Origin of the sequence: Actinomadura bangladeshensis (assembly GCF_004348335.1) — a bacterium.
Classification (GTDB): Bacteria; Actinomycetota; Actinomycetes; order Streptosporangiales; family Streptosporangiaceae; genus Spirillospora; species Spirillospora bangladeshensis.
The window spans coordinates 1-42984 of sequence record NZ_SMJW01000037.1; the positions used below are offsets into that span (position 1 = coordinate 1).

At 72.6% G+C, this 42984-nt stretch carries 46 protein-coding genes; 22 read left to right on the top strand and 24 right to left on the bottom strand.

Going from position 1 to position 42984, the window contains the following annotated elements:
- On the bottom strand, window positions 1–506 hold a 506-nt coding region (locus E1284_RS09980), incomplete at its 3' end, for a hypothetical protein (RefSeq protein WP_131938737.1).
- Window positions 507–690: 184 nt separating this feature from the next.
- On the opposite strand from E1284_RS09980, the gene E1284_RS09985 reads away from it, so the two are divergent.
- The 3 genes from E1284_RS09985 to E1284_RS09995 are packed head-to-tail and all read left to right on the top strand — an operon-like array spanning window position 691 to window position 2789.
- Window positions 691–1440 (top strand): IclR family transcriptional regulator, encoded by a 750-nt coding sequence (locus E1284_RS09985; RefSeq protein WP_279433032.1) that lies wholly within the window; start codon window positions 691–693, stop codon window positions 1438–1440.
- Between the two features lie 48 nt (window positions 1441–1488).
- On the top strand, window positions 1489–1980 hold the full coding sequence (locus E1284_RS09990; protein WP_131938738.1) for a SigE family RNA polymerase sigma factor: 492 nt from the start codon (window positions 1489–1491) through the stop codon (window positions 1978–1980).
- Complete coding sequence (locus tag E1284_RS09995; protein ID WP_131938739.1) at window positions 1977–2789, top strand: hypothetical protein; 813 nt, start codon at window positions 1977–1979, stop codon at window positions 2787–2789. Before E1284_RS09990 ends, E1284_RS09995 begins: the two co-directional genes overlap by 4 nt.
- 88 nt (window positions 2790–2877) lie before the next feature.
- On the opposite strand, the gene E1284_RS10000 is transcribed toward E1284_RS09995, so the two are convergent.
- The gene (locus E1284_RS10000; protein WP_131938740.1) at window positions 2878–3240 is read right to left on the bottom strand and encodes a YkvA family protein; all 363 of its coding nucleotides are present in this window, start codon (window positions 3238–3240) and stop codon (window positions 2878–2880) included.
- Window positions 3241–3490: 250 nt separating this feature from the next.
- Between E1284_RS10000 and E1284_RS10005 the strand changes: the two genes are divergently transcribed.
- A complete protein-coding gene (locus E1284_RS10005) occupies window positions 3491–4438 on the top strand; it encodes an alpha/beta hydrolase family protein (RefSeq protein WP_207923670.1) in 948 nt (315 codons plus the stop codon).
- Window positions 4439–4505: 67 nt separating this feature from the next.
- On the opposite strand, the gene E1284_RS43010 is transcribed toward E1284_RS10005, so the two are convergent.
- The 5 genes from E1284_RS43010 to E1284_RS10030 all read right to left on the bottom strand — a co-directional run bounded on the left by E1284_RS43010 (window position 4506) and on the right by E1284_RS10030 (window position 9482).
- Window positions 4506–5129, bottom strand: a complete 624-nt coding sequence (locus tag E1284_RS43010; protein ID WP_131938741.1) for a septal ring lytic transglycosylase RlpA family protein — start codon at window positions 5127–5129, stop codon at window positions 4506–4508.
- Between the two features lie 471 nt (window positions 5130–5600).
- A complete protein-coding gene (locus E1284_RS10015; RefSeq protein WP_131938742.1) occupies window positions 5601–6551 on the bottom strand; it encodes a hypothetical protein in 951 nt (316 codons plus the stop codon).
- A gap of 297 nt (window positions 6552–6848) precedes the next feature.
- The gene (locus tag E1284_RS10020; RefSeq protein ID WP_131938743.1) at window positions 6849–7955 is read right to left on the bottom strand and encodes a ferritin-like domain-containing protein; all 1107 of its coding nucleotides are present in this window, start codon (window positions 7953–7955) and stop codon (window positions 6849–6851) included.
- Between the two features lie 198 nt (window positions 7956–8153).
- Complete coding sequence (locus E1284_RS10025) at window positions 8154–8762, bottom strand: LURP-one-related family protein (RefSeq protein ID WP_243714377.1); 609 nt, start codon at window positions 8760–8762, stop codon at window positions 8154–8156.
- 96 nt (window positions 8763–8858) lie between these two features.
- Complete coding sequence (locus E1284_RS10030) at window positions 8859–9482, bottom strand: TetR/AcrR family transcriptional regulator (RefSeq protein WP_131938744.1); 624 nt, start codon at window positions 9480–9482, stop codon at window positions 8859–8861.
- Window positions 9483–9634: 152 nt separating this feature from the next.
- Here E1284_RS10030 and E1284_RS10035 point away from each other — a divergent pair, with 152 nt between their 5' ends.
- The 5 genes from E1284_RS10035 to E1284_RS10055 are packed head-to-tail and all read left to right on the top strand — an operon-like array spanning window position 9635 to window position 14203.
- Window positions 9635–10930, top strand: a complete 1296-nt coding sequence (locus tag E1284_RS10035; RefSeq protein WP_131938745.1) for a GH1 family beta-glucosidase — start codon at window positions 9635–9637, stop codon at window positions 10928–10930.
- A 20-nt stretch (window positions 10931–10950) separates the two neighbouring features.
- Complete coding sequence (locus E1284_RS10040; RefSeq protein WP_131938746.1) at window positions 10951–11373, top strand: MarR family winged helix-turn-helix transcriptional regulator; 423 nt, start codon at window positions 10951–10953, stop codon at window positions 11371–11373.
- Window positions 11374–11415: 42 nt separating this feature from the next.
- A complete protein-coding gene (locus tag E1284_RS10045) occupies window positions 11416–13185 on the top strand; it encodes a protein kinase domain-containing protein (protein WP_131938747.1) in 1770 nt (589 codons plus the stop codon).
- A 24-nt stretch (window positions 13186–13209) separates the two neighbouring features.
- Window positions 13210–13494, top strand: coding sequence for a chorismate mutase (locus E1284_RS10050; RefSeq protein WP_131938748.1), 285 nt, complete (start codon window positions 13210–13212; stop codon window positions 13492–13494).
- A complete protein-coding gene (locus E1284_RS10055) occupies window positions 13478–14203 on the top strand; it encodes a hypothetical protein (RefSeq protein WP_131938749.1) in 726 nt (241 codons plus the stop codon). Before E1284_RS10050 ends, E1284_RS10055 begins: the two co-directional genes overlap by 17 nt.
- Here the strand turns inward: E1284_RS10055 and E1284_RS10060 are convergent.
- Window positions 14190–14651 (bottom strand): carboxymuconolactone decarboxylase family protein, encoded by a 462-nt coding sequence (locus E1284_RS10060; RefSeq protein WP_131938750.1) that lies wholly within the window; start codon window positions 14649–14651, stop codon window positions 14190–14192. The genes E1284_RS10055 and E1284_RS10060 overlap by 14 nt on opposite strands.
- A 271-nt stretch (window positions 14652–14922) precedes the next feature.
- Window positions 14923–16140, bottom strand: a complete 1218-nt coding sequence (locus E1284_RS10065) for an ROK family transcriptional regulator (RefSeq protein ID WP_131938751.1) — start codon at window positions 16138–16140, stop codon at window positions 14923–14925.
- Between the two features lie 120 nt (window positions 16141–16260).
- Here E1284_RS10065 and E1284_RS10070 point away from each other — a divergent pair, with 120 nt between their 5' ends.
- Window positions 16261–16458, top strand: coding sequence for a hypothetical protein (locus E1284_RS10070; RefSeq protein WP_131938752.1), 198 nt, complete (start codon window positions 16261–16263; stop codon window positions 16456–16458).
- Here E1284_RS10070 and E1284_RS10075 read toward each other — a convergent pair.
- Window positions 16445–17272 (bottom strand): alpha/beta fold hydrolase, encoded by an 828-nt coding sequence (locus tag E1284_RS10075; RefSeq protein ID WP_131938753.1) that lies wholly within the window; start codon window positions 17270–17272, stop codon window positions 16445–16447. The two genes, E1284_RS10070 and E1284_RS10075, sit on opposite strands and share 14 nt — an antisense overlap.
- Before the next feature lie 84 nt (window positions 17273–17356).
- Here E1284_RS10075 and E1284_RS10080 point away from each other — a divergent pair, with 84 nt between their 5' ends.
- Together E1284_RS10080 and E1284_RS10085 are read left to right on the top strand one after the other, a co-directional pair.
- A complete protein-coding gene (locus E1284_RS10080) occupies window positions 17357–18004 on the top strand; it encodes a GNAT family N-acetyltransferase (protein ID WP_131938754.1) in 648 nt (215 codons plus the stop codon).
- A gap of 58 nt (window positions 18005–18062) precedes the next feature.
- On the top strand, window positions 18063–18605 hold the full coding sequence (locus tag E1284_RS10085) for a YdeI/OmpD-associated family protein (RefSeq protein WP_131938755.1): 543 nt from the start codon (window positions 18063–18065) through the stop codon (window positions 18603–18605).
- Between the two features lie 23 nt (window positions 18606–18628).
- Here the strand turns inward: E1284_RS10085 and E1284_RS10090 are convergent, their stop codons facing one another.
- Together E1284_RS10090 and E1284_RS10095 are read right to left on the bottom strand one after the other, a co-directional pair.
- Window positions 18629–18883, bottom strand: a complete 255-nt coding sequence (locus E1284_RS10090; RefSeq protein ID WP_131938756.1) for a GntR family transcriptional regulator — start codon at window positions 18881–18883, stop codon at window positions 18629–18631.
- A 680-nt stretch (window positions 18884–19563) separates the two neighbouring features.
- Entirely contained in the window at window positions 19564–20985 is a 1422-nt protein-coding gene (locus E1284_RS10095; RefSeq protein ID WP_131938757.1) for an MDR family MFS transporter, read from the bottom strand.
- 91 nt (window positions 20986–21076) lie between these two features.
- Here E1284_RS10095 and E1284_RS10100 point away from each other — a divergent pair, with 91 nt between their 5' ends.
- The 3 genes from E1284_RS10100 (at window position 21077) to E1284_RS10110 (ending at window position 22572) form a co-directional block, all read left to right on the top strand.
- On the top strand, window positions 21077–21721 hold the full coding sequence (locus E1284_RS10100) for a TetR/AcrR family transcriptional regulator (protein WP_131938758.1): 645 nt from the start codon (window positions 21077–21079) through the stop codon (window positions 21719–21721).
- 76 nt (window positions 21722–21797) lie between these two features.
- On the top strand, window positions 21798–22166 hold the full coding sequence (locus E1284_RS10105; RefSeq protein WP_207923671.1) for a nuclear transport factor 2 family protein: 369 nt from the start codon (window positions 21798–21800) through the stop codon (window positions 22164–22166).
- Window positions 22167–22224: 58 nt separating this feature from the next.
- Entirely contained in the window at window positions 22225–22572 is a 348-nt protein-coding gene (locus E1284_RS10110) for a DUF1330 domain-containing protein (RefSeq protein ID WP_131938759.1), read from the top strand.
- A 4-nt stretch (window positions 22573–22576) separates the two neighbouring features.
- Here E1284_RS10110 and E1284_RS10115 read toward each other — a convergent pair whose 3' ends face one another.
- The 4 genes from E1284_RS10115 to E1284_RS10130 form a co-directional block, all read right to left on the bottom strand.
- Entirely contained in the window at window positions 22577–22918 is a 342-nt protein-coding gene (locus tag E1284_RS10115) for a cupin domain-containing protein (RefSeq protein WP_131938760.1), read from the bottom strand.
- A gap of 10 nt (window positions 22919–22928) precedes the next feature.
- Window positions 22929–25664 (bottom strand): AAA family ATPase, encoded by a 2736-nt coding sequence (locus E1284_RS10120; protein WP_131938761.1) that lies wholly within the window; start codon window positions 25662–25664, stop codon window positions 22929–22931.
- A 27-nt stretch (window positions 25665–25691) separates the two neighbouring features.
- Window positions 25692–26534: an arabinan endo-1,5-alpha-L-arabinosidase gene (locus E1284_RS10125; RefSeq protein WP_243714378.1), complete on the bottom strand. Its 843-nt coding sequence runs from the start codon at window positions 26532–26534 to the stop codon at window positions 25692–25694.
- Between the two features lie 301 nt (window positions 26535–26835).
- Window positions 26836–27870, bottom strand: a complete 1035-nt coding sequence (locus tag E1284_RS10130) for a LacI family DNA-binding transcriptional regulator (protein ID WP_131938763.1) — start codon at window positions 27868–27870, stop codon at window positions 26836–26838.
- Window positions 27871–28193: 323 nt separating this feature from the next.
- Between E1284_RS10130 and arfA the strand changes: the two genes are divergently transcribed.
- On the top strand, window positions 28194–29717 hold the full coding sequence (gene arfA, locus E1284_RS10135; protein ID WP_131938780.1) for an arabinosylfuranosidase ArfA: 1524 nt from the start codon (window positions 28194–28196) through the stop codon (window positions 29715–29717).
- A gap of 14 nt (window positions 29718–29731) precedes the next feature.
- On the opposite strand, the gene E1284_RS10140 is transcribed toward arfA, so the two are convergent.
- Entirely contained in the window at window positions 29732–30490 is a 759-nt protein-coding gene (locus E1284_RS10140) for an endonuclease/exonuclease/phosphatase family protein (protein ID WP_131938764.1), read from the bottom strand.
- Window positions 30491–31040: 550 nt separating this feature from the next.
- Here E1284_RS10140 and E1284_RS10145 point away from each other — a divergent pair.
- Both E1284_RS10145 and E1284_RS10150 read left to right on the top strand, forming a co-directional pair.
- Window positions 31041–32147, top strand: coding sequence for an LLM class flavin-dependent oxidoreductase (locus E1284_RS10145; protein ID WP_131938765.1), 1107 nt, complete (start codon window positions 31041–31043; stop codon window positions 32145–32147).
- Window positions 32144–33154: an AraC family transcriptional regulator gene (locus tag E1284_RS10150; protein WP_131938766.1), complete on the top strand. Its 1011-nt coding sequence runs from the start codon at window positions 32144–32146 to the stop codon at window positions 33152–33154. The genes E1284_RS10145 and E1284_RS10150 overlap by 4 nt, the downstream gene beginning before the upstream one ends.
- Window positions 33155–33167: 13 nt before the next feature.
- Here the strand turns inward: E1284_RS10150 and E1284_RS10155 are convergent, their stop codons facing one another.
- The 3 genes from E1284_RS10155 to E1284_RS10165 are packed head-to-tail and all read right to left on the bottom strand — an operon-like array spanning window position 33168 to window position 35588.
- Window positions 33168–33698 carry a GyrI-like domain-containing protein gene (locus E1284_RS10155; protein WP_131938767.1) on the bottom strand — a complete coding sequence of 177 codons (531 nt, stop codon included), beginning with the start codon at window positions 33696–33698 and terminating at the stop codon, window positions 33168–33170.
- Entirely contained in the window at window positions 33695–34453 is a 759-nt protein-coding gene (locus E1284_RS10160; protein WP_131938768.1) for a MerR family transcriptional regulator, read from the bottom strand. The genes E1284_RS10155 and E1284_RS10160 overlap by 4 nt, the downstream gene beginning before the upstream one ends.
- A gap of 40 nt (window positions 34454–34493) precedes the next feature.
- Window positions 34494–35588 carry a CapA family protein gene (locus E1284_RS10165; protein WP_131938769.1) on the bottom strand — a complete coding sequence of 365 codons (1095 nt, stop codon included), beginning with the start codon at window positions 35586–35588 and terminating at the stop codon, window positions 34494–34496.
- A gap of 133 nt (window positions 35589–35721) precedes the next feature.
- Between E1284_RS10165 and E1284_RS43625 the strand changes: the two genes are divergently transcribed.
- The 3 genes from E1284_RS43625 (at window position 35722) to E1284_RS10175 (ending at window position 39298) form a co-directional block, all read left to right on the top strand.
- Window positions 35722–35853 (top strand): hypothetical protein, encoded by a 132-nt coding sequence (locus E1284_RS43625; protein WP_279433033.1) that lies wholly within the window; start codon window positions 35722–35724, stop codon window positions 35851–35853.
- Window positions 35854–36050: 197 nt separating this feature from the next.
- Window positions 36051–38276 (top strand): molybdopterin dinucleotide binding domain-containing protein, encoded by a 2226-nt coding sequence (locus tag E1284_RS10170; protein WP_131938770.1) that lies wholly within the window; start codon window positions 36051–36053, stop codon window positions 38274–38276.
- A 203-nt stretch (window positions 38277–38479) separates the two neighbouring features.
- Window positions 38480–39298, top strand: a complete 819-nt coding sequence (locus E1284_RS10175; protein ID WP_243714379.1) for a Rieske (2Fe-2S) protein — start codon at window positions 38480–38482, stop codon at window positions 39296–39298.
- Here E1284_RS10175 and E1284_RS10180 read toward each other — a convergent pair.
- The 3 genes from E1284_RS10180 to E1284_RS10190 form a co-directional block, all read right to left on the bottom strand.
- Complete coding sequence (locus E1284_RS10180; protein ID WP_131938772.1) at window positions 39295–39531, bottom strand: hypothetical protein; 237 nt, start codon at window positions 39529–39531, stop codon at window positions 39295–39297. The two genes, E1284_RS10175 and E1284_RS10180, sit on opposite strands and share 4 nt — an antisense overlap.
- Window positions 39532–39620: 89 nt before the next feature.
- Window positions 39621–40394, bottom strand: a complete 774-nt coding sequence (locus tag E1284_RS10185) for a sulfite exporter TauE/SafE family protein (RefSeq protein ID WP_131938773.1) — start codon at window positions 40392–40394, stop codon at window positions 39621–39623.
- A 124-nt stretch (window positions 40395–40518) separates the two neighbouring features.
- Window positions 40519–41307 (bottom strand): ABC transporter ATP-binding protein, encoded by a 789-nt coding sequence (locus tag E1284_RS10190; RefSeq protein ID WP_131938774.1) that lies wholly within the window; start codon window positions 41305–41307, stop codon window positions 40519–40521.
- 223 nt (window positions 41308–41530) lie between these two features.
- Between E1284_RS10190 and E1284_RS10195 the strand changes: the two genes are divergently transcribed.
- Window positions 41531–42298: a hypothetical protein gene (locus E1284_RS10195; protein WP_131938775.1), complete on the top strand. Its 768-nt coding sequence runs from the start codon at window positions 41531–41533 to the stop codon at window positions 42296–42298.
- A 186-nt stretch (window positions 42299–42484) separates the two neighbouring features.
- Here the strand turns inward: E1284_RS10195 and E1284_RS10200 are convergent.
- Window positions 42485–42984: RDD family protein (locus E1284_RS10200; protein WP_131938776.1), on the bottom strand; the 500-nt coding region annotated here is incomplete at its 5' end.

Consider the following 42984-nt stretch of genomic DNA (forward strand, 5'->3'; position numbering starts at 1 on the left):
GTCGGTGTCTTCGTCGGGGTCGGGGTCGTGCTGGAGAAGGCGAAGACCGCGCGGACCATGCGGCGGGGCGCGTTGGAGGCGTCCGCTGTGGCGACGACGCTCAAGGGTTGTGCGGACGGCGTCGACATCGCCGACGACGGGATCCGGAGGGTGGCCGTACGTGCGGCCGGTCGCTCGCCCACATCGCCTACGGCGCAGCGGAGTCGGTCACCGGAGGCGGAACGGGTGCAGCCGGGGTCGTGCCGCGTCCAAGAAAAGGGGCGGTCGGCAGTGAGGTGCAAGGTGGTGCCGTGCGCGACGCCGTCTTCGGCGCGGACGCGGACCGTGTACCTCAGCGCATGGTCGCGTCCGGTGGCGGTGCCCTCAGCGGTCGTCAGGTCCAGCAGCAACCGGACGGCGGGACGGCGCCCGTCCTCGACGGCCTCCGCGGCGGGGCTCACCAGCGTCAGCGGTACGGCCAGTGCGGCGCCGGCCGCGATCGCGCCCCAGCGGGTCCCTCGGCGCACCGTTCCCCCCAGCGGTCTCCTGCATGGCTGCCAGGGGGGCGGCGCCGCGGCGCCGGGCACAGGGTTGTTATTGCCACGTGATCGCCGGGAGTAACGTGCAGCACTCCGGCAACCGCCCCTCTTTCGTAGAGTGAAATCGGTTCTCCGTAGAATCTGGTGGGTTGCGAGGGAGAGGAGACCCGGGGTGGCGGAGGCCGTTCGGTCGCTGGAGCGCGCGTTCGACCTGCTGGAGCATCTGGCGGACGCGGGGGGCGAGATGGCGCTGTCGGAGCTGACGGAGGTCTCCGGGCTGCCGATGCCCACGATCTACCGGCTGATGCGCACGCTGGTGAACAAGGGGTACGTCCGGCAGGAGCCGTCCAAGCGGTACGCGCTCGGCCCGCGGCTGGTCCGGCTGGGCGAGGGCGCGAGCCGGCTGCTCGGCACGTGGGCGCGGCCGGTGCTGGCCCGCCTGGTCGACGAGGTCGGCGAGACGGCCAACATGGCGGTCCTGGAGGGCGACGAGGCCGTCTACGTCGCGCAGGTCCCGTCCAAGCACTCGATGCGCATGTTCACCGAGGTGGGACGGCGCGTCCAGCCGCACTGCACCGGTGTGGGCAAGGCGCTGCTGTCGCAGCTGTCCGACCAGAAGGTGCGCGAGATCCTGGCCCGGACGGGCATGGACGCGCACACGCCCAAGACGTTCACCGATCCGGACGCGCTGCTGGCGGAGCTGCGGCGGATCCGCGAGCAGGGTTACGCGCTGGACGATGAGGAGCAGGAGATCGGCGTCCGCTGCGTCGCGGTGCCGCTGCCGGGGGCGCCTGCGCTGACGGCGATCTCGGTGTCCGGCCCGTCCGGGCGCATGACGCGCGAGGCCGTCCCGGGCGTCGTGCCCATCATGCGGGACGCCGCCGAACGCTTCGCGAAGGAACTGAGCCCCTCGACATCCTGACGCGCGCCGGCTGTCAACCTTCCGCCGCCCCCGCCGCGTTGTAGCGCCGTGAACGAAACAACGCACGACGACGCGTACAGCGCCTTCGTCGCGGCGGCATGGACCCGGCATTACGGGCTGGCCGTTCTCCTGACCGGCGACCCGCACCTCGCGGAGGAGCTGCTCCAGGACTGCCTGGTGCGGCTCTACGTGCGGTGGCGCCGCGTCTCGGCGGGCGAGCCCGACGCCTACCTGCGGCGCATGCTCGTCAACGGCAACGTCAGCCGCTGGCGGCGGCACCGCAGGGAGACGCTCACGGCCACCGCGCCCGACGGCGGTGCCGCGGCACCGGCGGGGCCGGACGACGAGTTCCGCCGCGCGCTGCTCGCGCTTCCGCAGCGGCAGCGCGCCATCGTCTTCCTGCGCCACTACGAGGACATGACGGAGAAGTCGGTCGCGGCGGCGCTGGGATGCTCCGTCGGAACCGTCAAGAAGCAGCATTCCCGGGCGATGGCGCGGCTGCGCGGCTTGCTCGGCGCGAAAGAGGAGGTCTCCCTGTGAACGTCCGGGATCAGCGGCTCACGACGGCGCTCGGCTCGCTGGCCGGCGCCCCGCCGTCCCCCGCCCCGGTGGACGAGGTGCTGCGGCGCGGCAGGCGGGCGAAGCGGACCCGGCGGGCGGCGGTGCTCGGGGCGTCCACCACGGCCGCCGCGGCCGGCGCGCTGGCGGTCGCGCTCGCGGCCGGCCCGGCGTCCGGGACGGCCCCCGGCACGGCGCCCGGCGACGCGGACGGACGGACGAGCCTGGTCGCCGCCGTGGAGGCGACCGCCGCGACCAGCTTCAAGGTGGAGATGGCCAACACGATGCGGCAGGGCGACCGCCCCGCGCACGTCGAGCGGTACCGGGGGGCCTTCGACGCCGCGAAGCACCGCGGCTACCTGCGCGGGCCGCTGTCCGCGCGGACGGCACCGGAACTGCGGTTCATCGGCGGCAAGACCTACGTCCACCGCGGCGAGTGGAAGGAGGTCGAGGGCGGCTTCAGCGTGCTGTCGCGGGGCACGCTCGCCCCGGCGTCGCTCGCGGCCGACCCGGCGTCCCTGCTCAAGCGCCTGTCGACGCTCGGCAAGGTGACGTCCGCAGGCGGTGGGACGTACACGTTCAGCTACGTCCCGGCCAAGACCGGCGGGCCGCCCACGGGCGACCGCGTCACCGGGACCGTCACGGTCGCGGACCAGAAGGTCCGGCGGATCGAGCAGAAGACCGTCATCCGGTCGGCGACCCCCGAGATCGCCGACCGCGATCCAGTGCACTTCACGTCCGTGATCGACTTCTCCGGCTACGGCACGCCGGTGCACCTCGACCAGCCCTGATATCGGGTCTCACCAATGCGCGCGCGGCGCCCTCGCGGTAGGCGAGGGCGCCGCGGTGCGTCGGTCGTGGTGCGTCAGGCGTGGTGCGTCAGTCGACGGGTTCGCCGACGATGACGGTGGGGCGTCCGCCGCGCTCCCAGGTGACGAAGTCGCCCGCCGACCTGACCAGGACGGCGGCCAGCCACAGGGCCAGACCGGTGTCGTCGGCGATGCCCGCGATGGGGATCATGTCGGGAATGGCGTCGATCGGGGAGACGATGTAGACCAGGCCCAGCGCGAGCAGGCCGAGCGTCCCGAACGACATGCCCTTGTACTGCCCGCGCAGGACCGCCTTGAGCATGCGCGGGACGGCGCGCATCCGCGTCCAGAGCCCCGGCGCGTCCGGCTGAAGGGTCTCGCTGTAGATCTGCCAGGCCTGCCCGGCGGCGGCCGCACTCCGCTTCCTGTTCACGAGCACTCCTCGTCGGAACGGTCAGGAGGGCGCGCCCCCGCGGCGCCCACGCATATCTAGGACGTGACGATCGCCGGAAATGTTCCCCCTCGTCGGGGTGACCTCAGGTGAGTTCTTCCTCACTCTCGCGGTCGACCTGCGGCGTTTCACGGCGTGTTGGCTGGCGTCCGCTGCCAGCATGTCCCCCACGGGCGCCTCCCCAGCACGACCGGCACGACCCGTCGAGCATCGCAGGAGCTGACGAACGGATATGAGCGGCGACCATACGCACCGTCCCGTCCACGGCACCGCGGCGGGCGACCCCTACGTCGCGCTGCCCCCGACCGCGGTGGACGCGACCGCGTCGGGCCCGGCTCGGCTGATCGTGGCCTGGCCCGGCTTCGACCCGCCCCGCACGGCGGCGGCGCTCGCGGCGGCGGTCCCGATGACCGGCGTGCCGGTGTGGCGGGTCTTCCTCGACCTGCCGGGACGCCCGTCCGGCGGGCTCGGCTCCGGCGCGATCCTGGAGACCGAGGCGATCGAGGCGTACTGCGCGGCGGTGGACGGCGCCGCCGAGCGGCTGCCCGCCGCGCTCGCGGACATCCGCCGCGACCTCGCGATCCCGGACGGCCCGGTGGCCCTGGCGGGCTTCAGCGCGGGCGCCGCCGCCGCGCTGCTGGCCGTGCTGCGCGGCGCCGTTCCGGTGCGCACCGCCGCGCTCGTGGCGCCCGTCGTCGCCCCGGCGCGGGCCGCGCGGGCCGTGGAGAAGCGGTCCGGCCGCGACCGGGACTGGACGGCCCGCGCCGCCGGCCTCGCCGACCGCCTCGACCTCGGCGCGCTGGCCCCCGACCTCGCCGGACGGGACGTCCCGATGCTGCTCGTCGGCGGTGCCAGGGACCGCGTCGTCCCCGCGCGGGAGGTCGCGTCCCTGCGCGACCTGCTGCGCCGGCACGGCGAGGGGCCGGTCGAGTCCACCACGTTCCGCATGGGGCACGCGCTGGCGGCCGAGCCCGGCACCGAGCCGCGCCCGCCGATCACCGAGGCCGTCCAGGTGGACACCGCCCTCACCGACTGGTTCCGCGACCATCTGGCCGACCCCGCGGAGCCGCGGGCGGCGGGCGCGGCGTCCGCGGAGGACGGGCGGCACGGGGCCTGGTCCGCGGCCGGGCAGGACGACTCGGAAGGGCTGCCCGGCGCCGTGGCCGGGCACCGGCGGTGAGCGGCCTCCGCCCGGCGGGCGCGGTCGAGCGCCCGCCGGGCGGGTGGATCGGCCGTGAACGTGCGGATCAGCCGCGCGACAGGACCTCGTAGCGGACGGGGATCACGCCCGCGCCGGTGCCGCCGACCTTCTTCATCGCCGCCCTGGACAGGTCCAGGCAGCGGCCGCCCGCGTACGGGCCCCGGTCGTTGATGCGGACGACGACCGAGCGGCCGTTGTTCTTGTTCGTCACCCGGACCTTGGAGCCCATCGGCAGCGTCTTGTGCGCGGCCGTCAGCTCGCTCGGGTCGAAGGCCTCACCGCTCGCGGTCATCTGGCCCTCCCAGTAGTAGGAGGCCTCGCAGGAGCCCGACGAAAGCACCTTGCGGTCCTTCTTGTCGGTCTTCTTCTTCGGTTTCGCCAGGTGCGCGGCCTCGGTGTCGGACTTGGGCCGCTTCTTCTCCGGGGACTCCGTCGGCGACGGTTCCGGAGCGCGTGTCCCGCCGCGGCTCGCCCGCGGCGCGTCGGCGTTCGGCCGGCCCGCAAGCGGGTCGCCCGGCGGCCCGGTCTGCGCGGCGCGTGCGGATCGCGCGGATCCGTCGCCGTTGACGAGGGCGAACGCGCCCGCCGCCAGGACGGCGACGGCGGCTCCGGAGATGATCAGAACGGTGCGCAGGCGTGCTCGGAGAAGACGCCGGACAGGGCTACCCACAGAGGAGTCCTTTGTTAGGGGACAGGGCCCCGGACGTCCGGCTCAACTCACGGCGTGCCCGGGCTGCCTCGCTCGGCCCCGGGTCCTCCGCCGACGCGGGCTCGCTCGCCCGCCTCCAGCGCCGCTCTCTCAGGCGCTCCGCGTCCTCGCGGTCCGGCGTCCGGTAAGTGCGGCTGGAAAAGCATCTTTACTTTTGATCTCTAAAGCGCCGCACAAGTCCTTGACCGTACGTTGCGTCCCGCGTGAATCAAGACGCAGGGCCCTGGTTTGTGGGGTTTGTCACCCTACTCTTTGCGCTGAGAAGTCGATCAACTCCGCACGGTAACTGCGTTTGTAGATCTTCTTTACTCGCCCTTGGCCATGTGATCTCGGTCATATAACAATCGCTTGCTCGGCAACGAAACGGGGCGTCCCGCGGGTGCCGGCGGCACCTGCGGAACGCCCCGTGAGCGTGGGATGAGGAGGGATGCGTCACCCGCTGCCGGGCAGCGCGGGAAGCGCGAGCGAGGACACGTCGGGCATCGACAGCGGGCCGTCCGACAGCAGCCCGTCGGCCGGGCGCGCGGCCGGGTCCTTCGCCTTCAGGACGTCCACGACCTCGCCGACGCCCTCCTCCGTCCGGTCGAGGTTCGCGCCGGCCGTGTTCACGGTGTCGTTGGCCTGGCCGAGGACGTCGTCGGACGGCAGCGGCGTGGCGCGCCGGTCGCGCGCCGGGAAGAGCATCGAGCTCACCGGCAGGTCGCCGGGCTGCGCGAAGCCGAGCGCGGACGGCACGCTCGGCAGGTCGGCGGGCACAGCGGCCGGCGCCGCGGCGGGCAGCGCCGTGCTCACCGGCATGCCGGCGCGGCGGGCGGCCGGGAGCGCGGGCGCCGCTCCGGCGAGCCGGCCGATCTCACCGCCGCCGAGCGCGCCGGCGACCTGGCCCGCGCCCCGCAGCAGCGCCCCGGTCGCCCCGCCCGGAACGGGCAGCGCGCTCTTGCGGAGGACGTCACCGCGCCTGCCCAGGCAGTCGCCCTTGGGCAGGCCGTCCAGCGCGGCCGCGCCGACGCCGGGCACCGGCGCCTCCGGGAGGCCGGCCGCGGTCTCGTTGTTGAGCGTCTTGCCCGGGTTCAGCTTGCAGCGGGCGGTTCCGGCGCGGAGCCCGGACGTGGCGGGCGCGACGCCGAGCGTGCGGTCGACGGTGCCGGTCACCGTCTCGGCGGTCCGGCCGGTGCTCTGCAGGACGGGGTCGGGGAGCCTCCTGGTCACCGGGTAGGCCGCGGCGGCCGTGTCGTAGAGGAGGGCGGTGGACGGGCCGGGCGCGGCGTCCGCGCGGGCCGCCGCGCCGAGCGCGGCGTTCGCGGGCGCGGACGCGACGGCGAGCGCCGCGGCCAGTGGAGCGAGGACGGCGGCGCCCAGCAGGCTCCTGGCTGTTCGGTTCATTTCTTCCCCCGGGGTTTTCGGTTGTGACCCTGCACGTGTGTGTTGTGCGCCCGCGCGGCTGGCAAGAGCGGCGCACCGTCGAGCGGGGACATTAGTACAGCCCGGGGGCCCGCACGGCGAATTCGAGAATCACTTGGTAAACAGCAGAAAGATCTCCGGATCCGGTCGGGAAATCGACCGGGACGGCAAATGCGACAAGGTCCGAAAAACGGCGAAGCGGGGGCGTCCCCGCAAAGGACGCCCCCGCTCCGGCCGGATGCCCGTACCGGCCCGCTCGGGCCGGCCGCCGGGGCCGGACTACTCGGCCGAGCCGAGGGAGATGGCCTGGTCGACCTCCTCCTGGCGCGCCGCGAGCTCGGCCGCGTACTTCTCCTCGTCGACCTTCTCGGCGATCTCCTCGTCCTGCTTCATCAGCGCCTCAAGGTCGGCCTTGGCGTTGTCGAGCACGCCCATGTCCTGGTAGGCGGCCTGCACCTTGTCGCCCCACAGCCCGACGTCCCGGACGCACGGGACGATCCGGCTGAACAGCAGCGACTGATAGAGGGTGTACATATCGGAGTTGTCGACGAACTCCATGCATTTGTCGACCGGCATGTCGAGCTGCTCGAAGATCTCGCGCCCCTTGAACCGGTCGCGCATGAGGTAGCAGCCCTCGACCACGAACTCCTCGCGCTCGGCCCGCTCCTTGCTGGTGAGCTCGGCGTAGTAGTCCTTGAGCGCGAGCCGGCCGAACGCGACGTGCCGCGCCTCGTCCTGCATGACGTACGCGAGCAGCTGCTTGACCAGCGGGTTCGTCGACATGTCGCGGTACAGCCCGAACGCGGCGAGCGCGAGGCCCTCGATGAGGACCTGCATGCCGAGGTAGGGCAGGTCCCAGCGGCTGTCCTCCAGCGACTCGGCGAGCAGCTTCGCGAGGTCCTGGTTGATCGGGTAGTACATGCCGATCTTCTCGTGCACGAACTTCGTGTAGAGCTCGACGTGCCGCGCCTCGTCCATGGTCTGGGTGGCGGCGTAGAACTTCGAGTCCAGGTCGGGGACGGACTGGACGATCCGCGCCGACACGTTCAGCGCGCCCTGCTCGCCGTGCAGGAACTGGCTGAACAACCAGGAGCCCTGGTGGCGGCCGAACTCGTCCCGCTCCTTCTGCGACATCTTCTCCCAGATGTCGGACCCGAAGAGGGGGTTGAAGTTCTCCGGCAGGCCGGCGACGTTCAGCGGGTCGACCTCGAGGTCCCAGTCGATGCGCTTCTGCGCGTCCCACTGCTTGTCCTTGCCCTTCTGGTACAGGTTCAGCAGCCGGTCGCGTCCGTCGTCGTACTCCCAGGTGAAGCGGGTTTCTCCCGCCATGGGGACGTTCCACGTCTCGGTCGGGACCGGGGTGGAGTAGAGGTCAAAGGAACTCACGGGGGGGATCCTCCTCCAGGCGTTGCGCCGCGCCTTCGCGACGCCGGTAGCACCGCCCACGGCTTTACATACCTTCGTAACATGTAAAGCACGGGGAAACCAGCGTCACCGGGGAACCAACCGAGGGAAAAGCCGTCGGAAAGGCCGTCGCCCGCACCCCCGGAGCGGGGACGCGGGCGACGCGGGCGCGTGCGCGGGTCAACGGGACTGGAGGGCGTCCAGGCCGACGGCCTGCGCGATCACCAGGCGGCGGTCGAGGCGCGGGTCCTTGATGTCGACGGTGTACCGGTCGCGGAAGCCGAACTTCTTCTCCACCGAGAAGACGACCTGGTCGCCTGCGTAGAAGTCGAAGTGGTACGGCCAGGCGAACGGCAGGCTGTCCACGTAGGGGATGATCTGCCAGACGCGGCGGAGCACCGCCACGAACTTGTTGCGCTCGCTGCCCGTGGTCACCCCGAGGCCCGGCTGCTCCAGATGCCAGGTCGAGGCCAGCAGCGACTTCTTGAAGTCCTTGCGGAAGACCCCGATGGGCTGGCCGTGCGCGTCCGTGATGTCGTACGCGGAGGCCAGGTCGATGCGCTTGCGCGCCTTGAAGCCGAGGATCGGACGCGTCTTGGAGTCGTCCGAGTACAGGGTGACCTGCTCCTTGAACGCGAGCCGCTTCTGCTGCGCGAAGGCGAGCAGCTCGCCCTCCCCGCCGCCGGGCGCCTCGGCGTGCACCTCGTACTGGTTCACCATCAGGCGCACCCGCTGCCGGATCAGCAGCCTGCTCTGCGCCTGGAGTCTCTCTTCGTCCAGCGGACTCACCCGTTCTGTCGCGTTGTGCGGGTGGAGTCTGCCATAGCACGTCCCCTTCATCCCGTGTTTTTCAGGACAAGGTGGGACGAGGCGCCGGTCGCGGGGTCAGGACTTCCGGATGTGGGACGCGAGGTAGCCGTGGATGAGGCGCTCGGCCTCGGCGACGATCTCGGGGTCGCCGGCCGGGTCGCGGCGGAACGCCATCTTCAGCACGGCGTCGCCGGCCTCGACCGCGATGGCGAGCGCGGTGGCGAGGCCGGGGCTGTCCTGGACGCCGAACGTGCTGACGATCAGCGTGCGCAGCCGGTCGGCGACGACCGCGTTGTTGTCGGCGTCGGAGTCGAGCAGGTTGACGTCGGCGACGTCGCCGAACCGCAGCACCCGGAAGCCGGGGACGGTGCGGTGCATCTCCACGAAGATCTCGATGATCGCGCCGACCGTGTCGGACCAGTCGTCGAAGCCGCCCTCGACGAGGCGCGCCGAGATGCGGTCGCCGAACTCCTCCAGGTTGCGCAGCGCGAGCGCCTGCGCGACCGCGCGCTTGTCGGGGAAGAACTGGTACACCGAGCCGATCGCCACCTCGGCGCGCTGCGCGATGCGCGTCGTGGTCAGGCCGTCGTAGCCGTCCTCGTCGAGGATGTCCGCGCAGGCGTCGAGCATCCGCTGGACGCGTTCGGCGCTGCGGCGCTGGGCGGGGCGGCGGCGGAGCGGGGTCCGGATCTCGGTCACCCCGCCATTGTCCCCGATCACGGGGGTGCCCGGCATGCGCGGCCTGCCGTTGCGCACCCCGGGGCCACCGGAGTCTTCCGCCCGCACCACCCCGGCACTAATATCCGAAAGCTATTCGCATTTCGGCCGGGCACGCGGGGAAGGGAACGGCGATGGGGTTTCCAGAGGGCTTCCGATGGGGCGTCGCCACCGCCGCCTACCAGATCGAGGGCGCGGTGGACGAGGACGGGCGGGGCCCGTCCACCTGGGACACCTTCGCGCACACGCCCGGACGCGTCCGGGACGGCCACACCGGCGACGTCGCCTGCGACCACTACCACCGGTGGCCGGAGGACGTCGCACTGATGTCGGGCCTCGGCGTGGACGCCTACCGGTTCTCGATCGCGTGGCCGCGCGTCCAGCCGTCCGGGAGCGGCCCGGTCAACGCCCGGGGCCTCGACTTCTACGACCGGCTCGTCGACGGGCTGCTCGCCGCCGGCATCGCGCCCGCCGCCACCCTCTACCACTGGGACCTCCCGCAGCCGCTCGAAGACGCAGGCGGCTGGTTGGAACGCGACACCGCCTACCGGTTCGCCGAATTCTCCTACCTGGCGGCCGAGCGGCTCGCCGACCGCGTCGACATGTGGATAACCCTGAACGAGCCCGTGGTCGTCATGGCCTACGGCTACGCGTTCGGCGTCTACGCGCCCGGCCGGGCCCTCATGCTCGACGCGCTCCCCACCGCGCACCACCAGCTCCTCGGCCACGGCCTCGCCGTCAACGCGCTCCGCAGCCGCAACGCCCGCGCCGTCGGGCTGACGAACCACTACTCCCCGGCCTGGGCCGCGACGCCGGCGGACCAGCCCGCCGCCGACGCGTTCGACGCGTTCATGAACCGGCTGTTCACCGACCCGGTGCTGCTCGGCCGCTACCCCGAGTTGATGGGGGACGCGCCGTACATCCGTTCCGCGGACATGTCGGTCATCGCGTCGCCCATCGACTTCCTGGGAGTGAACTACTACCACCCGACGCGGCTGACGACGCCGTCCGAGGGGCCGCTGCCCTTCGACATCGCCGACATCACCGAGTACCCGACCACCGGGATGGGGTGGCCGATCGTCCCGGACGCGTTCCTGTCACTGCTCCGTACGCTCGACACCAGGTACGACCTGCCGCCGCTCTACATCACCGAGAACGGATGCTCCTTCCCGGACGAGATCGGCCCGGACGGCACGGTGGACGACTCGTCCCGCATCGAGTTCATGGACGCCCACATCAAGGCCGTGCGGACGGCCATCGACGAGGGGGTCGACATCCGCGGCTACTTCGCGTGGTCGCTGCTGGACAACTTCGAATGGGCGGAGGGGTACCACCCGCGCTTCGGGCTCGTCCACGTCGACTACGAGACGCAGAAGCGCACGCCCAAGAAGTCGTACAACTGGTACAGGGACCTCGTAGCGTCGTCCTAGCCCGGTTCTAGGCTGGACTCATGCCCGTCGATGTCGTCGATCTCCAAGTCCTCGGAAGAGCCGTCAAGCAGGCCCAGCAGCGGAAGCACCGGATGCTCGACAGCAGGCTCGCCGCTGTCGGCACCACGCTGGCGCAGTGGGACGCGCTGCGGGCGATCAGCCGCTCGCCGGGGGCGTCCGCGCGGGCGCTGGCCGCGGAGACGTTCCAGAGCGAGCAGGCGTTCGGGACGCTCGGCGGGCGCCTGGCCGCCCAGAACCTGATCGACCGGCGCCCCGGCCGCGGCCGCAGCATCGAGCACCACCTCACGCCCGCCGGCGAGAAGATCCTGGCGGCCGGGCACGCCGTCGCCGACGACGTCCTCGCCGAGATCTTCGCGCCGCTGTCGGAGGAGGAGCGGGCCGCCCTGCTCGACCTGCTGCTCCGCATCGGCCGGCCGGGCTGACCCCGATAGTCTTCTCTCTCCGTTTCGTCGGGGAGGTCGTGGATGCCGGAGACTCGTCCGCTGCGGGCCAGTGATCCGCGTGAGGTGGCCGGGTTCCGGCTGACGGCCCGCATCGGCGAAGGCGCCCAGGGCACCGTGTTCCTGGGCGAGTCGGGCACCGGGCAGCGGGTCGCGGTGAAGCTCCTGCACGCCGACTTCGGCCGGGACCCGCGGGCGCGCACCGCCTTCGAGCGGGAGCTGGCCGCGGCCCAGCGCGTGGCCCCGTTCTGCACCGCGCGCATCCTCGCCGCCACCGCCGACGACGACCTCCCGCACATCGTCACCGAGTACGTCGACGGGCCGTCGCTGCGCGACCTCATCGCCGAGCACGGCACCGCATCCCCCGACGAGCAGGTCAGGCTAGCGATCGGCACCGCCACCGCGCTCGCGGCGATCCACGAGGCGGGCGTCGTCCACCGCGACTTCAAACCGGCCAACGTGCTGCTCGGCCCGGACGGCCCGAAGGTCATCGACTTCGGCATCGCCCGGCCGCTCGACGCCACCTCCGCCACCATGACCGGCGCGGTCGGCACGCCCGCCTACATGGCGCCCGAGCAGGTCGCCGGGACGCCCGGCGGTGCTCCGGTGGACATGTTCGCCTGGGCCTGCACGATGGCGTACGCCGCCAACGGGGTGCCGCCGTTCGGGACCGACTCCGTCCCGGCGATCATGCAGCGCATCCTGTACGGGGAGCCGGAGCTGGGCGCGCTGACCGAGCGGCTGCGCGACCTGGTGACGTCCTGCCTGGCCAAGGACCCGGCGGCCCGGCTGACCGCCACGCAGGTGCTGCAGCGCCTCCTCGGCATCGGCCCGGACGCGAACCTCCTCGCCGAAGGCACCTCCGCCGCGGCCCGGCCCTCCGCTGCGCCCCAGCCCTCTATGGCGCCGCCTCCGCCCGTCCCCTGGGCTCCGCAGGCCGCCGACACGCCGTCCGGCGGCGGGACGGCGCCCGGCGCAGGAGGGCCGTTCGGTGCCGGGACGCTGCCCGGCGCCGGTGTGCCCGCGGGTGGGCCGCTGCCGCCGCCTCCCGGGTTCCCGTACGCGGGGAGCGCGCCACCGGCCGGGCGGAGCGGGCGTCCGCTGCTGGTCGCCGCCGCGGCGGCGGCCGGGGTGCTGCTGGTGGTGGGCGGACTCGCCACCGCCGTCCTACTGAAGAACGGCGGCGGTGGAGAGAAGGACCGCACACCGGTCACCCCGACGGCGGCGGCCGGGCGGACGTGCGGTTATCCGCCGTCGTCGAGCCAGAACGGCAAGTCCGTCGGGACGCCGCCGACCCGCGTCGCGGGCGCGCAGCCGACCAGGGCGACCATCACCACCAACCTGGGCACGCTGGAGCTGACGCTGGACCCCGCGGCGGCGCCCTGCACGGTGAACTCGCTGGCCTTCCTCGTGAGCAAGAACTTCTACGACGGCACGTCCTGCCACCGCCTGACGACGAACCCCACCTTGAAGGTGCTCCAGTGCGGTGACCCGACCGGCACCGGGCAGGGCGGCCCCTCCTACATGTTCGCCAACGAGAACACGTCCGGTGCGTCCTACTCCAGGGGCACGGTGGCGATGGCCAACGCGGGGCCGAACACCAACGGCAGCCAGTTCTTCATCCTCTACGAGGACGCACCGGACCTCCCGGCCGACTATCCGGTGTTCGGGAAGATCACGTCCGGCATGGAGATCATCGACCGGGTCGCCAAGGGCGGCACGGAGGGCGGCACCGACGACGGCCCGCCGAAGCAGCGGATCACGATCACCCAGTTCAGCACCTCGGCGGCATGACCCCCATCGTGGGATGATCTGCGCATGGAATCGCTGGACGAGGTGCGCGCCGGGATCGACCGCATCGACGGCGAGCTCGTCCGGCTGCTCGCCGAGCGGCAGGCGCTGGTCCGCGCCGCCGCCGCCTTCAAGGCCGACGAGCAGGCCGTCCGCGCCCCGGACCGGGTGGAGCGGGTCGTCGCGCTGGCGCGCCGGCGCGCGGCGGACGCCGGCCTGGCGCCCGAGGTCGCCGAGGCCGTGTGGCGGTCGATGATCGCCGCCTTCATCGACCTGGAACTGGCGGAGCACGCGGGTGGACGCCCCTCCTGACGCGGCGGAACGGGCGTTCGCGCGGGCGGTCGAGGACCTCTACACGGCGTTCGCGGACGTCCCGCGCCCGGCCGACCTGCCCGGCTGCCCCTGCTGCGTCCTCCCGGACGAGGGACGGCCGCTGCTCCGGCGCCCGCTCCGCGATCTCGAACCCGACGACCTGTACCTGTATGCGGCCAAGGCGCTGAACACGTGGGCCGGGCCGGAGGAGTTCCGGTACTTCGCGCCGCGCCTGCTGGACCTGTCCGCCGATGACGCCTTCCTGTTCCCCGACCCCGAGATCGTCTTCGGAAAGCTCGCCCAGGCCGGATGGCAGGAGTGGCCGCAGCGCGACGCCATCACCGCCTTCCTGGGTGCCTACTGGACGCAAGCGCTGGCCGGTCCCCTCACCGTGGAGACGCCCCTCGCCGCACTCGTCGTCACGGGCGCCGACATGGCCCCGTACCTGGACGAATGGGGCCGCCTGGAGACGGCGCGGTCCATCGGCCACCTGCACGATTTCGCCACCCGCGAGCTGATGTGGCGCCGCGGTCGTCCGCGCTTGCGCAACGCGTTCCTGGACGCCTCGACGGGCACGTACCGGCAGGTCATCGACTGGCTCACCGGTGGACCGGCCGCCGCTGCGGTGGGCGCCGCCTTCGCCCGGACGGACGACGAGGCGGCGCTGCAACTCCTCGCGGAGATCGACTCGCTGATCAGTCCGGGGTGAGCCCGGCGGGCTCCCGGACGGTCGTGCTCATGCGGTTGAACAGGTTCTCCAGGGAGATCACGAGGATGAGGGCCGACAGCTGCCGCTCGTCGAAATGGGCGGCGACCTCGTCCCACAGCTCGTCCGGAACCGACGGGGCGGTCCGGTCGGCGAGCCGGGTGACGTGCTCGGCCAGATCGAGCGCGGCCCGCTCGGCGGCCGTGAAGAAGGGCGCGTCCCGCCAGGCCGCGACGGCCGAGATCCGCTCGGCGCTCTCGCCCGCCCTGGCCAGGTTGTGGACGTGGCCGTGCACGCCGACGCCGCACCCGTTGATCTGGCTGGCGCGCAGCGCGACCAGCTCCTGCAGCTCATGCGCGAGATCGCCCTCGTTGACCGCCTGGAGCAGCCCGCCGACGCCCTCCATCGCGCTGGGCAGGACGTAGGCGGGGTTGGTCATCCGCGCTTCCATGGCTCTCCCCTGATCGTTTCGACGCACGGAAGACGCGGCCCGCCGGACCAATGTGACATCGCGGGCCGCTTCTGCGTCTCACGACCTACCGCGAGCCGCGCCGGTCCGTTTCAATCTGAAGATCATCCGGGCCGGGCCCGGAGACAACGCAAGAGCGGGGCACCGCGGTGGACGAACTGCGAGCCGGGGCTCCCGCAAGGAGATCGAGGGCGTGCTCATGCGGTACGGCGGCCCGTACTGGGGCGGCAACGCCTGATCCGCCGCGCGCCCGCTACGCGACGAGGACGCCGACGGGGTCGGCGAGCAGCGCGGCGAAGCCGAGTTCGGCGGCGCCCGCCAGCGTCGCGTCATAGCCGAGCGCGGCGGTGCGGAGCGCGACCCGCTCCCGGGACACCGGCAGGCCGCTGGTCGTCACCCGCTCGCGGACCTGCGGCGCCGCGCCCCGGTAGATCTCGCTCAGCATGCCGCCGAAGACGACGACGCCCGGGTTGAACAGGTTGATCAGGTTGACGACGCCGAGGCCGAGCCAGCCGCCGACCCGGTCCAGGGCCCTGCGGGCGGCCTCGTCCCCGGTCTCCGCCGCCGCGACGACCGCGCGGACGCCGTCCCGTCCGAACGGGCCGCCGGCGCGTCCGGCCGCCTCCAGCAGGGCCGGTTCGCCGACCTCCGCCTCCAGGCACCCGCGCGAGCCGCAGTTGCAGGGACGGCCGTCGTACGGGTTGACGATCATGTGGCCGAGTTCGGCGGCGTAGCCCTCGTCGCCGTCCAGCAGCCGGCCGCCGACGATGATGCCGCCGCCGACTCCGACGTCCCCGTGCAGGTAGATGAGGTTCCGGCTGCCGGCGCCCGCCCCGCGCATGTGCTCGGCGAGCGCCCCCAGGTGGGCCTCGTTGCCGACGGCCACGGGCAGGCCCAGGCCGAGCCGTCGGCCGAGTTCCGGCCCGACGTCGAGATCGGTCCAGCCCATGGTGGGCGCCAGCCGCACCTTCCCGTCGGCGGCCCTGATCATGCCGCAGTACGACACGCCCACGCCGACGCACGCCGCCTCCGGCGGCGCGGCGGCGACGAGTTCGGCGCCGAACCCGGCGAGGACGTCGACCACCTCGTCCAGGTCGTCCCGGCCCCGACGGCGCGACGTCTCCCTGCGGTCCAGGATCCGGCCGCCGAGCCCGACCCTGGCGGCGGCGACCCGGTCCACCGCGACGTCGAACGCCAGCACGTACACCCGGCCGCTCTCGGCGCGGACGACCAGCGACGGGCGGCCCGCCCGTCCCGTCCCGGCCGACGGCTCCTCCCGGACCAGCCCGGCGGCGGCGAGCTTGGCGATCAGGGTGAGGATCGTGCTCCGGTTGACGCCCATCCGGTCGGCGAGATCGGTGCGCAGCACCGCTCCGTCCCGGTGCACCTCCCGCAGCACGGCCCCGAGGTTGCGCCGCCGCGTCGACGGTGAAACCTGCCGCGCGGGGCCGGAGACGAGAGAGGACGACATGCCTCACAAGCTACCCAAGAGGGCATCGTGCGGCCGAGCCCCACCGACCGGATTACAACCGCGCCCCCGCGGCGTTGACAATGATGAAACCCTCTTCCGACCAGGATGGATGTTGCCCCGATGGCCTTGCGACGACCGTCCTTCCTGCCGTCGCTGGACGACCTCGAACGGCAGGCCGAGGCGCGCTCCGCACAGCGCGGCCGCCCCGGCTCCCAGTTCGATCATCCGACGGCGAAGAACGTCTTCGTCGCCATCCTGATCATCACGATCGTCGCGCACGTCGTCGGCGGCATCATCTTCGTCATCATCGGCTTCTGAGGAAGCCCGTCACCGTCCGGACAAAGCTGTCGGGGTCATCGAGCCACGGGTAATGACCGGCCCCCGGCTGGACGACCAGTTCGGCATTCGCGAAGAGCCCGGCGATGTCGGCGGCCACGCGCGGGAGCGGCCCACCGTCCAACTCGCCCGCAAGAAGCAAGGCGGGCGTATCGGCCACGGTCACCGGCTCAAAAGCGCCGCTGGACGCGTACAGTTCAGCGGCCTCCTCATTCGTCTGCTCCACCTCGGCGGCGGCATGCTCCCGGGCGGCGTCGTCCCACCGTCCATAGAAGAAGGGTGCGGCGGCATCCCAGTCGGCGTCGGTCGCCGTCCCCGCCCAGATGGCCTTGTAGGCGTCCCAGCCGGCCTTGAACCATGGCTCCCCCTGCCTTAGCTCAGCGGCCTCCAGGCGTTGCTCCACGGTGAAGTCGACCCCCAGCGCGCGAGCACGAGCCGTAACGAGAACGAGGCTCCGCACCCGCCAAGGGAACCTGGCCGCGTAGATCAGAGCGATGTCCCCGCCCGCCGAATGCGCGAGGACGTCAATGCACTCCAGCCCGAGGTGCTCCCGCAGCGCCTCGATATCGGCGACCTGCCGGTCGCAGCGGTAGGTCGCCGGGTCGTCCGGCACGGCGGAGCGGCCCGTCCCCCGCAGATCCAGCAGGACGAGCCGGCGCGTCTCCGACAGCCCGCCGAGGTCACCGAGGTAGGACGAGGCGCGCATCGGCCCACCCGGAATGCAGATCAGCGGCTCTCCCTCACCCACAACGCGGTAGGCGAGTTCGGTCCCGTCAACGGCGGCGAACGAAGGCACGAGGAGATCCTCGCGGCCATGACACGCTCCCGGCAACGCGAAAACGGGATGCCCTCAGGGGGAGGGACACGGCAGTCTGAGGGAATGCCGACCGAACACTTTCCGCTGCTCGGGCTGCGGCTGCGGACCCCGCGCCTCGAATTGCGGCTGCCGTCGCCCGAAGAACTCGGCGCTCTGGCGAACGTGGCGGCGCAAGGCGTCCACGCACCCGACACGATGCCGTTCTTGGTCCCGTGGACGGACCGCCCGCCCGCCGAGATCGCCCGGGGAGTCGTCCAGCACCACTGGCTCACCCTCGGCCAATGGACGCCGGACGACTGGCAGTTGCACTTCACCGTCTTCCACGCCGGTGAAGTGGTCGGCCAGCAGGACCTCCGTGCCCGCAACCTGGCCGTCCTCCGCCAGGTGGGCACGGGTTCATGGCTCGGCCGGCGCCACCACGGGAAGGGCATCGGCACCGAGATGAGAGCCGCCGTCCTGCACCTGGCGTTCACCGGCCTCGGCGCCGACGAGGCCATTTCCCGCGCGTTCGCCGACAGCCGTGCCTCCCTCGCCGTATCGCGCAAGCTCGGATACCGGGACAACGGCACCGCGCGCCAGGTCGTCCGAGGCGCCATGACCGTCGAACACCGGATGCGCCTCACCCGCGCCGACTGGGAAAACCACGCCACCACACCGGTCACCATCGAGGGTCTGGCCCCGTGCCTACCCATGTTCGGATTGAGCACCTGATGAACCCCACCTGAGAGCGTGCGACCCTTGGCTGGTTCACCGAACATGGGGGCCGTTGATGCTGCACTTCCGGGATGGCGCCGAGTGGGATGCGTGGCTCGCCGCGCACCATGACGCCGAGGACGACGCCTGGCTGAAGATCGCCAAGAAGGGCGCGCCCGTCGCCTGCATCACCATCGGGGAGGCGGGCGAGGTGGCGCTGTGCCACGGCTGGATCGACAGCCAGCGCAAGGGCCTCGACGAGCACTTCTACCTGCAGCGCTACTCGCGGCGCCGCAAGGGCAGCCCCTGGTCGCGGATCAACGTCGAGCGCGCGGAGGCGCTGATCGCCGCGGGCCGGATGCGTCCGTCCGGGATGGCGGAGATCGACGCCGCCCGCGCGGACGGCCGCTGGGCCGCCGCCTACGCCGGGCAGCGCGACGCCGCCGTCCCACCCGACCTGGCCGCCGCCCTGTCAGCCCACCCGGAGGCCGCCGCCCGCTTCGAGCAACTAGGCAAAACCGACCGCTACCTGCTCATCCTCCCGCTCCTCAAGGCCCGAACCCCCGCCACCCGCACGTCCCGCCTGGACAAGGCGATCGCCACCCTCCTGGCCTCCTGACCCTGCCGCCGCCCGCCCGACAACTACGCGCCACCGGCGGGCGGCACCGCGATGACGAAGGTGCCGCGTCCCCGCGTCGCGCGCGTAAGCCCTTCGCGCCGGAGGACGCGGACGGCCGCCTCCGCCGTCGTCTGCGACACCCGGAATTCATCTGCGATGTCCCGGACGCTTGGAATGCGGCGCCCGACCGGGTACGCCCCGGCTGCGATACGCCTGCGCAGAACGCCCGCTACCTGCTCAAAGAGCGGTTCCGGCCCGTCAAGGTCGATCTCTCCCACGCAAGACACGCTATGACTGCACAGAACATGGCAGGACAGAGGATTGTTAGGGACAGCTAAAGACACTAAGGGACACTTGGAGTTACAGTAAGTAGTCCAAGGAGCACAGCGGCCCGTCCGGCGTTCGCAGCGCCGGACGGGCCTACGGAGACCGACTTCGAAGGAGTCGATGCCCGATGGACAACGAGACTACGGCGCGCGCGTCGCGGCGGTGGGAAGCGTTGGAATTCAACGCGGACGGAAGGCACTGGACGGCCCGCTTGGCGCTGCGCCTCTCGGCTCGTGAGGTGGCGGCGGGGCTGGAGTCGGCCGTGTACGGGCCGGATGCGGACGCGTGCGTCAGGGAGACCGTCCGGCAAGACCGGCTGTGGGCCGAGTTCCCACTGCGGGCGCAGGACCACAGCGCAGCACGCAGGCGGCTTCACTACCTAGCGGGAGGCGCGCTATAACGCTGCTCGCCGCCCTGCTGGACATGCCGGGTGTGGCCCTGCTGACGTGGACGGCCACCACGTACGCCGCGTCCAGGCGGTACGGCTACGTCGGCAAGCACCGCACCACCTGCTAGTGCGGTGTCCACGAACGTCGACCGGGTCAACCGTCGTTGATCTGCGGCGTGTTGTTGCTTCCGACGCGCTCATAACAACAACACGCCGCAGATCAACGCACCCGGTGAACGGCGGTCACGGGTGGGAGCGGGCGGGTTCCGAAGGGACGTCCGGGCGCAGTTCGAGGTGGTCGGCGGCGGTTCTGCCGGGGAGGGTCAGGGAGAGTAGGGCGGCCAGGGCGGCGAATGCCGTGGCCCACCAGAAGGACTGGTGGAAGGCGTCGGCCGGGTGGCCGGTGGTCATGACGTGCGCGAGGATCACCGCCAGGACCGCTGTGCCGAAGGAGCCGCCTATTTGTTGCGCCACGCGGATCAGGACGCTGGCGTGGGCTATCTGTTCGCGGTCCAGGCCCTGGTAGGCGACGGCCATGACGGGGACGGTGACGGCGCCCAGGCCGATGCCGCGTAGGAGCAGCCAGCCGGCGAGCGTCCAGGTGTTCGTGTGGGCGTCGGCGTAGGCGAAGGGGACGGTGGCGGCGCCGACGACGAGGAAGCCGAAGACGGTGATGGGGCGGGCGCCGAGGCGGTCGGTGAGGCTGCCGGCCAATGAGCGGCTGAGGAGGGTGCCGATGCCCTGCGGGACGAGTGCGAGGCCCGCGCCGAGGGCCGTGGTGCCACGCATCTGCTGGTAGAAGAGCGGCAGCAGCAGGACGGCGCCGTAGAGGGTGAAGCCGGAGAAGAAGAGGACGGTCGAAGCCGACGCCGTCGGGCGGTGGGCGAACAGGCGGACGTCCACCAGGGGTGCTCGGCGGCGTAGCGCATAGGCGGCGAAGCCCGCGACCAGGCCGACGCCGATCAGCAGCGGGGTCAGGGCGCCGGGCTCCGTGAAGCCCTTGGTGGCCGCCTCGGAGAGGCCGAAGATCGTCGCGGCCATGCCGGGGGCGAGCAGCGCCAGCCCGGGGACGTCCAGGCGCGGACGGGCCGAGGGGTCGTCGCGGTCGAGGAAGCGCGCGGCCAGCCAGATGCCGACGACGCAGAACGGGACGTTCACCCAGAACATCCACCGCCAGCTGAAGTGCGTGAGGATCAGGCCGCCCACCAGCGGGCCGAGGATCGGGCCGACGAGGGCGGGCAGCGCGATGACCGCTGTCGTGCGGCCGAGCAGCCGGCCGCCCGCGGCCCGGACGACCAGGGTGGTCATCACCGGCAGCATCAGTCCGCCGCCGATGCCCTGGACGACCCGCCCGGCGATCAGCGACGGGGCGTCCCAGGCGGTGCTGGAGGCGAGCGATCCGGCCAGGAACACCGCCAGCGAGAAGATCCACACCCGCTTGCCGCCGAACCGGGCCATCGCCCAGGTGCTCAGCGGGACGGTGATGCCGAGCGCGAGCAGGTAGGCGGTGGTGACCCACTGGATGGCGGCGACCGTGGTGTGCAGGTCGGCGGCCAGCGAGTGCAGCGCCACCCCGACGATCGTGGTGTCGAAGACGACCGCGAGGACTCCGGCGATCAGCACACCGGCCGTTCTCAGCACTTTCGGGTCGAGACGTTCCCCCATGACGGACCTCGTTAAGAGTCAGGAATGTACCTTATGCCTCACGGTAGGCTACCCGAGTAAGGAACACAAGTGACTCTTAACGGAGGACGCCGTGGCGGAGGAGCCGGGCCGGCGCCGGCGGGGCAAGGCCCTGGAGGACGCGCTGCTGCGCGCCGCGTGGGACGAACTGGTCGACGCCGGGTACGCCGCGCTGACGATGGAGCGCGTCGCCGTCCGGGCGGGGACCAGCCGCGCCGTCCTCTACCGACGGTGGCCGGGCAAGACGGAACTGGTGATCGCGGCCATCCGGCACCGCCGGGAGGCCGATCCGGTCGCCGTCCCGGACACCGGGAGCCTGCGCGGCGACCTCATCGCGCTGATGCGCTCGGCGACCCGCCGCCGCATCGAGCTCGCCACCATGGTCGGCGCGCAGCTCGGCGGCCTGTTCGCCGAGGCCGGGACCACGCCCGCCGAACTGCGCGAACAGATGCTCGGCGGCGGTTCGCTCTGGTCGCGGGACGTCTACCGCCGCGCCGTCGAGCGCGGCGACCTCGACCGCGACCGCGTCCCCGAATCGGTGCTCACGCTGCCGTTCGACCTGCTGCGCCACGACATGCTGATGACGTTCGAGCCCGTCCCGGACGAGCGCATCACCGCCATCGTCGACGAGCTGTTCCTCCCCCTCCTGACCCACTACCGGAAGGACCAGGCCGTGACGCCGCCGCCGGGTACCGAAGGCGCCCGCGAAAGTACCTAGGCACGTCAGATTCCCCGTCGTCCCCGTCTCCGTAATTTGGTGCTCGCAAGGGAGAACGAGCACTGAGGAGAGACCCATGAGCGACATGAACGAGCTGGTCCAGCGCTACATCGCCGCGTGGAACGAGACCGACGGCGACGCGCGCCGGGCCGTCGTGGCGGAGGTCTTCGCCGAGGACGCGGAGTACATCGACCCGCTGGTCTCCGTCCAGGGACGGGACGGGCTCGACGCCACCATCGCGGCGGTCCAGGCGCAGTTCGGCGGGCTGGTCTTCAGCCTCGGCGACGCCGTGGACGCCCACCACGACATCGCGCGGTTCACCTGGCACCTGGGGCCCGAGGGCGGCGAGCCGGTCGTCATCGGCTTCGACGTCGCGCGGATCGGCGCGGACGGGCGGATCGGCCAGGTGCTCGGCTTCCTCGACAAGGTGCCGGCCGGAGTCTGATCCACCCCGGGGCGGGCCGACCGGCCGGCCCGTCCCGCCCCGCCCGAAAGGAGCCGTCATGACCGCCTATGTCATCGCCCACTTGCAGGACGCCGCCCCGCACCCGGAGATCGCGGAGTACATCGAACGCCTCCCCTCGACCTTCGCGCCGCACGGCGGCCGCTACCTCGTGCACGCCACCGCGCACGAGGTGCTGGAGGGCGGCTGGCCCGGGGCCGTCGTGATGATCGGCTTCCCCGGGACCGCCGAGGCGCGGGCCTGGTGGGACTCGCCCGCGTACCGGGAGATCGCGCCGCTGCGCTCGCGGCACATCGAGGGCGACATCATCCTCGTCGGCGGCGTCCCCGAGGGCTACGACCCGGCCCCCGCCGCGCGGGCCGTGCGGGAGGCCGCGGCGCGCGCCTGACCCGTCAGGCCAGGGCGTCGTAGTTGAACCCGAAGGCGCGCACACCGGTCTCCGTGCGGGGCCGGTGGCTCGTCTTCGGGCCGAACGCGACGTAGGTGCCCGGTCCGTGGGTGCGGTCGCCCTCGATGATCTCGCCGCTGACGACGAAGTACGCCTCGCCGTAGGTCTCGTGGACGTCGAGGTCCGGCCATTCCGCGCCCGGGGCGAGGTCGATCACCCACGTCCTGATGCCCGGCATGCCGGGGAGCGTCCGCACCAGGACACCGGTCCCCAGCTCGACCGGCGGGACGCCCTCGACGTCCACGGGGAGCGTTTGCCCTGGTAGCACCTCGTCCGGCATGGTCATCGGGACAGTGTCACAGGCCCAGCCGGTCGGCACAATCCCGCAGCTCGCCCCGGGAGGCGACGCCGAGCTTGGGATACGCCTTGTAGAGGTGGTACCCGACCGTCCGGTGGCTGAGGAAGAGCTGCGCGGCGATGGCGCGGTTGGACAGGCCCCGCGCGGCCAGGCGGGCGATCTGCAGCTCCTGCGGGGTCAGGCCGGCGGCGCCGCCGGCGGGACGGGGGCCGCGGTCGCGGGCGCCGGTCGCGGTCAGCTCGGCGCGGGCGCGGTCGCCCCACGGACGCATGCCGAGCCGGTCGAAGACCTCCAGGGCGTCGTTCAGCGGTCCGCGCGCCTCGGCCTTCCGCTGCGCCCTGCGCAGCCACTCGCCGTAGAGCAGCGCCGTCCTGGCGTACTCGAGCGCGCGGCGCTCCGGGTCGTGCAGCTCCAGGGCCGCGGCATAGGACGCCTCGGCCCGGTCGTCGGCGGCGAGCAGCCCGCGGCAGCGCAGGACGAGCGCGTCGGCCCACGGCTGCCGGACCGACCCGGCCCACCGCTCGAAGCGCGCCAGCGGCTCGGCGGCGCGTTCCGGCGCCCCCACCCGCACGGCCGACTCCACCAGGTCGGGGACGGACCGCATCGCGCAGATGTGATGGCGCATCGGCTCGCGGGTGAGGCGCTCGAACCGGGCGAGGGCCGCCTCGGCGCGGCCGAGCCCGAGGTCGAGCAGGCCGAGCGACCAGTGCGCCCACGGCGCGCCGGGCGAGACGGCCCCGGCGGCGGCCCCCGCCAGCCCCTCCTCGGCGTTGCGCCGGCAGGACGCCTCCTCCCCCTCGGCCGCGTCGAGGTAGGCGAGGACGCTGCCGAACTGGCTGACCCACTGCCGCTGGCCGGTGTCGCGGGCGAGCCCGAGGGCCTCGGTCGCGGTGCCGAGCGCGTCGAGGTGCCGTCCGGTGAACACCTCGCTCTCGGCCACGAAGAACAGCACCGTCGGCAGCCGTCCGGCGCCGCCCCGGTCGCGGTGCTCGGCGGCGAGCGAGGCCGCGAGTTCGCCGGCGTCGGCGTCCTGGCCGAGGGCGAGCGCCGCCCCGCAGACAAGCATCAGCACCTGGTCGGGGACGCGGCCACGCCGCCGCACCGCCGCGAGGGTGGCGGCCAGTGGCGGCGGACGGTCGGCACGGTCCGGGTCGAGCGGGACGAGATGGGCCCGCACCGGTGCGAGCGGGTCCGCGTCGTCCAGCGGCAGCGCGGCCAGCCGGTCCAGCGTCGCCGCGAGCTGCCGTTCCCCCAGGTACCAGGACGTGTGCACCGCCTGGATCAGCAGCGCGGCGGCCTGCCCCGGATCGGTGCCGCGGACGAGGTCGGCGCCGTCGAGCAGCGACCGGTGGGCGGCCGGGTAGGCGCCCTGCCAGAAGTCCGCGAGCGCCCGGACCTGCGCGGTCCGCGCGTGCACCGCGGGGGCGTCCGGCAGCCGCCCGGCCGCGCGGTCGCCGAGGGCCCGGGCGCGTTCCAGGTCGCCCGCCTCCAGCGCCGCCTCCGCCGCGAGGGCCTCGCGGTGCGCCCTGGCGGCCGGCTCGGGGCTCAGCCGGGCGGCCCGCTCGTAGGCCGCCGCGGCCGCCTCGGGGCCGCCGCGCTCGCGGGCGCGCGCGGCGGTGCGCTCCAGCGCGGCCGCGGCCTCCTCGTCGGCCTCGGTGGCGGCGGCCGCCAGATGCCAGGCCCGGCGGTCGGCGTGCTCCGGCGGGGCGAGCGCGGCGGCGAGCGCGCGGTGGACGGCGAGGCGCCGCCCCAGCGGCGCCCGCTGGTGGACGGCCGCACGGATCAGCGGGTGGCGGAAGCGGATCACGGTGCCGTCGGCGTCGCCGCGCACCACCAGCCCCGCCCGCTCGGCGGGGGCGAGGTCCTCCGCCGCCGCCCCCAGCGCGGCGGCGGCGCGCAGGATCACGGCGAGCTCGCCGGTCTCGTCGGCCGCCACCACCAGCAGCAGGTCCTGGCAGCGCTCCGGCATCCGGCTGACCTGGCCGTGGAAGGCCAGGTGCAGCCGGCCGGTGAGGGGGAGCGCCCCCGGCGCGAACGCGCCGCCGCCCTCGGCGGCCAGGGCGACCGGCAGCTCCAGCAGGGCCAGCGGGTTGCCGCCGGCGAGGGCGAGCAGGCGGTAGCGCACGGCGGGCGGGAGCGGATGCCGGTCGAGCAGCGCGGCCGCCGCCTCCGGCGCCAGCCCGGACAGCCGCAGCTCCGGCAGGCCGGAGGCGGGGAAGGGCTCCTCAGTGTCCCGGGCCGCGAAGAGCATGGCCACGCCCTCGGCGTGCAGGCGCCGCGCGGCGAACAGCAGCGCGTCCCGCGACGCCCGGTCGAGCCACTGCGCGTCGTCGACGAGGCACAGCAGCCCCGTCCCGTCCGCGTGCTCGGCCAGCAGGGACAGCACCGCCAGCCCGACCAGCATCGGGTCGGAGCCGGACGCGGGCCCGAGCCCGAACGCCGCGGCCAGCGCCGCGCGCTGCGGCTCGGGCAGCGCGTCGAGGGAACCGAGCGCCGGGCGCAGCAGCAGTTGCAGCCCGGAGAACGGCAGCTCCGCCTCGGACTCGATCCCCGTCCCGCGGAGCAGCCGCATGTCCCCGGCCGCGGCGGCGGCGTGCTCCAGCAGCGCCGTCTTGCCGATGCCCGCCTCGCCGAGCAGCACCAGCGACGAACTGGTGCCCGCGCGGGCCCGCGCCAGCAGGTCGGCGATCGCGTCCTGCTCGGGCTTCCTCCCGCGCAGCTCGTCCCCACCCATGGGGCCATCCTGGCAAACCCGGCGGCCTCAGTAGACGTAGGGCCAGGCGGCGCCGTCCCAGCCGAGGAGGTTGATGCCCAGGTAGGAGGCACCGCTGTCCGCGTAGTAGTGGTAGAAGAGGACGTCCCCGTCGACATCGCTGAGGACGGCCTCGTGCCCCGGCCCGTGGATCGAGCCGTGGCCGGCGAGGATCTCGGTGCCGCCGCCGGAGTTCATGGCCACACCGTTGCGGTCGACGTACGGGCCGGTGACCGAGGTCGACCGGCCGACCATGACGCGGTACGTGCTGGCGGCGCCCCGGCAGCAGTAGTCGAAGGACACGAACAGGTAGTAGTAGCCGCCGTGCCGGTAGATGAACGGCGCCTCGATCGGGCCGCCGCCCCGGGAGGCGATGGAGCGGACGGACGTGTCGGACGCCGAGCGCAGGCCGCTGCCCGCGTCCAGGCGGATCATCTTGATGCCCGACCAGAACGACCCGAAGGTCAGCCACCACCGGCCCGATCCGTCGACGACGAGGTTCGGGTCGATCGCGTTGTAGTTCACCGAGCCGCTGCTCTCGATCACCTTGCCGCGGTTCGTCCAGGTTCCGGCCGCGCCGCTGGGGCTGGTGGCCAGGAAGATCGCGGAGTGCTGCGAGCCGAACGTGGACGCCGAGTAGTACAGGTAGAACTGGCCGTTGTGGTAGGAGATGTCGGGCGCCCACAGGCTGCGGGAGCCACCGGTGTAGGACGCGGTCCACGGCGCGCCGCCGGGGAAGGCGGTCCCGGCGCTGCGCCACGCGGTCCGGTCGGTGGACGTCTTGATCGGGATGTCGTCGCCCGTCGTGACGACGATGTACGTCCCATCGGGCGCCCGGACGGGAGCGGTCATGTGACGGGCTCTCCTCTCGGATGACGCTGCCGGCCCGACATGCGCGGCGGCAGCCGGCCCGGGTGGCCGGGAGACCGCGCGCACAGCAGCGGGTGTGACCGGTAACATCGACGCCGACGTGGGAGCCTTCGCCTTCTTCCGGGAATGCCGGGCGCCGGCGCCCGTCGCCGCGACGGCCGGCGGTGCGAGCGGCGAGCCGCCCGCGACCGACGATTGCAGCGCTGCAAAACAGGATGCACCGGCCCCCTGCGCGACGCAATACGGCCATGAAAACTCCCCGCCGGGCCGCCGCGGGGCGGGCTCAGCCGGACGCGCGCCCGGCCGTGCTCTCCCGGACGATCAGCCGGTGCGGCGCCCGCAGCTCCAGCCCCGGCGGCGGGGTCGTGCTGCCGATGCGCAGCAGCAGGCGCTCGACGGCGGTGGCCGCGATCATGCCCTTGTCCGGGGAGATCGTGGTGACCGTGGGGTTGGAGTACCGGCCGTCCTCGATGTCGTCGTAGCCGATCACGGCGACGTCCTCGGGCACGCGCATCCCGCGCGAGACGAGGGTGCGGATGGCGCCCAGCGCGACGAGGTCGCTGTAGCAGAAGACGGCGTCCGGCGGGTCGTCCCGGTCGAGCAGGAAGGCCATGGCCTCGGCGCCGTCGGCCCGGTTGAAGCGGGGCCTGCCGATGATGAGGTCCTCGTGCACGGGCAGGCCGCGGCGCTCGTGCGCCTCGCGGAAGCCCCGGGTGCGCAGCTGGGCCGCCTCGCCGGTCTCGTACGGCTGGTCCCCGATCGCGGCGACGCGGCGGCGGCCGAGGTCGAGGAGGTGCTCGGTGGCGTGCCGGGACGCCTCGACGTCGTCGATGCCGACGTGGTCGAACGTTCCATCGCTGACCCGCTCGCCGAGGATGACCAGCGGCAGGTTCGGGTCGCGGTCGGCGAGGGCGCGCTGGGAGAGGCCGAGCGGGCTGAAGATCACCCCGTCGAAGAGCAGCCGGCTGGAGCCGTGGTCGATGAGCATCCGCTCGTGCTCGCGGTCGCCGTCCGTCTGGTCGATCAGGACGTTGTAGCCCTGGACGCGGGCCGCACGGATGATGTCCTGCAGCAGCTCGGAGAAGTACGGCGTGTCCAGGTACGGGACGACGACGGCGATCTGCCCGGAGCGCCCGCGGGCGAGGTTGCGGGCGAGCACGTTGGGCCGGTAGCCGAGCCGGTCGACGGCCTCCTGCACGCGCCGCCGGGTGTGCTCGGTGACGTTCGCGTAGCCGTTCACCACGTTGGAGACCGTCCGGCTGGAGACGCCGGCCAGTTCGGCCACGTCGCGCAGGGTCACCTCGCGCCCTCGTCGCATGCCCGTCCCCTCCGGTCGGTCGGCGGCCCGCTCCCGCCCGTCACAAGCTTCCGGCAGGTTCCCTCTTGCCGTCCACCAGCGCGGCGTGCATCCTGTTTGCAGCGCTGCAAAAGGATAGTGGAACCCGATGGGCGGTGTGCTCATCGGGGACGACATGCGACTCGCGCCACGCCGAGGCGGAGGAACGCGCTGCGATGAGCCCGGCGACGATGGACGGGACGTCCACGAGAACCACCGCCCCGGCGCCCCGCCGGACCTCCCGGTTCAGCACCGGACGCCTCGCCTCGCACACCGTCCGCGACACCGTCCCCCGAAGGGAAGCCATGCTGCACGCATCCGCCGTCCTCGACCCCGCCTCGGTCGTGGCCCCGGTCAGCCGCCGCACGTTCGGCTCGTTCGTCGAGCACATGGGGCGCTGCGTCTACACCGGGATCTACGAACCGGACCACCCGGCGGCGGACGAGGACGGGTTCCGCACCGACGTCCTCGCGCTGACCCGCGAGCTGGGCGTCACGATGGTGCGCTATCCGGGCGGCAACTTCGTCTCCGGATACCGCTGGGAGGACGGCATCGGGCCGCGCGACCGGCGTCCCCGCCGCCGCGACCTCGCCTGGCACAGCGTCGAGACGAACCAGGTCGGCATCGACGAGTTCGCCCGGTGGGCGGACAAGGCCGACGTCGAGATCATGTACGCGGTGAACCTCGGCACCCGGGGCGTCCAGGAGGCACTGGACGTCCACGAGTACGTGAACCATCCCGAAGGGACCACCCTCTCCGACCTGCGGCGCGCGAACGGCGCGGCCAAGCCGTACGGCATCACGCTGTGGTGCCTCGGCAACGAGATGGACGGGCCGTGGCAGCTCGGGCACAGGACGGCCCACGAGTACGGGCTGCTCGCCGCGTCCACCGCCCGTGCGCTGCGCTCGGCGGAACCCGGTCTGGAGCTGGTGGTCTGCGGCAGCTCCGGCTCGGGGATGCCGACGTTCGGCGCGTGGGAGGCGACCGTCCTGGAGCACGCGTACGACCTCGTCGACTACGTCTCCTGCCACGCCTACTACGAGGAGCTGGACGGCGACCTCGGCTCGTTCCTGGCGAGCGCCGTCGACATGGACCACTTCGTCGACAGCATCGTCGCCACCGCCGACAGCGTCGGCGCGCGGCTGCGCAGCAAGAAGAAGATCAACCTGTCGTTCGACGAGTGGAACGTCTGGTACCTGTCCCGCTTCCAGGGCCAGGAGCCGCCCGAGGGCTGGGACGTGGCGCCGCGCGTCATCGAGGACGAGTACAACGTGGCGGACGCGGTCGTCGTCGGCAACCTGCTGATCTCCCTGCTGCGGCACAGCGACCGGGTCACCGCCGCCTGCCAGGCGCAGTTGGTCAACGTCATCGCCCCGATCCGCACCGAACCGGGCGGCCCGGCCTGGCGGCAGACGATCTTCCACCCGTTCGCGAAGACCGCCGCCCTGGCCCGGGGCGACGTCCTGCGCACCCGGCTCACGTCGCCCACCTACGACACCCCGCGCTACGGCGAGGTCCCGGTGGTCGACGCGATCGCCACCCACGACGCGGAGTCCGGCGACGTGGTCGTCTTCGCCGTCAACCGCGACCAGAACGCCCCGCTGGAGCTGACGGTGGACCTGCACCTGTTCCCCGAGCAGCTGCGGCCGGCCGAGACGTACACGCTGACCGACACCGACCTGACCGCTACCAACACCCGCGAAGCCCCCGACCGCGTCGTGCTCCGTCCCAACGAGCATGTGTCGATCGACGGCCCCACGCTCAAGGCCGTCCTGCCCCGGGTGTCCTGGACGGCCATCCGGCTGACCCGCGCGGGAGAGGAGCGCTGAGGCTCGCGTCGAGGTCACTCGGTGAGGCGCAGGGTGGCGGCTATGCCGTAGTGGTCGGAGAGGTGCGTGCGGTCGCCGCCGGGTAGGCGGACCTCGTCCTTGAAGACGACGCGGGCTTCCGCCGTCAGCCCCGGCCTGTGGAGGAGTTGGTCTATCGCCCCGATGTCGGCGCATTCGGGGCGATAGGTCGGTTCCGTACTGCCGGCGAGGGCGTCGCGCAGGCCGGCGGCGGACGCGAACGCCGCGAAGTAGGGGGAGTCGCGGGGGACGTTGAAGTCGCCCATGGCGACCAGCGGTTCCACCGGATCGATCCGCCTGATGGCGGTCGCCAGCCGGCCGAGTTCGGCCTGCTCCGCCTTTGTGTAGGCGTTGGACGGAGACCAGTCCATGTCCATGTTCGCGGAAAGGTGCGTGTTGACCACCGTGAGATGACCGTTCGGCAGTTTTATGCGGGTGAACAGCGCGCCTTTGTTCAGCAGCCATTCAGGGCGGGCCGGACGGGCGGGAGCGAAAGGCTCGTAGCGGGTGCGGGCGATGGGCCATCGGGAAAGGGTGACCAGGCCGCCGCGGACCAGCGGGAATCCCCAGGCCCGCGCCATGTGGGGATAGGAGGGCGTCAGGCGGCGGAGCGCGGCCAGAATGAACGGCGATATCACCTCTTGCAGGCAGACGACATCGTGGTCGGAGTCGTCGAGTACGCCGGCCAGGGCCTCGATGCGGTCCCGGGCCCGTCCTCTGAAGAGCGTGTTGAAGGTGAGGACGCGGATGCTCATGGCCGCCACCCTACGTCGGCAGGGCCCCGGCCGCGGGATGACTTATCGGATGAATGTGCGTTTTGCGTTATTTATTGCTAGCCCGTTCGCGCGGTGGTCTGTCCCGTTCGCGTTGAAGGGCGGCGCGCGGTGGGCCATGATGGGGGCCGGCCACCCGACTCACGAAAGCTCCCCTTAATGCCCCTCGATGGCGAACGACCGTGCTCAACGCCTCACTGCGGCCGCCAGTCGTGCTTTCACGTGCGGCTGGAGGGGCCCGCACCCGGAGACGGCGGACGCGATTCCTGCGGCGCCCATCTCGCCGAAGTCGCACACGAATTGGCATCGCGCGCCCGCGAGCAGCGGAAACGTCCCGCGCGGGTCGTCGTGTACGCGATGACGGAGCGGCGGTCGAATGAGGCGGGGCCTTTCGACCGGCTCGCCCTCGGCGCCATCCCGGTCTGACCCCTTCCGCCGGCGGCGAGGCACTCGGGGGCCATTGCCGATCGTCCGGGGGCTTCCGATACTGGGCGGGCAATGCCGAAGGCGACCGGACGAAAAAGAGGTCGGCATGGGATTCCAGCTTGGCTTGTTCTCCCCCAACACCGAATCGGGACTCGCGATCACGACCGCTCCGGAGCGATGGCACGCGACCTGGGACAACAATCTCCGGCTCGCCCGGCTCGCGGACGAGACCGGCATCGACTTCCTGCTGCCCGTCGCCCGCTGGACGGACTGGGGCCCCGGCACCGACTTCCACCGGAGCGCCCTGGACCCGCTGGTCTGGGCGTCCGGCCTGCTCGCCCACACCAGCCGCCTCCGCGTGTTCAGCACCGTCCACACGGCGTTCCACCATCCGGTCGTCGCGGCGAAGCAGCTCGCGACCGCCGACCACCTCAGCCGGGGGCGGATCGGGCTGAACATCGTGGCGGGCTGGCACGCGCCCGAGTACGAGATGTTCGGCCTCAAGCTGCCCGACGACCACGACACGCGCTACGCGCTCGCACAGGAGTGGTGGGACGTCGTCAAGCGCATCTGGTCGACCGACGAGCCGTTCGACCATGACGGACGGTTCTTCCAGTTGCAGCACGTCGTGGGCCGTCCCAAGCCCTTCAACGGGCACGGCGTGCCCGTCATCAACGCCGGGTCGTCCAAGCAGGGGCGCTCGTTCGCCGCGCGCAACGCCGACCGGGCGTTCACCGTCGTGGCCGGGCCGGAGGACGGTGCCGAGATCGTGAAGGCGATCCGCGCCGAGGCCGCGTCCTACGGCCGGACGGTCGGGGTCTTCACGCTCGGGCACGTCGTGTGCCGTCCGACCACGACCGAGGCGGAGGAGTTCCTGCACTACTACGCCGACGAGCACGCCGACTGGCCCGCCGTCGACGAGGTGATGCGGCTCCAAGGGCTGCACGCGCAGTCGTTCACTCCCGAGATGCTCCAGATCTACCGGGACCGGTTCGCCGCCGGCCACGGCAGCTGCCCGCTGATCGGCGACCCCGACACCGTCGCCGACGGGCTCGCGGAGTTCGCGCGTGCGGGTTTCGACGGTATCGCTCTGTCGTTCCTCAATTACGCTGATGAACTGGGCTACTTCGCCGCCGAGGTCATGCCTCGCCTGCGGGCCCGAGGTGTCCTGCCCATCGACCGTCCTGAGAAGGCTCCGCCCACGCGAACATGACTCCTCCCGCAACCCCGCCGCCCCTGTCCGCCCATCGACGGGTCGCCAGCGCGGACATCGGCGTCCTGCACGACACTGTCGAACCGTTCGCCGTGGGCCACGACCTCCAGGTCCGCCGGCCGGACGTCCCGCTGGACGGCCTGGTCAACGCCCTCGGCGTCGGCGCGATCAACATGGTGTGGGTGCGGTACGGGGGCGGCGGCGTCATCGTGGACACGCCGCCGACGGAGGGGCACTTCGCCATGTGCGCGCCCATCGCGCCCATGGCCGTCGAGTACCGGACCACCGGGAACCGCGACACGGCCAAGGGAAGCCTTGTGCTGTCCCACGACGAGCCCATGCGGATGACGCCGCACCCCGCCCTGGGCTGCCTCGTCATCGCGACGAGCACCGGACGCCTGGCCGACCACCTCGCCGGCCATCTCGGACGCGACCGCACCGCGCCGCTGCGTTTCCACGGCGCGGACGGCCCCGCCGTCCTTCCGGCGTCCATCGTCGACCAGACCTGGCGGCACGTGTGCGATGTCCTCGACCACGCGACGGCCCGGGGCGGGCTCCACCCGCTGGCGGCGCGCACCCTGGAGGAGTCGCTGCTCACCGCGATCCTGCTCGGCCTCCCGCACACGGCGACGCGCAGCCTCGCCGAGGAACCGGCGCGGACACCGCACCATCTCGCGGGCGCGATCCGCGAGTGGGTGGAGGCGAACCACCACCGCCCCATCGGCGTCACCGACATCGCGGCATCGGTGGGCATCAGCGTGCGCCAGCTCCAGGCGATCTGCCAGAATCAGTGGGACCTGACCCCGACCCAGCTCCTGCGCGGAACGAGGCTCGATCACGCGCGCGCGGCGCTCACCGTGGCGCAGCTCGGGCCGGGCACGGTCACCGGCATCGCCAGAGCCGCCGGCTACTTCCACATGAGCCGCTTCGCCGCCCACTACCGGCAGCGCTTCGGGGAGACCCCCACGCAGACCCTCAAGCGGAGCGGCCGGCCGGGCCCGAGCTGACACCACCTCGCGTCTACCGCACGGGCTGCCGCAGGATCGTGCGCATCTTCTCCGGGTCGGTCTCCGCGGGGTCGGACAGGTAGATCTCGTGGTGCAGCCCGTTCACCACGAGCCCCTTGGCGTCCATCAGCGCGGTCATGCGCGCGAGGGACGCGGGCTCGTCCGAGTAGGGGCCGCTGTGCAGCATCTGCACGCACAGGCCGTCGTCGTAGGTGACGTACTGGACGCGCGCAGCCGCGGGCACACCCGCACGTGCCTCCTCACGGGCGCGGCCGATCAACACGATGTCGTCCGGGAGGCGAAGGAACAGATGCCACCGCCACTCCTCACGCGGGACGTCGAACGGTGAGCGCTCGTCCTCCACCCACCAGCGCCCCTCCAGCGGAACCATCGGCGCACCCAGCGCGCCCAGCACCGCGTACAGCGCACCCACGCTCACCCCGTACGCGGCACCCGCAGGCTCACCGCGCCCTGTGACGGCCAGGCCGGACACACGCCCGTGCTCGGCCAACTCCGGCTCGCTCGAAGCCTCATACCAGCTCACTGCTCATCACCCACTCGAACCATCACCCGGGTCTCCAGGTGGTCGGGCGGCGTGGTCGCGGGGTCGTTGAGGTACACCTCGCGGACGGGCCCGGCGGGCGTATGCCCGTAGTCGCCGAACCACGCGAGCACGCCATGGACAGTGAGCGGGATCTCCTCGTAAGGGCCGACGTGGACGGCCGCCGCGAACGTCCCGCCGGGGAGGACCTCGTCGCCGTCCGGTGCCTGGACGGCCACGCGCACGTCGAACTCGTCCGCCATGTCCAGGGGGAACAGGCCGACGAGCAGGCCGTCCGGCGACATCCTGGGCAGCAGCCGGCGCACGCACGCCCCCGTCGCGTCCGGGATCGTCAGCGGCGTCGCGGACTCCCGCGCGGCGAACACCCGCCGCGCCGGCTCCCGCACGATCGCCACCTCATGCTCCGGCAGCCCCTCGGCGAGGACGCGGTCCAGGAGCCGGAGGCCGCGCCGCCGCCGGGCGATGTCGGCCTCGATCCCGTCCCGCGCCTCCTGCAGCGCGCTGCCCGCGTCCCCCGCCAGCACGCGCGCCACCGCGGGCAGCGGCACGCCCATCGCCCGCAGCAGGCCGGCCATCAGCGCGTCCCGGGCCTGGTCGGGCCGGTAGTACCGGTAGCCGGACGCGGGGTCCGTCCACGCCGGGGGCAGGATGCCGAGGTCGTCGTAGTGCCGCAGCTGCTTGACGCTGAGCCTGCACAGCCGCGCGAACCGCCCGATCGGCAGGAGATCGTCGCTCACGGGCCCCACCCTGAGCCCTCCCACGGGGGGAGAGTCCAGCTCAGGACGGCCGCGCCGACAGGCCCGTGCATCCGCGCAGCCCGTTCCACCGCTTGAGCTCCGCCTGCGCGGCGGCGCCCTTCATCGGAATCGGGATGCCGCCCTGGATGAGCGCCGGGTTCCACTTGTCCTTCACGACCTTGCCGTTCTGCACCTTCAGCAGCAGCACACCGGACTTCGCCGTCTGGCCGTTCGCGGAGTAGAACACGAAGTTGCCCATGCCGTAGTGGACGTACGAGCCGTCCATGTAGCCGCCGCCCAGCGGGATGTGCGCGTGGCCCCCCACGATGATGTCGGCGCCCGCCTCGACAAGCTGCTGAGCGAGTTCCTTCTGGCGCGGCAGCGGGCAAGGCTGAAGCTCAGCGCCCCAGTGCAGGTGGACGATGACGACGTCCGCCCCCTTGCGCGCCTCCTTCACCGCCTGGACCATCCGCGGGACGTCCTTGGCCGACGCGAGACCGCCCTTGGCGTCGGTCGCCGTCCACGCCTGGATCAGGTTGTCGTCCAGCACCTGCGTGGCACCGACGATGGCGAGCTTGTTGCCCTTCACGGTCACGCGGTACGGCTTGAAGGCGTCATCGGCGTTCTTGCCGATGCCGACGACCGGGAACCGCGCCCGCTTCATGGCGGCCAGGGAATCGCGCAGGCCGCCCTCCATGTAGTCCATGCCGTGGTTGTTGGCCATGGAGACGACATCGACCCCGGCGGCCTTCAGCGCCTTGAACGTGGACGGCGGCGCCCGGAACGTGAACTGCTTGCCCGGCGCCGGTGTACCGCCCGTCGTGATGGCGGTCTCCAGGTTGATCATGGCGAGATCCGCCGCCCGGAGCTGCTTGGCGACCGGCCCCAGCGCCGTGGACGGATTGCCGAGCCGCGCCCGCAACTGCCCCTCGAAATGCGTGTCGCCACCGAACGCGAGAATGATCGGCTCCTTGACCGGCTGCGCCGGCTTCTTCGCGCCGCCCTCAGCCCCGGACGTCGCGGGCGGCGGTGTCGCCCCCTCCGCGTCCGAGCCGCCGGAACCTCCGCACGCCGCCGCGGTCAGCGCCACCGCCGCCATCGCCGCGACCGCGGCCGCCTTCCCCCGCCTGCCCATCGCCTCGCCTCCGTCCAGCCCACACGGGCCCGCTGGCGGCCAAGCATCTCATGTCCACCGAAGGCGGCGACCCCCTGGAACCTCCTCCCCGACCCTCATCGTTGTCCTGGACGCCGACGAGACGATCCACTCGGTGGAGGAGCACCGGCTCGACTGGTCCGGCCGCAGCTACCAGCTCGCCACCGTCCACCGCGACGCGCTGGACACCGAGCTTCCGGAAGGCATGAAGCTCAGCGTGGGCTTCACCGAGCTAGAGACCGTCTGAAAAACCGACCCGGTAGGCGGGGTTCTCTGAGCCGTTGGGGTGAGGGGCGTCGCAGCTCCCTAGTGGCTGCCGAAAGTCCTCGCCTTCGCAGTAACTCCCAAATCACCGTTACGGCCATGCCCGGGGGCCGGTCATGGTGCGGTCGCGACCGACAAGTCATCATTGGGCGAACGGTCCCGTTCACAAGGAGTGTCCCGATGGGCGACCGCACGGCGTTCCGCACCTGTCCCCTCTGCGAAGCCCTGTGCGGGCTCGAACTGACCATTGACGACGCGGGAACGGTGACCCGCGTGCGGGGTGACGCCGAGGATCCGTTCAGCAAGGGCTTCATCTGCCCCAAGGGCGCGACGCTCGGCAGCCTCGACGGCGATCCCGACCGGCTGGCGGAGCCGCTGGTCAAGGGCGAGAAGGCCGGGTGGGACGAGGCGTTCGAGGCCGTCCGGGAGGGGCTCGCGGGCGTCATCGGGCGGCACGGGCGGGACGCGGTCGCCGTCTACGTCGGGAACCCGACCGCGCACTCGATCGCCGGGCCGCTGTACACCGCCGCGATCGTGAAGGCGCTCGGCACCCGCAACCTGTTCACGGCCAGCACCGCCGACCAGATGCCGAAGCACGTGTCCTGCGGGCACATGTTCGGCGATCCCCTCGCGATCCCCGTGCCCGACCTCGATCGGACGCAGCATCTCCTGATGCTGGGCGCCAATCCGCTGGAGTCGAACGGCAGCCTCGCGTCGGCGCCCGATTTCCCCGGACGCCTGAAGGCGATCCAGGCGCGCGGCGGCAAGGTCACGGTCGTCGACCCGCGGCGCACGCGCACGGCCGCCCTCGCCGACGAGCACCTGTTCATCCGCCCCGGGACGGACGCGTTCTTCCTCATGGCGCTCGTCCACACCCTGTTCGCCGAGGACCTCGTCACCGACCGCCTGCCGGGGCGCGTCAACGGCCTGGACGACCTGCGCGCCCTCGCCGTCGACTTCGCGCCCGAGCGCGTCGCGTCCGCCACCGGCGTCCCGGCGGACGTCATCCGGCGGACGGCCCGCGAGCTGGCCGCCGCCGACCGCGCCGCCGTCTACGGCCGCATCGGGACCTGCACGCAGGCGTTCGGGACGCTGAACAGCTGGCTCGTGGACGCCCTGAACGTCCTCACCGGCAACCTCGACCGCGAGGGCGGCGCGATGTTCCCGCGCCCCGCGCACATGCCCGTGTACCGGCGCAAGAAGCCGTTCACGACCGGGCGGTGGCGCAGCCGCGTCCGCGCGCTGCCCGAGGTCAACGGCGAGCTCCCGGTCGCCACGCTGGTGGACGAGATCGAGACCGCGGGCGAGGGGCAGGTCAGGGCGCTGATCACCATCGGCGGGAACCCGGCGCTGTCGGCGCCGAACGCCGCCCGGCTCGACCGCGCGCTCGCCGGCCTGGAGTTCATGGTCAGCGTCGACCCGTACCTGAACGAGACGACCCGGCACGCGAACGTGGTCCTGCCGCCGCCGCGCCCCGCGCAGACGCCGCACTACGACATCGCGCTGACCGGGCTCGCCGTCCGCGACTACGCGCGCTACTCGCCGCCCGCCGTCCCGCTGCCGGACGGGCGCCCGAGCGAGGCCGACCTCCTCGCCCGGCTCGCGATGGTCGCCTCCGGCGCGGACGGCGACCCGGCCGCCCTCGACGAAATGATCATCAGCACGACGCTGGCGAAGGCGACCGCGCTCCCCGGCTCCCCCGTGCACGGCCGCGAACCCGGCGAACTGCGCAAGATGCTCGACACCGGCACGCTCACCGAGCAGCGGCTCGACATGATGCTGCGCCTCGGCCCCTACGGCGACGGCTTCGGCGCCGACCCGTCCGGTCTCACGCTGACCCGGCTTCGCACCGAGCACCCGCACGGGCTCGACCTCGGCGCCCTCAGGCCGCGCCTGGACGAGGTGCTCTGCACGACGTCCGGCCGCGTCGAGCTGTGCCCGTCCACGTTCGCCGCCGACGTCGACCGGCTGCACGCCGCACTGACCGCCCCGCGGCACGACGGCATGGTGCTGATCGGGCGCCGCCAGCTGCGCTCCAACAACAGCTGGCTGCACAATGTCCCCGAGCTGGTGCGCGGCTCCAACACCTGCACCCTCCAGCTCAACCCCGCCGACGCCGACCGGCTCGGCGTCGCCGCGGGCGGCCTGGTCCGCGTCACGTCCCGGACGGGCAGCGTGGACGCCGTCGCCGAACCCACCGACAGCGTCATGCCCGGCGTGGTCAGCCTGCCGCACGGATGGGGGCACGACCGTCCCGGAACGCGCACCGGCGTCGCGCACCGGCACGCGGGCGTCAACGTCAACGCGGTCACCGACGAGCAGGAGATCGACCCCCTGTCCGGCAACGCCGTCTTCAACGGAGTCCCCGTCACCTTGGAGGCCCTGGCGACCGCGCAGGCCCGCTGACCCCGTGGTTTACCTCTCCCGGCCACAGGTAGGGGTATGACTGGCCGCAGGAGAACGCGGAAGACTAGTGTCGCAACAGGCGTCTCACAAACCGCGGAGGAGGGGACATGCCCCGACGGGTGAACATATTCCGGCGCGGGTCACAGCCCCAGACCCCGGCACGGCTCGCGGACGCCACGGACGCACTGGAGCAGGCGCGCGGTTTGGACCGTACCATCCGCGTCCTGTCCACGGCCGTGCGGCGGACGCTGCACCCGGGGCCGGTCAAGGACGCCCTGCACGGCGTCCCGCTCGGCCACCCGGCCCATCCGCCGCTCACCGACGTGCCCGTCGGGCTGTGGATCTCCGCCGCCGTCCTCGACCTCATGCCGGGGACGCGCCGCGCCGCGCAGACCCTGGTCGCCGCCGGGCTCGCCGGCGCCCTGCCGAGCGTCCTCACCGGCATCGCCGACTGGGGCTCCCTGCACCGCGAGCAGCAGCGCGTCGGGCTGATCCACGCCGCCGGGATGGCGACGACGAGCGCGCTGTACTCGGCGTCCCTCATCGCCCGCCACCAGGGACGGGACGGCGCCGGCCGGGCGTTCGGCTTCGCCGGCCTGTCCACGCTGCTCGCCGGCACCTACCTCGGCGGGCACCTGGCCTTCCGGCAGGCGGCGGGCGCCAGCCACGCCGACAAGGTCGGCCACCTCGTGCCGCTCGGCTGGCACGACCTGTGCAGCGCCGCCGACCTCCCGGACGGCTGGCCCGTCACCCGGCGGCTCGGCTACATCAGCCTGTTCGTGCTGCGGACGGGCGACAGCGTCCACGTCCTCACCGACCGCTGCAGCCACCTGGCCGGGCCGCTGCACCAGGGCCGCATCGTCACCGACGACAACGCCGACGTCTGCGTCGTCTGCCCCTGGCACGGCAGCATGTTCCGCGTCGCCGACGGGTCCGTCGTGCACGGCCCCGCCACCGCCCGCCAGCCGTCCTTCGAGAGCCGCGTGACGGAGGACGGCATCCTCCAGGTCCGGCCCCTCTAGCCGGACTCGCCGCCCTCGGTGGAGACGGGGTGCTCCACGAGGGCCAGGACGCGACTGGACATGAAGCGGGCCGTCCGGACGGGGGTGCCCGTCCGGGTGACCTCGGTGACCTCCACGACGCCGCGCCGGGTCGCGACCTCCACGCGGCGTCCGGCGCGGCTCGCCGTCACCTCGTACGTGCGCGTTCCGTCGCCCCCGGCGTCCACCACGATCTCGACCCTGTCGCCCTTCATCGCGTCGCCCCTCCGGCAGTCGAACGTATATTCGACTTATACCCGAAATGTCCGGTCGGCAATCCCCGTGGCGGGCCCGAAAACGCTGGTCAGGGCAGCAGCAGGTTCACGATCGCGGCCACGCCGACGACGACGATCACGCCGCGCAGCACCAGCGGCGGGATGCGCCGGCCGACCCGGGCGCCGATCACGCCGCCGCAGGTGGAGCCCGCCGCGATCAGCAGCACCGCCCACCAGCTGATCTCGGTGCCGGCGAACAGCCACATGAGCGTGAACAGGATCGCGGCCGTCCCGTTCACCACGGCCGACAGGACGTTCTTGGCCCCGTTCAGGCGCTGCAGGTCGTCGTCCAGCAGGATGCCGAGCAGCGCGATGAGGATGATGCCCTGCGCGGCGCCGAAGTAGCCGCCGTACATGCCCGCGCCGAACACGCCGGCCCAGAGCCCCGCGCCGCCGTTCGGGCGATGCGCGCCCTCGCGGCGCAGCGCCACCCGCCGCTGGAGGCGCGGCTGCACGACGACCAGGACCAGCGCGATGACGATCAGCGCGATGACGATGACGTTGAACGCCTCGGCGGGCAGCCCCAGCAGCAGCAGGCCGCCGATCACCGCGCCGGCCAGCGACGCGGGCGCGAGCCGCAGCAGCCGCCCGCGCTGCCCCTTCAGCTCCTCCCGGTAGCCGTAGGCGCCCGTCACGCCGCCCGGGACGAGTCCGATGTTGTTGGACACGTTCGCCACCACCGGCGGGTAGCCGAGCGCCAGCAGCGTGGGAAAGGTGATCAGGGAGCCGGATCCGACGACCGTGTTGATGCTTCCGGCGGCGACCCCGGCCGCGAAGATCGCGGCCGTGTCCAACAGGTTCACGTGCGTCCCATCCAAGCGCTGCGGGTTCTCGGGGGCGCACACATCGTAGGGAGCACCGGCTCACGGGCGTCGATCGGGGGTGCTCCGGGACCGCCCCGGGCCGGCCCGCGCGGCTCGGCGCGGCTCAGCGGGCGGAGCGGGCGTACCAGCGGCCGTTCTGGCGGTCGATCGCCAGCGGGAGGCCGAAGGCGGCGGAGAGGTGCTCCGGGGTGAAGACCTCATCGACCTTGCCCTGCGCGACGATCTCGCCGGAGCGCAGCAGCAGCGCGTGCGTGAAGCCCTCGGGGACCTCCTCCACATGGTGCGTGACCATCGCCATCGTCGGGGCGGCCGGGTCGGCGGCGAGCGCGGCGAGGCGGGCGACGAGGTCCTCGCGGCCGCCGAGGTCGAGGCCGGCGGCGGGCTCGTCCAGCAGCAGGAGCTCCGGGTCGGGCATGAGGGCGCGGGCGATCTGGACGCGCTTGCGCTCGCCCTCCGAGAGGGTGGTGAACGTCCGCTTGATCAGGTCGGCGCAGCCGAGCGCCTCCAGCAGCGCGACGGCGCGGCCGACGTCGGTCGAGTCGTACTCCTCCCGCCAGCGGCCGAGGATCGCGTACGAGGCGGTCAGCACCAGGTCGATGACCGTCTCACCGGCCGGGACCTTCTCCGCGACCGACGAGCTGGCGAGGCCGATGCGGGGACGCAGCTCGAAGACGTCGGTGCGGCCGATCTCCTCCTCCAGGATCTCGACCGTGCCCGCGGACGGATGCAGCATCGCGGCGGCGATCTGGAGCAGCGTCGTCTTGCCCGCTCCGTTCGGGCCGACGATGACCCACCGGTCGCCCTCGTTCACGGTCCATGTCACATCGCGCAGCAGGGTCGCCCCGCCGCGCCTGACCCCGACTCCGCGGAGTTGAAGTACCTCGCCGGCCATCGCGTGCCTTCGTCCCCAATCCCGGTCGCCCGTGATCTAGCCCTCAGGAGAAGAACCTATGCGATCCGGGACGGCGGTGGCCCCCCGGATCCCCGCCGGAAACGGCGGCCCCAGGGTGCTCCTCCGCCGCGATAGGTCCCTTACGTCCGGTGGAACCGGCGATCCGAGCGCTTATCGTGGATCGCATGCCCGTTGCGGAGAGTCCGAGAATGAGCACGACAGAATGAGCGGGGCGGTAGCGACGTCGCTGGTCGCCTGGGGCAATGCGTGGCTGACGGGGCACGTCGGCCTCGACGAGGCGGTCGACGCGGTCGAGAAGAGCGCCGGGCCGCAGATCCTCGGCGGCGAGCCCGCCGAGGTGACGCTGCGCCGCGGCCTCGGCGACCTGCGCGTCGGCGGGCTGTCGGCGCTGCGGCTGGCGCTGCCCGAGCCCGGCGACCCGCTCGGGCTGACCGGTCCGCCGCCGTTCAACGCCGCGGCGATCGAGGCGGGCGCCGCCGTCGTCGCCGTCCTGGACGGGCGGGCGATGGGCCTGGTCCCCTCCGAGGACCGGCGCGGCTCGTCCTACGTGGGCGTCCGCTGGACGCCGCACGACGCGTCGGCGGGGCTCCCGGACGTCCCGTCCCTCGCCGAGGCCGACCGGCGGCTCACCCTCGCCATGCGGGACGCCACCGAGGCGCTGCTGACCGTGGACGACTTCGCCGGCGTGCCGCCCGAGATCGCCGACGCGCTCGTCGACCTGCGCGACCCGGACCGCGGCGGCCATCCGCTCGCCCCCGGCTACCCGCAGCGCGCCCACCGCGTCGCCGCGCTCGCCGGCCGGCTGTCCCTCGTCGTCGACCTGGCCCGCCAACTCGACGACCGCGGCCTCAGCGCCGACCAGATGACCCGCCGCGGCGAGGCCCTCCGCCTGCTGGACGCCGCCGTCCGCCGCGCCCTGGTGGCGGCATGCAACAGCGCGTTCGACCCGGTTCCCGGAACGGAGCGCTAGCGGAGTGGAGGGAGCCGGGTCGGACCGCCCTTGCCGGGGGGCGTGGGGGGTCGCCCCCCACAGGGGAAACGACCCGGTTCCCGGAACGGAGCGCTAGCGGAGTCGGAGGGAGCCGCAACGGCGCGCCGGCCGCATACGGAAACGGGGCGCCCCTGGTGAGGGACGCCCCGTTCTGATGGTCTCCGGTCAGGCGCGGACCACGATCGTGTTGCAGATCTTGTCGGCGAAGGTCTGCTTGCGGTCGTCCCACAGCGGCCAGAGGAAGCCGATGTAGCACAGGAAGCTGTCGGCGATGTGGGCGAACTTGCGGACGAACGCCATGCCGAAGCCGATGGGCTGGCCGGTCTGCGCGCTGACGAGGCGGATGCCCATCTGCCGCTTGCCGATGGACTGGCCGGTGGTGCCCTCCTGGTAGCAGATCCACAGACCGCCGGCCACGGACAGGGCCAGGCCGATCAGGTAGAACAGCACCGCGAGCAGGCTGGCGCCGCCGCTGCCGGTGCCGGCCAGCAGGCCGCCGAGCAGGTAGAGGACGAAGACCGGACCGGCGAAGATCAGGTAATCGATGATGTAGCCACCGGCACGCGAGCCCCACTCGGCCAGCTGGCCGGTCGAGCCGTAGTGGTGGTGGTGGACCTCCTGGCCGTACCCGGGCTGCGCGGGGGCGCCGTAGCCGGGCTGGGCGG

Coding starts and splice junctions, on each gene's coding strand:
- E1284_RS10110 (WP_131938759.1), top strand. CDS start 22,225: ATGACCGCCTATGTCATCGCCCACTTGCAGGACGCCGCCCCGCACCCG.
- E1284_RS10120 (WP_131938761.1), bottom strand. CDS start 25,664: ATGGGTGGGGACGAGCTGCGCGGGAGGAAGCCCGAGCAGGACGCGATC.
- E1284_RS10050 (WP_131938748.1), top strand. CDS start 13,210: ATGGAATCGCTGGACGAGGTGCGCGCCGGGATCGACCGCATCGACGGC.
- E1284_RS10165 (WP_131938769.1), bottom strand. CDS start 35,588: ATGGGCAGGCGGGGGAAGGCGGCCGCGGTCGCGGCGATGGCGGCGGTG.
- E1284_RS10095 (WP_131938757.1), bottom strand. CDS start 20,985: ATGGGGGAACGTCTCGACCCGAAAGTGCTGAGAACGGCCGGTGTGCTG.
- E1284_RS10070 (WP_131938752.1), top strand. CDS start 16,261: ATGGCCTTGCGACGACCGTCCTTCCTGCCGTCGCTGGACGACCTCGAA.
- E1284_RS10105 (WP_207923671.1), top strand. CDS start 21,798: ATGAGCGACATGAACGAGCTGGTCCAGCGCTACATCGCCGCGTGGAAC.
- E1284_RS10040 (WP_131938746.1), top strand. CDS start 10,951: ATGCCCGTCGATGTCGTCGATCTCCAAGTCCTCGGAAGAGCCGTCAAG.
- E1284_RS10130 (WP_131938763.1), bottom strand. CDS start 27,870: ATGCGACGAGGGCGCGAGGTGACCCTGCGCGACGTGGCCGAACTGGCC.
- E1284_RS10080 (WP_131938754.1), top strand. CDS start 17,357: ATGCCGACCGAACACTTTCCGCTGCTCGGGCTGCGGCTGCGGACCCCG.
- E1284_RS10085 (WP_131938755.1), top strand. CDS start 18,063: ATGCTGCACTTCCGGGATGGCGCCGAGTGGGATGCGTGGCTCGCCGCG.
- E1284_RS10150 (WP_131938766.1), top strand. CDS start 32,144: ATGACTCCTCCCGCAACCCCGCCGCCCCTGTCCGCCCATCGACGGGTC.
- E1284_RS10180 (WP_131938772.1), bottom strand. CDS start 39,531: ATGAAGGGCGACAGGGTCGAGATCGTGGTGGACGCCGGGGGCGACGGA.
- E1284_RS10035 (WP_131938745.1), top strand. CDS start 9,635: ATGGGGTTTCCAGAGGGCTTCCGATGGGGCGTCGCCACCGCCGCCTAC.
- E1284_RS10115 (WP_131938760.1), bottom strand. CDS start 22,918: ATGACCATGCCGGACGAGGTGCTACCAGGGCAAACGCTCCCCGTGGAC.
- arfA (WP_131938780.1), top strand. CDS start 28,194: ATGCTGCACGCATCCGCCGTCCTCGACCCCGCCTCGGTCGTGGCCCCG.
- E1284_RS10125 (WP_243714378.1), bottom strand. CDS start 26,534: ATGACCGCTCCCGTCCGGGCGCCCGATGGGACGTACATCGTCGTCACG.
- E1284_RS10190 (WP_131938774.1), bottom strand. CDS start 41,307: ATGGCCGGCGAGGTACTTCAACTCCGCGGAGTCGGGGTCAGGCGCGGC.
- E1284_RS10045 (WP_131938747.1), top strand. CDS start 11,416: ATGCCGGAGACTCGTCCGCTGCGGGCCAGTGATCCGCGTGAGGTGGCC.
- E1284_RS10195 (WP_131938775.1), top strand. CDS start 41,531: ATGAGCGGGGCGGTAGCGACGTCGCTGGTCGCCTGGGGCAATGCGTGG.
- E1284_RS10060 (WP_131938750.1), bottom strand. CDS start 14,651: ATGGAAGCGCGGATGACCAACCCCGCCTACGTCCTGCCCAGCGCGATG.
- E1284_RS10005 (WP_207923670.1), top strand. CDS start 3,491: ATGAGCGGCGACCATACGCACCGTCCCGTCCACGGCACCGCGGCGGGC.
- E1284_RS10170 (WP_131938770.1), top strand. CDS start 36,051: ATGGGCGACCGCACGGCGTTCCGCACCTGTCCCCTCTGCGAAGCCCTG.
- E1284_RS10065 (WP_131938751.1), bottom strand. CDS start 16,140: ATGTCGTCCTCTCTCGTCTCCGGCCCCGCGCGGCAGGTTTCACCGTCG.
- E1284_RS10140 (WP_131938764.1), bottom strand. CDS start 30,490: ATGAGCATCCGCGTCCTCACCTTCAACACGCTCTTCAGAGGACGGGCC.
- E1284_RS10015 (WP_131938742.1), bottom strand. CDS start 6,551: ATGAACCGAACAGCCAGGAGCCTGCTGGGCGCCGCCGTCCTCGCTCCA.
- E1284_RS10145 (WP_131938765.1), top strand. CDS start 31,041: ATGGGATTCCAGCTTGGCTTGTTCTCCCCCAACACCGAATCGGGACTC.